General features: G+C 56.6%; 58 protein-coding genes, 1 tRNA gene and 1 riboswitch (2 of these 60 only partly in view). Of the genes, 15 read left to right on the forward strand and 44 right to left on the reverse strand.

Annotated elements, in window-relative coordinates:
* The 4 genes from ET34_RS0101000 to parC all read right to left on the reverse strand — a co-directional run.
* Positions 1-1,346 carry the 5' portion of a YgiQ family radical SAM protein gene (locus ET34_RS0101000; protein ID WP_031518721.1) on the reverse strand. 793 nt of this gene lie to the left of the window's left edge, so 1,346 of the gene's 2,139 nt are visible here — the first part of the coding sequence; it begins with the start codon at positions 1,344-1,346; the stop codon falls past the left edge of the window.
* Between the two features lie 159 nt (positions 1,347-1,505).
* A complete protein-coding gene (gene ftsP / locus ET34_RS0101005) occupies positions 1,506-2,918 on the reverse strand; it encodes a cell division protein FtsP (RefSeq protein ID WP_031518722.1) in 1,413 nt (470 codons plus the stop codon).
* Between the two features lie 81 nt (positions 2,919-2,999).
* The gene (gene plsC, locus ET34_RS0101010) at positions 3,000-3,737 is read right to left on the reverse strand and encodes a 1-acylglycerol-3-phosphate O-acyltransferase (protein WP_031518724.1); all 738 of its coding nucleotides are present in this window, start codon (positions 3,735-3,737) and stop codon (positions 3,000-3,002) included.
* Between the two features lie 165 nt (positions 3,738-3,902).
* On the reverse strand, positions 3,903-6,173 hold the full coding sequence (gene parC / locus ET34_RS0101015) for a DNA topoisomerase IV subunit A (protein WP_031518726.1): 2,271 nt from the start codon (positions 6,171-6,173) through the stop codon (positions 3,903-3,905).
* A 199-nt stretch (positions 6,174-6,372) separates the two neighbouring features.
* Between parC and ET34_RS0101020 the strand changes: the two genes are divergently transcribed.
* Both ET34_RS0101020 and ET34_RS0101025 read left to right on the forward strand, forming a co-directional pair.
* The gene (locus tag ET34_RS0101020; RefSeq protein ID WP_031518727.1) at positions 6,373-6,954 is read left to right on the forward strand and encodes an NAD(P)H-dependent oxidoreductase; all 582 of its coding nucleotides are present in this window, start codon (positions 6,373-6,375) and stop codon (positions 6,952-6,954) included.
* Between the two features lie 30 nt (positions 6,955-6,984).
* Positions 6,985-7,299, forward strand: a complete 315-nt coding sequence (locus tag ET34_RS0101025) for a putative quinol monooxygenase (protein WP_031518729.1) — start codon at positions 6,985-6,987, stop codon at positions 7,297-7,299.
* 82 nt (positions 7,300-7,381) lie between these two features.
* On the opposite strand, the gene parE is transcribed toward ET34_RS0101025, so the two are convergent.
* From parE to nudF, 5 genes are read right to left on the reverse strand one after another with little or no spacing between them, the layout of a single operon-like run.
* Positions 7,382-9,274, reverse strand: a complete 1,893-nt coding sequence (gene parE, locus ET34_RS0101030) for a DNA topoisomerase IV subunit B (protein ID WP_031518730.1) — start codon at positions 9,272-9,274, stop codon at positions 7,382-7,384.
* 40 nt (positions 9,275-9,314) lie between these two features.
* Positions 9,315-9,890, reverse strand: coding sequence for an esterase YqiA (gene yqiA / locus ET34_RS0101035; protein ID WP_031518732.1), 576 nt, complete (start codon positions 9,888-9,890; stop codon positions 9,315-9,317).
* Entirely contained in the window at positions 9,890-10,717 is an 828-nt protein-coding gene (gene cpdA / locus ET34_RS0101040; RefSeq protein ID WP_031518735.1) for a 3',5'-cyclic-AMP phosphodiesterase, read from the reverse strand. Before cpdA ends, yqiA begins: the two co-directional genes overlap by 1 nt.
* Positions 10,718-10,742: 25 nt before the next feature.
* Positions 10,743-11,165, reverse strand: a complete 423-nt coding sequence (locus ET34_RS0101045) for a DUF1249 family protein (RefSeq protein WP_031518736.1) — start codon at positions 11,163-11,165, stop codon at positions 10,743-10,745.
* 5 nt (positions 11,166-11,170) lie between these two features.
* The gene (gene nudF / locus ET34_RS0101050; protein ID WP_031518738.1) at positions 11,171-11,803 is read right to left on the reverse strand and encodes an ADP-ribose diphosphatase; all 633 of its coding nucleotides are present in this window, start codon (positions 11,801-11,803) and stop codon (positions 11,171-11,173) included.
* 212 nt (positions 11,804-12,015) lie between these two features.
* Here nudF and tolC point away from each other — a divergent pair, with 212 nt between their 5' ends.
* From tolC to ET34_RS0101065, 3 genes are all read left to right on the forward strand, one after another.
* On the forward strand, positions 12,016-13,497 hold the full coding sequence (gene tolC, locus ET34_RS0101055; protein WP_031518739.1) for an outer membrane channel protein TolC: 1,482 nt from the start codon (positions 12,016-12,018) through the stop codon (positions 13,495-13,497).
* Between the two features lie 160 nt (positions 13,498-13,657).
* Complete coding sequence (locus tag ET34_RS0101060; protein ID WP_031518741.1) at positions 13,658-14,332, forward strand: DUF1190 family protein; 675 nt, start codon at positions 13,658-13,660, stop codon at positions 14,330-14,332.
* Between the two features lie 2 nt (positions 14,333-14,334).
* Positions 14,335-15,495, forward strand: coding sequence for a glutathionylspermidine synthase family protein (locus tag ET34_RS0101065; protein WP_031518743.1), 1,161 nt, complete (start codon positions 14,335-14,337; stop codon positions 15,493-15,495).
* 45 nt (positions 15,496-15,540) lie between these two features.
* Here ET34_RS0101065 and ygiD read toward each other — a convergent pair whose 3' ends face one another.
* Positions 15,541-16,329 carry a 4,5-DOPA-extradiol-dioxygenase gene (gene ygiD / locus ET34_RS0101070; RefSeq protein ID WP_031518745.1) on the reverse strand — a complete coding sequence of 263 codons (789 nt, stop codon included), beginning with the start codon at positions 16,327-16,329 and terminating at the stop codon, positions 15,541-15,543.
* 197 nt (positions 16,330-16,526) lie between these two features.
* Here ygiD and zupT point away from each other — a divergent pair, with 197 nt between their 5' ends.
* On the forward strand, positions 16,527-17,294 hold the full coding sequence (zupT, locus tag ET34_RS0101075) for a zinc transporter ZupT (RefSeq protein WP_031518746.1): 768 nt from the start codon (positions 16,527-16,529) through the stop codon (positions 17,292-17,294).
* A gap of 52 nt (positions 17,295-17,346) precedes the next feature.
* Here zupT and ribB read toward each other — a convergent pair whose 3' ends face one another.
* The gene (gene ribB / locus ET34_RS0101080) at positions 17,347-18,000 is read right to left on the reverse strand and encodes a 3,4-dihydroxy-2-butanone-4-phosphate synthase (RefSeq protein ID WP_031518747.1); all 654 of its coding nucleotides are present in this window, start codon (positions 17,998-18,000) and stop codon (positions 17,347-17,349) included.
* A gap of 105 nt (positions 18,001-18,105) precedes the next feature.
* Positions 18,106-18,254, reverse strand: a riboswitch (FMN riboswitch).
* A 179-nt stretch (positions 18,255-18,433) separates the two neighbouring features.
* On the opposite strand from ribB, the gene ubiK reads away from it, so the two are divergent.
* Complete coding sequence (gene ubiK, locus ET34_RS0101085) at positions 18,434-18,787, forward strand: ubiquinone biosynthesis accessory factor UbiK (RefSeq protein WP_031518749.1); 354 nt, start codon at positions 18,434-18,436, stop codon at positions 18,785-18,787.
* A 48-nt stretch (positions 18,788-18,835) separates the two neighbouring features.
* Here the strand turns inward: ubiK and hldE are convergent, their stop codons facing one another.
* From hldE to ET34_RS0101100, 3 genes are all read right to left on the reverse strand, one after another.
* Positions 18,836-20,269: a bifunctional D-glycero-beta-D-manno-heptose-7-phosphate kinase/D-glycero-beta-D-manno-heptose 1-phosphate adenylyltransferase HldE gene (gene hldE / locus ET34_RS0101090; protein ID WP_031518750.1), complete on the reverse strand. Its 1,434-nt coding sequence runs from the start codon at positions 20,267-20,269 to the stop codon at positions 18,836-18,838.
* A gap of 105 nt (positions 20,270-20,374) precedes the next feature.
* Positions 20,375-23,227: a bifunctional [glutamate--ammonia ligase]-adenylyl-L-tyrosine phosphorylase/[glutamate--ammonia-ligase] adenylyltransferase gene (gene glnE, locus ET34_RS0101095; RefSeq protein WP_031518752.1), complete on the reverse strand. Its 2,853-nt coding sequence runs from the start codon at positions 23,225-23,227 to the stop codon at positions 20,375-20,377.
* A gap of 19 nt (positions 23,228-23,246) precedes the next feature.
* Positions 23,247-24,548, reverse strand: coding sequence for a CYTH domain-containing protein (locus tag ET34_RS0101100; RefSeq protein WP_031518754.1), 1,302 nt, complete (start codon positions 24,546-24,548; stop codon positions 23,247-23,249).
* 360 nt (positions 24,549-24,908) lie between these two features.
* Between ET34_RS0101100 and ET34_RS0101105 the strand changes: the two genes are divergently transcribed.
* Positions 24,909-25,529 (forward strand): TIGR04211 family SH3 domain-containing protein, encoded by a 621-nt coding sequence (locus ET34_RS0101105; RefSeq protein WP_031518756.1) that lies wholly within the window; start codon positions 24,909-24,911, stop codon positions 25,527-25,529.
* Between the two features lie 104 nt (positions 25,530-25,633).
* On the opposite strand, the gene ET34_RS0101110 is transcribed toward ET34_RS0101105, so the two are convergent.
* Positions 25,634-25,990 (reverse strand): four-helix bundle copper-binding protein, encoded by a 357-nt coding sequence (locus ET34_RS0101110; protein ID WP_031518758.1) that lies wholly within the window; start codon positions 25,988-25,990, stop codon positions 25,634-25,636.
* Positions 25,991-26,178: 188 nt separating this feature from the next.
* Between ET34_RS0101110 and ET34_RS0101115 the strand changes: the two genes are divergently transcribed.
* The gene (locus ET34_RS0101115; RefSeq protein WP_031518760.1) at positions 26,179-27,426 is read left to right on the forward strand and encodes a multifunctional CCA addition/repair protein; all 1,248 of its coding nucleotides are present in this window, start codon (positions 26,179-26,181) and stop codon (positions 27,424-27,426) included.
* Positions 27,427-27,474: 48 nt separating this feature from the next.
* On the opposite strand, the gene bacA is transcribed toward ET34_RS0101115, so the two are convergent.
* Together bacA and folB are read right to left on the reverse strand one after the other, a co-directional pair.
* Positions 27,475-28,293 carry an undecaprenyl-diphosphate phosphatase gene (gene bacA, locus ET34_RS0101120; RefSeq protein ID WP_031518762.1) on the reverse strand — a complete coding sequence of 273 codons (819 nt, stop codon included), beginning with the start codon at positions 28,291-28,293 and terminating at the stop codon, positions 27,475-27,477.
* 116 nt (positions 28,294-28,409) lie between these two features.
* Positions 28,410-28,778, reverse strand: a complete 369-nt coding sequence (gene folB / locus ET34_RS0101125) for a bifunctional dihydroneopterin aldolase/7,8-dihydroneopterin epimerase (RefSeq protein WP_035890731.1) — start codon at positions 28,776-28,778, stop codon at positions 28,410-28,412.
* A 152-nt stretch (positions 28,779-28,930) separates the two neighbouring features.
* Between folB and plsY the strand changes: the two genes are divergently transcribed.
* The gene (gene plsY / locus ET34_RS0101130) at positions 28,931-29,557 is read left to right on the forward strand and encodes a glycerol-3-phosphate 1-O-acyltransferase PlsY (protein ID WP_031518765.1); all 627 of its coding nucleotides are present in this window, start codon (positions 28,931-28,933) and stop codon (positions 29,555-29,557) included.
* A 44-nt stretch (positions 29,558-29,601) separates the two neighbouring features.
* On the opposite strand, the gene tsaD is transcribed toward plsY, so the two are convergent.
* Complete coding sequence (tsaD, locus tag ET34_RS0101135; RefSeq protein WP_031518767.1) at positions 29,602-30,615, reverse strand: tRNA (adenosine(37)-N6)-threonylcarbamoyltransferase complex transferase subunit TsaD; 1,014 nt, start codon at positions 30,613-30,615, stop codon at positions 29,602-29,604.
* Positions 30,616-30,920: 305 nt separating this feature from the next.
* Between tsaD and rpsU the strand changes: the two genes are divergently transcribed.
* The 3 genes from rpsU (at position 30,921) to rpoD (ending at position 35,214) form a co-directional block, all read left to right on the forward strand.
* Positions 30,921-31,136 (forward strand): 30S ribosomal protein S21, encoded by a 216-nt coding sequence (rpsU, locus tag ET34_RS0101140; RefSeq protein ID WP_001144069.1) that lies wholly within the window; start codon positions 30,921-30,923, stop codon positions 31,134-31,136.
* A 183-nt stretch (positions 31,137-31,319) separates the two neighbouring features.
* Positions 31,320-33,065, forward strand: a complete 1,746-nt coding sequence (dnaG, locus tag ET34_RS0101145; protein ID WP_031518768.1) for a DNA primase — start codon at positions 31,320-31,322, stop codon at positions 33,063-33,065.
* Positions 33,066-33,369: 304 nt separating this feature from the next.
* Positions 33,370-35,214 carry an RNA polymerase sigma factor RpoD gene (gene rpoD / locus ET34_RS0101150; RefSeq protein ID WP_031518771.1) on the forward strand — a complete coding sequence of 615 codons (1,845 nt, stop codon included), beginning with the start codon at positions 33,370-33,372 and terminating at the stop codon, positions 35,212-35,214.
* 66 nt (positions 35,215-35,280) lie between these two features.
* Here rpoD and ET34_RS0101155 read toward each other — a convergent pair whose 3' ends face one another.
* The 4 genes from ET34_RS0101155 to mug form a co-directional block, all read right to left on the reverse strand.
* Positions 35,281-35,739 (reverse strand): hypothetical protein, encoded by a 459-nt coding sequence (locus tag ET34_RS0101155; protein WP_031518773.1) that lies wholly within the window; start codon positions 35,737-35,739, stop codon positions 35,281-35,283.
* A 41-nt stretch (positions 35,740-35,780) separates the two neighbouring features.
* Positions 35,781-36,386 (reverse strand): hypothetical protein, encoded by a 606-nt coding sequence (locus tag ET34_RS0101160; RefSeq protein ID WP_031518775.1) that lies wholly within the window; start codon positions 36,384-36,386, stop codon positions 35,781-35,783.
* Positions 36,387-36,436: 50 nt separating this feature from the next.
* The gene (locus tag ET34_RS0101165; protein ID WP_152548331.1) at positions 36,437-36,940 is read right to left on the reverse strand and encodes a hypothetical protein; all 504 of its coding nucleotides are present in this window, start codon (positions 36,938-36,940) and stop codon (positions 36,437-36,439) included.
* 197 nt (positions 36,941-37,137) lie between these two features.
* Positions 37,138-37,644: a G/U mismatch-specific DNA glycosylase gene (gene mug / locus ET34_RS0101170; RefSeq protein WP_031518778.1), complete on the reverse strand. Its 507-nt coding sequence runs from the start codon at positions 37,642-37,644 to the stop codon at positions 37,138-37,140.
* A 126-nt stretch (positions 37,645-37,770) separates the two neighbouring features.
* Here mug and ET34_RS0101175 point away from each other — a divergent pair.
* Both ET34_RS0101175 and ET34_RS0101180 read left to right on the forward strand, forming a co-directional pair.
* Positions 37,771-37,846: transfer RNA gene (locus tag ET34_RS0101175), tRNA-Ile, on the forward strand.
* Between the two features lie 340 nt (positions 37,847-38,186).
* Positions 38,187-38,984: a hypothetical protein gene (locus ET34_RS0101180; protein ID WP_152548332.1), complete on the forward strand. Its 798-nt coding sequence runs from the start codon at positions 38,187-38,189 to the stop codon at positions 38,982-38,984.
* 170 nt (positions 38,985-39,154) lie between these two features.
* Here ET34_RS0101180 and ET34_RS0101185 read toward each other — a convergent pair whose 3' ends face one another.
* The 22 genes from ET34_RS0101185 to gpM all read right to left on the reverse strand — a co-directional run.
* Positions 39,155-39,466, reverse strand: coding sequence for a hypothetical protein (locus tag ET34_RS0101185; protein ID WP_031518782.1), 312 nt, complete (start codon positions 39,464-39,466; stop codon positions 39,155-39,157).
* Positions 39,467-39,691: 225 nt separating this feature from the next.
* Positions 39,692-40,261 carry a DUF4760 domain-containing protein gene (locus ET34_RS21365; RefSeq protein ID WP_160165442.1) on the reverse strand — a complete coding sequence of 190 codons (570 nt, stop codon included), beginning with the start codon at positions 40,259-40,261 and terminating at the stop codon, positions 39,692-39,694.
* Between the two features lie 732 nt (positions 40,262-40,993).
* Positions 40,994-42,691 (reverse strand): hypothetical protein, encoded by a 1,698-nt coding sequence (locus ET34_RS0101190; protein ID WP_031518783.1) that lies wholly within the window; start codon positions 42,689-42,691, stop codon positions 40,994-40,996.
* Positions 42,692-42,693: 2 nt separating this feature from the next.
* Entirely contained in the window at positions 42,694-43,233 is a 540-nt protein-coding gene (locus ET34_RS0101195; RefSeq protein ID WP_031518785.1) for a baseplate complex protein, read from the reverse strand.
* Positions 43,205-43,924, reverse strand: coding sequence for a hypothetical protein (locus ET34_RS0101200; protein WP_031518787.1), 720 nt, complete (start codon positions 43,922-43,924; stop codon positions 43,205-43,207). Before ET34_RS0101200 ends, ET34_RS0101195 begins: the two co-directional genes overlap by 29 nt.
* Positions 43,914-44,501 (reverse strand): tail fiber assembly protein, encoded by a 588-nt coding sequence (locus ET34_RS0101205; protein WP_031518789.1) that lies wholly within the window; start codon positions 44,499-44,501, stop codon positions 43,914-43,916. The genes ET34_RS0101200 and ET34_RS0101205 overlap by 11 nt, the downstream gene beginning before the upstream one ends.
* Positions 44,501-46,021: a phage tail-collar fiber domain-containing protein gene (locus ET34_RS0101210; protein ID WP_031518791.1), complete on the reverse strand. Its 1,521-nt coding sequence runs from the start codon at positions 46,019-46,021 to the stop codon at positions 44,501-44,503. Before ET34_RS0101210 ends, ET34_RS0101205 begins: the two co-directional genes overlap by 1 nt.
* A gap of 2 nt (positions 46,022-46,023) precedes the next feature.
* Positions 46,024-46,617, reverse strand: coding sequence for a hypothetical protein (locus ET34_RS0101215; RefSeq protein WP_031518792.1), 594 nt, complete (start codon positions 46,615-46,617; stop codon positions 46,024-46,026).
* Positions 46,610-47,794, reverse strand: coding sequence for a baseplate J/gp47 family protein (locus ET34_RS0101220; RefSeq protein ID WP_031518794.1), 1,185 nt, complete (start codon positions 47,792-47,794; stop codon positions 46,610-46,612). Before ET34_RS0101220 ends, ET34_RS0101215 begins: the two co-directional genes overlap by 8 nt.
* Positions 47,791-48,120 carry a DUF2590 family protein gene (locus ET34_RS0101225; protein ID WP_031518796.1) on the reverse strand — a complete coding sequence of 110 codons (330 nt, stop codon included), beginning with the start codon at positions 48,118-48,120 and terminating at the stop codon, positions 47,791-47,793. The genes ET34_RS0101220 and ET34_RS0101225 overlap by 4 nt, the downstream gene beginning before the upstream one ends.
* Entirely contained in the window at positions 48,117-50,003 is a 1,887-nt protein-coding gene (locus tag ET34_RS0101230; protein WP_031518798.1) for a phage tail tape measure protein, read from the reverse strand. Before ET34_RS0101230 ends, ET34_RS0101225 begins: the two co-directional genes overlap by 4 nt.
* Positions 50,003-50,173 (reverse strand): DUF6890 family protein, encoded by a 171-nt coding sequence (locus ET34_RS23150; RefSeq protein WP_413783758.1) that lies wholly within the window; start codon positions 50,171-50,173, stop codon positions 50,003-50,005. Before ET34_RS23150 ends, ET34_RS0101230 begins: the two co-directional genes overlap by 1 nt.
* A 17-nt stretch (positions 50,174-50,190) precedes the next feature.
* On the reverse strand, positions 50,191-50,448 hold the full coding sequence (locus tag ET34_RS0101240; RefSeq protein ID WP_031518799.1) for a putative phage tail assembly chaperone: 258 nt from the start codon (positions 50,446-50,448) through the stop codon (positions 50,191-50,193).
* Positions 50,449-50,567: 119 nt separating this feature from the next.
* Positions 50,568-50,927, reverse strand: a complete 360-nt coding sequence (locus ET34_RS0101250) for a hypothetical protein (RefSeq protein WP_031518801.1) — start codon at positions 50,925-50,927, stop codon at positions 50,568-50,570.
* The gene (locus ET34_RS0101255) at positions 50,927-51,268 is read right to left on the reverse strand and encodes a M15 family metallopeptidase (protein WP_031518803.1); all 342 of its coding nucleotides are present in this window, start codon (positions 51,266-51,268) and stop codon (positions 50,927-50,929) included. Before ET34_RS0101255 ends, ET34_RS0101250 begins: the two co-directional genes overlap by 1 nt.
* Complete coding sequence (locus ET34_RS0101260; RefSeq protein ID WP_031518804.1) at positions 51,258-51,557, reverse strand: phage holin family protein; 300 nt, start codon at positions 51,555-51,557, stop codon at positions 51,258-51,260. The genes ET34_RS0101255 and ET34_RS0101260 overlap by 11 nt, the downstream gene beginning before the upstream one ends.
* Positions 51,558-51,566: 9 nt before the next feature.
* The gene (locus ET34_RS0101265; RefSeq protein WP_031518806.1) at positions 51,567-52,022 is read right to left on the reverse strand and encodes a phage protein; all 456 of its coding nucleotides are present in this window, start codon (positions 52,020-52,022) and stop codon (positions 51,567-51,569) included.
* On the reverse strand, positions 52,019-53,146 hold the full coding sequence (locus tag ET34_RS0101270) for a DUF2586 domain-containing protein (RefSeq protein WP_031518807.1): 1,128 nt from the start codon (positions 53,144-53,146) through the stop codon (positions 52,019-52,021). The genes ET34_RS0101265 and ET34_RS0101270 overlap by 4 nt, the downstream gene beginning before the upstream one ends.
* Positions 53,143-53,850: a phage virion morphogenesis protein gene (locus ET34_RS0101275; protein ID WP_031518808.1), complete on the reverse strand. Its 708-nt coding sequence runs from the start codon at positions 53,848-53,850 to the stop codon at positions 53,143-53,145. The genes ET34_RS0101270 and ET34_RS0101275 overlap by 4 nt, the downstream gene beginning before the upstream one ends.
* Positions 53,850-54,350, reverse strand: coding sequence for a phage tail protein (locus tag ET34_RS0101280; protein ID WP_029592422.1), 501 nt, complete (start codon positions 54,348-54,350; stop codon positions 53,850-53,852). Before ET34_RS0101280 ends, ET34_RS0101275 begins: the two co-directional genes overlap by 1 nt.
* Positions 54,347-54,799, reverse strand: a complete 453-nt coding sequence (locus tag ET34_RS0101285) for a head completion/stabilization protein (protein WP_031518811.1) — start codon at positions 54,797-54,799, stop codon at positions 54,347-54,349. Before ET34_RS0101285 ends, ET34_RS0101280 begins: the two co-directional genes overlap by 4 nt.
* 94 nt (positions 54,800-54,893) lie before the next feature.
* Positions 54,894-55,560, reverse strand: partial view of a phage terminase small subunit gene (gene gpM / locus ET34_RS0101290; RefSeq protein ID WP_031518813.1) — the 3' portion only. 38 nt of this gene lie beyond the right edge of the window; the window shows 667 of its 705 coding nt (coding positions 39-705); its start codon lies off the right edge, out of view; it ends in the stop codon at positions 54,894-54,896.

The following is a 55,560-nucleotide window of genomic DNA, read 5'->3' on the forward strand; positions in this document are numbered from 1 at the left end:
TGCTCGGCACGCGGCGAGGTGCAGCGCAGCATATACATATTGGCGGTCGGCCCGCCGAGATCGGAGATCACGCCGGTAAAGCCCGGCACCGCATCGCGGATCGCTTCGATCTCGTTGATGATGGAGTCTTCCGAGCGGCTCTGGATGATGCGCCCTTCATGTTCAGTGATGGAGCAGAACGCACAGCCGCCAAAACAGCCACGCATAATGTTGACCGAGAAGCGGATCATCTCATACGCCGGAATGCGGCGGTTGCCGTAGGCCGGATGCGGCACCCGCTGATACGGCAGGGCAAACACGCTGTCCATCTCTTCGGTTGAGAGCGGGATGGCCGGCGGGTTGATCCAGACGTAGCGCTCGCCGTGCTTCTGCAACAGCGCTCTGGCGCAGCCGGGATTGGTTTCGTGATGCAGAATGCGTGAGGCGTGGGCATACAGCACCTTATCGCCTTTCACTTTCTCGAACGACGGCAGCAGCACGTAGGTTTTCTCCCACGGCTTCGGACGCGGCGGCTGTACCGTTACCGCTTTCACCGGCGACTTTTCCACCTTATTGCCTTCCGCGCACGGCAGATCGTCGCCATAAGGATGCGGAATGGGGTCGATGCGCCCCGGCGTATCAAGCCGGGTGGAATCGACGCCGCTCCAGCCCGGCAGCGCTGCTTTCACCAGGATGGCGGTATTGCGCACCTCGCGGATCTGCTCGATGGGTTCCCCCTGCGCCAGGCGGTGCGCGACCTCCACCAGCGGGCGCTCGCCGTTGCCGAAAATCAGCATGTCCGCTTTGGCATCCACCAGAATGGAACGGCGCACGGTATCGGACCAGTAGTCGTAGTGCGCGGTACGGCGCAGGCTGGCTTCGATACCGCCGAGGATCACCGGCACATCGCGCCAGGCTTCTTTACAGCGCTGGGTATAGGCCAGCGAGGCGCGATCCGGGCGTTTGCCCGCGACGTTATCCGGTGTATAGGCATCGTCATGGCGCAGTTTACGATCGGCCGTGTAGCGGTTGATCATCGAATCCATGTTGCCGGCGGTGACGCCGAAAAAGAGGTTTGGTTTGCCGAGGCGCATGAAGTCCGCTTTGCTCTGCCAGTCCGGCTGGGAAATGATCCCGACGCGGAAGCCCTGGGCTTCGAGCATGCGCCCGCAGATCGCCATGCCGAAGCTCGGATGATCGACATAGGCGTCGCCGGTGACGAGGATAATGTCGCAGCTGTCCCAGCCCAGACGATCCATCTCCTCACGCGTCATGGGTAAAAACGGTGCCGGGCCAAAACAGGCCGCCCAGTACTGAGGCCATGAAAACAGGTCGCGATCGGGCTGGATCAAACTGAGGGTGCTCATAGGGGGTTCCGGAGGGGATAACAAGTTGCGCAAAAGGGCGGCGATTATACGCCGTAAAACAGTATAAAAAGAAGGGATATTGTGCGGAGGGAGATCAATCACCCCTCACCCCGGCCTGTTGCGCATAACGCGAGGCCGGAGCGAGGGTAAAGCAGCCGCTTACCCGGTGGCCTGCACCAGAATCTGCCCGACCGAGCCACGGTCAGCCATCTCCAGGGTCTGGCTGCCATACTGGAACGGGAAGTGCTCCCAGGAGGGCTGCGTGAACAGCACCAGCAGCTCCACCTGACCATCGACCCAGACGGTGTCTTTCCAGCCGCGATCTTCCGGGAACGGTAACGCGCCGTTGACGTTGCGGATCAGGAACTGCGCGCCTTCGATGTGGAACGACTGCGGCGTGTCGGCTCGCACCGTCCAGCGCTCCCAGGAGCCTTGCTGGCTGGTGATGTCGATACGCTTCGGGTCCCACAGCTGGCCGTTAAGCCCCGGATCGTCGCCCAGCGTGACGTCGCGACTGCGCACCGGCGTACCGGCCAGCACATCTTCCGACAGCAGGCGCTGCGGCAGCGGGCTGGTGACCAGCGGCAGCAGACCGGTCGGGCGCAGGGTCAGGACCAGGGTGGAAATCAGAATGCTCGACGGCTCAAACAGCCCGCGCAGACGGTCCATAATGGTCGCCGCATCGCCGCAGGTGATCGATACTTCATCGCCGTTGGTCATATCAATCAGCACCTCACGACGCTCACCCGGCGCCAGAGAGAGCTGGCGCAGCGAGACGGGCGCGGGCAGCACGCCCTGGTCGCCGGCAATAACGTGCAGCGGGCGTCCGTCGCTCATCTGCAGCTGGTAGCGACGGGCGTTAGACGCATTGAGCAGACGCAGGCGCACCCAGCCGCGCGACACTTCCACGTACGGGCCTTCAACGCCATTCACCAGCAGCGTGTCGCCGACAAAGCCGCCGCTGCCCGGCTCGCTGTACTCCGGCACGCCAAAGTTATCCAGCCGCTTGTCCTGAATGATGACCGGGAAGTCATCCACACCGTAATGGTTCGGTACCGGCAGGGTTTTGCTCAGCTCATCCTCTACCAGCCACATGCCAGCCAGCCCGCCGTACACCTGATGCGCAGAGCGGTTCGGCGTATTGGCGCGATACCACAGCGTGGCGGCGCTCTGACGGATGGGCAGCACCGGCGACCAGTCGGCGTTGGGCGACATCATGCGCGCTGCGCCGCCCATCAGCGGGCCAGGCACCTGCAAACCGCTGACGGTCATGGCAACGTTTTCCGTCAGACGGTTGCTGTAGATCACTTTCACGTCGTCGCCGTTCCACACCCGCACCGTCGGCCCCATGTAGCGCCCGTTGATGCCCCAGACAGGGGCGCGCGAACCGGTCACGAATGACCAGTGTGCACGCTGAAGCGTAAGAAAGAGGGGCTGGCCGCGACGTGATTCAAGCAGCGGCGGGATCGGCAGCGCTGCCTGCTGGCCTGCCGCGTTTGCCCTCAGCGGTACCGCGCCTGCGCAGAGCGCGATCCCCGATGCCTGAATAAACTGACGCCGACTGAGTGACATATATGCTCCGAGTGAAACTGTCAGAAAAAGCGGGAAACTTCCCTTTAAAAGGGGCCAGCGGCCCCGGAACGCCTGTTTTTATTAAATATTGCCGGAGGCTTCACGCTCCGCCACTTCTTTATCGAGTTCTGCGATTTTTTGTTCCATCACCTGACGGCAGTGGGTAGCCAGATCGCGCACCTGATCCTTGCCCCAGGCAGAGGTATCAATGGGCGGCAGCATCTCGACAATCACCAGTCCGTTTTTCAGGCGGTTCATGTTGATCTTGTTTGAGGTGTTAGAGACGCAAACCGGGATAACCGGTACGCCGGCCGCCAGCGCGGCGTGAAACGCGCCGGTTTTGAACGGCAGCAGGCCGCGCCCGCGGCTGCGCGTCCCTTCCGGGAACATCCATACCGAAATATTACGTTTGCGGATCTGGCTGACAACCTGGGCGATGGTGCCGTGCGCTTTGGCGCGGTTGTCGCGGTCGATCAGCAGGTTACCGGTGAGCCAGTACAGCTGCCCGAAGAACGGGATCCACAGCAGGCTCTTTTTACCTACGGTCACGGTACGCGGCTGCACAATCTTAGCGGCGGTCACCATGTCAAAGTTGTTCTGATGGTTACCAATATAGATGGCATTGCCGTAATGCTCGGCACCCTCGGGCTTGCGGGTCTCAACCTTCAGGCCAAACACCGGCGCCAGGCGGCCAAACATATGCCCAAAGGTGGCGACGTGGCGCGGGTTACGCGGGCTGAACAGACAGTAAATCGAACCGAGAATGCACACCAGAATGCTGTACAGCACTACGATAATAAAACGGAAAATTAATAACATACTTACCTCTTGAGCCACAGCTACCTGCCAGTATACCGCGTTGCGGCAATTCTGGTGCAGTGTTACGCGATGACCTGAGTCTGTGGGGAACCCGACAAACGGCGCCCGAAGGGCAGCGTGCGGCGGGTGAAAAAGATCCCTCCCCTGACGGGAAGGGAGTACGGCTTACTCTTCGCTGTCGCCCGCAGACGGACGCGACGGGGCATCCACCTCAACACGGTCGATGCGCTGCAGACCGCGCATCAGCGTGCCACGGCGGCCACGCTCGCCGCGCAGCTTCTCAAGCTCCTCAGGGCGCAGTTTGATTTTGCGCTTCCCGACGTGCAGGGTCAGCGTGCTCTGCGGCGGCAGCAGGTAGAGGTGCGCCAGTTTATCGTCGCCCTTCGCCGCGTCAGCGGACGGGATCGAGATAATCTTGTTGCCCTTACCTTTGGAGAGCTGCGGCAGATCGCCTACCGGGAACATCAGCATGCGTCCGGCGGCGCTGATGGCCAGCAGCAGATCGTTTTCATCGACGATCTCCAGCGGCGGCATCACGCGTGCATTATCCGGCAGCGAAATCAGCGCCTTACCGGCGCGGTTGCGCGCAACAAGGTCGTTGAAGGTGCAGACGAAACCGTAGCCCGCATCGGAGGCCATCAGCAGCTTCTGCTGCTCGCCGGTCATCAGCATATGCTCAACCGTGGCGCCCGGCGGCAGCGTCAGTTTGCCGGTGAGCGGCTCGCCCTGCCCGCGCGCGGACGGCAGCGAAACCGGATCGACCGCGTAGCTGCGCCCGGTGGAGTCAATAAACACCACCGGCTGGTTGCTTTTGCCTTTCGCGGAAGCCAGCCAGCTGTCCCCCGCCTTGTAGCTCAGGCCCTGGGCGTCGATGTCGTGACCTTTGGCGCTGCGCACCCAGCCCATCTGCGACAGCACGATAGTGACCGGCTCTGACGGCAGCATATTGTGCTCGTTCATCGCCTTCGCTTCTTCGCGCTCGTGCAGCGGCGAGCGGCGATCGTCACCGAACGCTTCCGCGTCAGCCTGCAGCTCTTTCTTCAGCAGAGTATTCATTTTGCGCTCGGATGCCAGGATGGCCTGGATCTGATCGCGCTCTTTCTCCAGCTCACTCTGCTCGCCGCGGATCTTCATCTCTTCCAGTTTGGCGAGATGACGCAGCTTCAGTTCAAGAATGGCTTCGGCCTGGGTTTCACTGATGCCGAAACGGGACATCAGCACCGGCTTCGGCTCGTCTTCGCTACGGATGATGTGGATCACTTCATCGATATTGAGGAACGCCACCAGCAAACCTTCAAGGATATGCAGGCGCTTCAGCACTTTATCGAGGCGATAGTTCAGACGACGACGCACGGTATCGCGACGGAACGCCAGCCACTCGGTGAGGATCTCCAGCAGGTTTTTCACCGCCGGACGCCCGTCCAGGCCGATCATGTTCAGGTTAACGCGGTAGCTTTTTTCCAGATCGGTAGTGGCGAACAGGTGGTTCATCACCTGGTCCATATCCACGCGGTTGGAACGCGGTACCACCACCAGACGCGTTGGGTTCTCGTGGTCGGATTCGTCGCGCAGATCGTCCACCATCGGCAGCTTTTTCGCGCGCATCTGGCTGGCGATCTGCTCCAGTACGCGTGCGCCGGATACCTGATGCGGCAGCGCGGTGATCACCACAGCACCGTCCTCTTTTTTCCAGACTGCGCGCATGCGCACCGAGCCGCGTCCGTTCTGGTAAATCTTACGGATGTCGTCCCGGGCGGTGATGATTTCGGCTTCGGTCGGATAGTCCGGCCCCTGCACGATGTCGAGCAGCTGGTCGAGCGTGGTTTTCGGCTGGTCAATCAGCGTCACCGCGGCCTGGGCAACTTCGCGCAGGTTATGCGGCGGAATGTCGGTGGCCATGCCTACCGCAATCCCGGTGGTGCCGTTCAGCAGAATGTTCGGCAGACGCGCCGGCAGCATCTTCGGCTCGTCCAGGGTGCCGTCGAAGTTCGGCACGAAATCCACCGTGCCCTGCCCCAGTTCACTGAGCAGCACGCTGGCGTATTTAGAGAGGCGGGATTCGGTATAACGCATCGCCGCGAAGGATTTCGGATCGTCCGGCGCCCCCCAGTTCCCCTGGCCATCCACCAGCGGATAACGATAAGAGAACGGCTGCGCCATCAGCACCATCGCTTCGTAGCAGGCGCTGTCGCCGTGCGGGTGGTATTTACCCAGCACGTCACCCACAGTACGGGCAGATTTTTTAAACTTGGCGCTGGCGTTGAGGCCCAGTTCAGACATGGCATACACGATGCGTCGCTGAACCGGCTTCAGACCATCACCAATAAACGGCAGCGCCCTGTCCATGATCACGTACATGGAGTAGTTGAGGTAAGCGTTTTCCGTGAATTCGTGCAGCGCGAGGCGCTCTGCACCGTCGTGAGTCAGGTCACTCATTACTGATTATTCCTTAGACAATCTGGCCGCACGCAGGGAAACGGCAATATTGCCGCCGATAGTACCCTATCTGCGACGCTGAGTCACAGCAGGGTTGATTATTGCTGATTTAGCAAAAGTCTTTGCACATTTTGCTCATTAAAACGTTTCGCTGACTGTCGTACCATTAGTGCCAAACGTAAATATTCGAGGACAAATAATGAGCAACATTCTGATTATCAACGGTGCGAAAAAATTCGCCCACTCTAATGGCCAGCTTAACGACACCCTGACCGAGGTCGCGGAAAGTTTCCTGCGCGACGCCGGGCATGATGTTCAGGTTACCCGCACCGACGGTGACTACGACGCGAAAGCCGAAGTGCAGAAATACCTGTGGGCCGACGTGGTGATTTACCAGATGCCGGGCTGGTGGATGGGTGCGCCCTGGACCGTGAAAAAGTACATCGATAACGTCTTCACCGAAGGTCACGGCTTCCTGTACGCCAGCGATGGTCGCACCCGTTCCGATGCAGCGAAGAAGTATGGCTCAGGCGGCCTGATTCAGGGCAAAAAATACATGCTGTCCCTGACCTGGAACGCGCCGATGGAGGCCTTTACCGATGAAGCGCAGTTCTTCCACGGTGTGGGCGTGGATGGCGTTTATCTGCCGTTCCACAAAGCCAATGAGTTCCTTGGCATGACTGCGCTGCCGACCTTTATCGCCAATGACGTGATTAAAATGCCGGACGTTCCGCGCTATATCGCAGAATATCGCAAGCACCTCGGCGAAATCTTTGCTTAACTGAGAGCTGAATTTAACAAGGAGTTGATCATGCTGACAGTGATTGCAGAGATCCGCACCCGTCCGGGTGCACACCATCGCCAGGCGGTGCTTGATGCGTTTGCAGGCATCATTCCTGTGGTATTGCAGGAAGAGGGTTGTCACGGCTATGCGCCGCTGATTGACCACAACGCGCAGGTAAGTTTTCAGACCACCAATCCGGATTCCATCATGATGCTGGAACAGTGGGAGAGCGTGGCGCATCTTGAAGCGCACCTGCAAACCCCGCATATGAAAGCCTGGAGCGACGCGGTGAAAGCCGACGTGCTGGAAACCCATATCCGTATTCTGGAAAACGGCGTTTAAGCCGCCCAGCGGCGATAAAAAAAGGCGATGATCTCATCGCCTTTTTTATTGTCTGCGCCAGCTCTCGCTGGCCGTCAGGGGGTCAGACTTCGATATCTGCCATGTCGCCCTTCTCCTGCAGCCAGTTGCGGCGGTCTTCCGAACGCTTCTTGGCCAGCAGCATATCCATCATCGCGGTGGTCTGCTGCTCGTCTTCATCGCTGATGATGAGCTGCACCAGACGGCGGGTGTTAGGATCGAGGGTCGTTTCACGCAGCTGCATCGGGTTCATCTCGCCCAGCCCTTTAAAGCGCTGCACGTTCGGTTTGCCCTTCTTGCGCTTGAGTTGCTCCAGCACGCCGGCTTTCTCTTCTTCATCCAGCGCGTAATAGACCTCTTTGCCGAGATCGATACGGTAGAGCGGCGGCATCGCCACATAAACGTGGCCGCCTTTCACCAGCGAACGGAAGTGCTTCACGAACAGCGCACACAGCAGGGTAGCGATGTGCAGGCCATCGGAGTCCGCATCCGCGAGGATACAGATCTTGCCGTAGCGCAGCTGGGACAAATCTTCGCTGTCCGGATCGATACCGATCGCGACCGAGATGTCGTGCACTTCCTGCGACGCCAGCACCTCGTCGGAGGAGACTTCCCAGGTATTCAGGATCTTCCCTTTCAGCGGCATGATCGCCTGATATTCACGATCGCGCGCCTGTTTGGCGGACCCGCCTGCGGAGTCCCCTTCCACCAGGAACAGCTCGGTACGGCTGAGATCCTGCGCAGTACAGTCTGCCAGCTTGCCGGGCAGTGCCGGGCCGCTGGTCAGCTTCTTACGCACCACTTTCTTCGCCGCACGCATACGGCGCTGGGCGCTGGAGATGGCCATTTCTGCCAGCATTTCGGCGGACTGCACGTTCTGGTTAAGCCACAGGGTGAAGGCATCTTTCACCACGCCGGAGACGAACGCCGCACACTGGCGCGATGACAGGCGCTCTTTGGTCTGCCCGGCAAACTGCGGGTCCTGCATCTTCACCGACAGCACGTAGGCGCAGCGTTCCCAGATATCTTCTGCGGACAGCTTCACGCCGCGCGGCAGAATGTTGCGGTATTCGCAGAATTCGCGCATCGCATCCAGCAGCCCCTGACGCAGACCGTTGACGTGCGTACCGCCCTGCATGGTCGGGATGAGATTCACATAGCTTTCGGTGAGCAGTTCGCCGCCTTCCGGCAGCCAGAGCAGCGCCCAGTCCACGGCTTCGGTATCGCCGGAGAAGTTGCCGACAAAAGGCTTTTCCGGCAGCGTCGGCAGACCGTTCACCGCCTCGCTCAGGTAGTCGGTCAGACCATCCTGATAGCACCAGCGCTGCTCGGCGTTGTTGACGTTGTCTTTGAAGTTGATTTCAACGCCCGGACACAGCACCGCTTTCGCTTTCAGAAGATGCATCAGACGCGACACGGAGAAGCGCGGGCTGTCAAAGAATTTCTCGTCCGGCCAGAAGTGGACGCTGGTACCGGTATTGCGTTTGCCACAGGTGCCGATGACCTTCAGATCCTCGACCTTCTCGCCGTTTTCGAAGGCGATGCTGTATACCTGACCATCGCGGCGCACCGTGACTTCCACGCGGCGCGACAGGGCGTTAACCACCGAGATCCCCACGCCGTGCAGGCCGCCGGAGAACTGATAGTTTTTGTTGGAGAATTTACCGCCGGCGTGCAGGCGGCAGAGGATCAGCTCAACCGCGGGAACACCCTCTTCCGGGTGAATATCCACCGGCATGCCGCGACCGTCATCGATCACTTCCAGCGACTGGTCGGCGTGCAGAATAACCTCCACGCGCTTTGCGTGACCGGCCAGCGCTTCGTCCACGCTGTTATCAATAACTTCCTGACCCAGATGGTTAGGGCGAGTGGTGTCGGTGTACATCCCCGGGCGACGGCGAACCGGCTCAAGCCCGGTGAGTACCTCAATGGCATCAGCGTTATAGGATTGCGTCATGATTTATATATTCAGATAGCGTGATCGGATCGATCGGGCTTCAACGTAAACCCAAAAAATCGACAATCTGTGTGAAATGATCTTCGAAGCCGACAAATGCGTGATTCCCTCCGGTTTCGACGGTCTGGCGACAGGAGGCGTAATAGGCCACCGCCTGACGGTAATCCAGCACCTCGTCCCCTTCCTGTTGCAGCAGCCAGATGAGATCCGGTGCTTCAAGCGGGTCGATTTGCATAACTTTGAGATCGTAAATATGGCGAGACTCTAGCACATATTGTTCCCCGGTGTAGGGGTTCTCGTTTTGCCCGAGATAATCGGTCAGCAGTTCGAACGGGCGCACCGCGGGGTTGATAACCACGGCGGGTAACATAAAGCACTGCGACAGCCAGGTAGCGAAATAGCCGCCCAGCGAAGACCCCACCAGGCCTAACGCCTCACCGCCGTGCTCCATCACCAGCGACTCCAGCAGCTCGGCGGCGGCAGCCGGATAGGGCGGGAGCTGTGGAACGATGACGTCAATATCGGGATGATGCTCCGCCAGCCAGTGCGTCAGCGCGGTGGCTTTTTCGGAGCGGGGAGAGCTGTTGAACCCGTGCAGGTAGAGAAGCGTAGACATCAGTATCCTTCTGAGGCGGTATCCGGCCGGAAAGCCTGACCTTCAAGACGGCAGACCTCGGTGGTTAAGGTGCCGTCGGGATGCAAATTCAGCCAACGCCAGCCGGGGGCGATGGTATCAAGGGTAAAGTTGGCGCAGTGCGGTTTGAACTGGACGCAGGTGGACGGCGTGGCAAGCACGCGACGCCCGTTCCAGTCGAGATCCAGCTCCTGATGAATATGACCGCACAGCAGATGTTTTACCGTCGGGAAACGACTCAGCACATCGTCCAGATCGCCAGCGTTGCGCAGGCTGTGCTGATCGAGCCAGCTACAGCCGGACGGCAGCGGATGGTGATGCAGCAGCAGCAGCGTCTGGCGGTCGCCCCAGTCGGCCAGCTTGCGCTCAAGCCACTCCAGCTGGAACTCGCTCAGCTCGCCATGCGGCACGCCGAACACCTGGCTGTCGAGCAGCAAAATTTGCCAGGTCGCGTTAAGCAACACCCGTTTCGCCGGGGAAATGCCTGCTTCCTGCAGCGCGCTGTACATCGCCGGCTGGAAATCGTGGTTGCCGGGCAGCCACACGCACGGCGAGGCGAGCGAACTGATACCCTCAGCAAACAGCTGATAAGCTTCGGCGCTATGGTCCTGCGCTAAATCGCCGGTGGCGACAATCAGATCGCAGTCGCGCTGCGCCTGCTGAATGGCCGCCAGCACAGCCTGGTAGCTTTCCCATGTGTTCACACCCAGTAGCGTTTCGCCTTTGCCGGCAAACAGGTGGGTATCGGTGATTTGTAAGATCCTTACCGTTGCCCCATCAGCCGCGGTAAGGTTTAACAGACTTTCCAAATGGTGTCCTTAGGTGTCCACGTCGCTAACAAACCGGAACCGCCATCGCTCCATGTGTAAAACAGTAGCGCAGCCAATCAGCAAGGAATTGGTTTATTTGATGCTTTTCGTCACGTTGATGCAATTTTTTATTCGGATAATCATAACGTGCTTTGAAGCGATAGATCTGCTGACTTGAACACACTTCCGCCACCATCGCGTCATGATAGAGCCGCACGCTCATGGAAGGCAGGCTCCAGTAGCTGACCGCAGGTGCGGTCTGCTCAATTTCCACAAGCGTAGTGTAGCGGGTGGACTCGGTAATCGTTAACCGGTACTGCGCGCTTCCCACCTGATAGCTAACGGTTTCGCCAGCCTGATCCTCGCGAGGCAACAGGCGGCGTAACTGGGCGAAATTGGTTTCGCACAGCCGCATCATTTCAGGGAAGTCAGGTGTATAGCGCTTAATCATATTCAGGTATTCCACTCTTTACGTAATGCTTCATGATGCAGCTGCAGCCATTGCAGGGCGATGACGGACGCTGCGTTGTCGATTTTCCCCTCTTCTACCCACTGATAAGCCTGTTCCCGGCTCACCACATGAACACGAATGTCTTCGTTTTCCTCCACCAGACCGTGTACCCCTTCGGCCTGCGTGGCATCCACTTCACCCACCAGTATCGACAGCCGCTCGCTGGTGCCGCCAGGGCTTGCCAGGTAGCTTAATACCGGTTTCGTGCGTTGTACGTCTAACCCCGCTTCTTCGCTGGCTTCGCGCCGCGCAACGTCGTCGGGCGTTTCGCCGGTTTCGATCATACCGGCGACCAGTTCCAGCAGCCAGGGGGTATCGCTGGTGTCGTAAGCCGCGATGCGGATTTGTTCAATCAGCACCACCTCATCACGCACCGGGTCAAAGGGTAGCAGCACCGCCGCATGGCCGCGCTCGAAAATTTCACGCTCGATTTCACCGCTCATTTCGCCATTGAAAAGGCGGTGGCGAAAGCGGTAAACATCAAGTGAAAAAAAGCCGCGCCAGCGCGTTTCACGTGCAATAATTTCTACATCATTTTTAGTGAAAGTAACCGGATGTTTCGTTGAAGTGGTCATATTTATCCCGGATTATGCAATGGTGATGAAAGCGACGATTTCAAGTCTGAGCATCTGCCGTTTGCGTTGTGCTGTGGTAGATTGACGGTATTTCAATCCAGAAGGCACGTTACGCCAAGCCCTGGCGGGGGCTGACTCTGCTAGAATCGGCGATCATTTTTCGACGTGTGTCAGCGCTAACAATAAATTCTGCTTCACAACAAGGAATGCAAATGAAGAAATTGCTCCCCATTCTGATCGGTCTGAGCCTTGCCAGCTTCAGCACGCTGAGCCAGGCAGAAAACCTGTTACAGGTTTATAAGCAGGCTCGTTTAAGCAACCCTGACCTGCGTAGATCGGCCGCTGACCGTGATGCCGCATTCGAAAAAATTAACGAAGCACGCAGCCCGTTGCTGCCGCAGCTGGGTCTCGGCGCTGACTACACCTGGAACAACGGCTATCGCGACAGCAGCGGTGTTGACAGTACGACTACCAGCGGCAGTCTGCAACTGACCCAGACTATTTTCGACATGTCGAGATGGCGCGCCCTGACGCTGCAGGAAAAAAGCGCTGGCATTCAGGATGTCACCTGGCAGGTCGATCAGCAGACGCTGATCCTGAATACCGCTACCGCCTATTTTAACGTATTAAGCGCCATCGATGCGCTTTCCTATACCGAAGCGCAGAAGCAGGCGATCTATCGTCAGCTCGATCAAACCACCCAGCGCTTCAACGTTGGTCTGGTCGCCATCACCGACGTGCAGAACGCCCGTTCACAGTATGACAACGTGCTGGCCAACGAAGTTGCCGCCCGTAACACGCTGGACAACGCGGTAGAAGAGCTGCGCCAGGTGACCGGCAATTACTATCCGGAGCTGGCGTCGCTCAATGTCGACAGCTTCACGCCGTCTAAGCCTGAGCCGGTGAACGCCCTGCTGAAAGAAGCGGAGAAGCGTAACCTTTCTCTGCTGCAGGCACGTCTGAACCAGGACCTGGCCCGCGAGCAAATCCGCTACGCCGAAACCGGCCATATGCCGACCCTCGGCCTGACCGCCTCCACCAGCCTGTCTGATACTGACTACAGCGGCAGCCAGGCGGCGCGCGCCGGCAACGCTGACCGCACCGTAGGGCAGAACTCTGTTGGCCTGAGCTTCTCTCTGCCACTGTACAGCGGCGGCTCAGTCACCTCTCAGGTGAAACAGGCGCAATACGGCTTTGTGGGTGCCAGCGAGCAGCTGGAGAGCGCGCACCGCAGCGTGGTGCAGACCGTGCGTTCGTCCTATAACAACGTGAATGCGTCCATCAGCAGCATCAACGCGTACAAACAGTCCGTGGTGTCTGCGCAAAGCTCCCTTGATGCGACCGAAGCGGGTTACTCCGTGGGTACACGTACCATCGTTGACGTGCTGGATGCGACCACCACGCTGTACAACGCCAAGCAGCAGCTCTCAAGCGCGCGCTATAACTACCTGATCAACCAGCTCAACATTAAATCTGCGCTGGGTACGCTCAACGAGCAGGATCTGGTTGCGCTTAACAATGCGCTCGGCAAGCCGATCCCGACCACGCCGGAGAGCGTCGCGCCGGAGAATCCGGAGCAGGATGCACGGGTTGAAAGCATGGCTACCAACGACGCAGCGGCTCAGCCAGCAGCCACCGCGCAACCGGCTGCAGCACGTACCACCACCAGCAGCGCGAACCCGTTCCGCAACTGAGGGTAACAGGCAGGGGCACCCGCCCCTGCCTGAACGTAAGACAACGTAAAGATCCCCTTCCATCCTCGCTTATCTCGGCTTACTTGCTTTAATTTCACCCAGCCATCCACTATCCTGAGCACAATTTGCTGTCTTTTCCCTCCGGGCCCAGGAAGAAAAAATGAAACGGACAAAATCCATTAATCACGCGTCATTCCGCAAAAGCTGGAATGCACGTCATCTGACTCCCGTCGCGCTGGCCGTAACGGCGGTCTTCATGCTTGCGGGCTGCGAACAGAGTGACGAAACCGTCTCGATGTATCAGAATGCCGACGACTGCTCCGCCGCCAATCCGGGCAAAAGCGAACAGTGCACCACTGCCTATAACAATGCCGTAAAAGAAGCCGAACGCACCGCGCCGAAATATGCCACGCGTGAAGATTGCGTCGCAGAGTTCGGTGAAGGCCAGTGCCAGCAGGCACCGGCGCAGGCGGGCATGGCCCCGACCGGTGAAAACCAGGCGCAGGCGCAGAGCAGCGGTAGCTTCTGGATGCCGCTGATGGCGGGCTACATGATGGGTCGCCTGATGGGCGGTGGTGCGGGCTATGCCCAGCAGCCGCTGTTCAGCTCGCGCAACCCGGCCAGCCCGGCATATGGCCAGTACACCGATGCCAGCGGTAAAGGCTATGGCGCCGCCCAGCCGGGTCGCACCATGACCGTGCCGAAAACCGCGCTGGCACCGAAGCCGGCCACCACCTCCACCATCACGCGCGGCGGCTTCGGCGAGTCCGTCGCCAAACAGCACACCATGCAGCGTAGCGCGGCCGGTACCAGCTCTCGCTCCATGGGGGGCTAACCGTGGAACGCGTTTCAATCGTTGAGCGCCCCAACTGGCGCGAAAAAGCTACCGAATTTGGTTTCAACTTTCACACCATGTACGGCGAGCCGTACTGGTGTGAGGACGCCTACTATAAGCTGACCCTCGCCCAGGTGGAGCGCCTCGAAGCGGTCACCGCCGAGCTGCATCAGATGTGCCTGCAGGCCGTGGAAACCGTGGTCAGCAGTGACGATCTGCTGGCCAAATTCCGTATCCCGAAACACACCTGGGAGTTGGTGCGTCAGTCATGGCGCACCAACCAGCCGTCGCTCTACTCTCGTCTCGACATCGCCTGGGACGGCGTGGGCGAGCCAAAGCTGCTTGAGAACAACGCCGACACCCCGACGTCGCTCTACGAAGCCGCGTTCTTCCAGTGGCTGTGGCTTGAAGATCAGCTTAACGCCGGAAACCTGCCGGCGGGCAGCGATCAGTTCAACAGCCTGCAGGAGCAGATCATTGAGCGCTTCGTGGAGCTGCGTGAAAAACACGGTTTCCAGCTGGTGCATTTCGCCTGCTGCCGCGACAGCGTCGAAGATCGCGGTACCGTGCAATATCTGCAGGACTGCGCCGCCGAAGCGGGGGTCGCCTCTGAATTCCTGTTTATCGAAGATATCGGGCTTGGCGAAAAGGGGCAGTTCACCGATCTGCAGGATCAGGTGATCAGCAACCTGTTTAAGCTCTATCCGTGGGAATTCATGCTGCGCGAGGTGTTCTCCACCAAGCTGGAAGATGCCGGCGTGCGCTGGCTGGAGCCAGCCTGGAAGAGCATTCTCTCCAATAAAGCGCTGCTGCCGCTGCTGTGGAAGATGTTCCCGGACCATCCTAACCTGCTGCCCGCGTACTTTGCCGAAGACAGCCATCCTGAGATGGAAAAATACGTGGTGAAGCCGCTTTTCTCGCGCGAAGGTGCCAACATTACCATCGTCGATAACGGTCAGGAGATTGCCCGCTCGGAAGGCGTTTACGGTGAAGAAGGCATGATTGTGCAGCAGTACCATCCACTGCCGCAGTTCGACGGCAGCTACACGCTGATTGGCAGCTGGCTTATCAACGATCAACCGGCCGGGATCGGCATTCGCGAAGATAAGGCGCTGATCACCCAGGATATGTCGCGCTTCTACCCGCATATCTTTGTTGAGTAACCCTCACCGCAGATAAATAAGGCGCGACTGTTCGCGCCTTATTTTTTAGCCCACCTGCACCGACAGCATACTGATCGACCCCATCTCCATGCCCTCAACCGGTACGCTCACCGGCTCCTTGCCATCCCACGCGCCCAGCACGTAGAGCAGCGGCAGGAAGTGATCCGGCGTCGGGTTCGAAAGACTGCCGCCTTCATGGTCGAGATAGTTCACCAGCGGATGTTTATCGGCATCGCCCTGCCATGTCAGGTTCGCTTTAACGTAGTCATTAAACGACTGCGCCCAGGGATACGGCGTGCTTTCGCCGTGCCAGCGCGCGGTGCGCAGGTTATGCACCACGTTACCGCTCGCCACCAGCATAATGCCCTCATCGCGCAGCGCGGCGAGTTTACGGCCCAGCTGGTAATGCCAGACGTTGGGTCTGGTGCTGTCGATGCTGAGCTGCACCACCGGAATATCAGCATCAGGATACATTTTAATCAGCACGCCCCAGGAGCCGTGGTCAAAGCCCCAGGCTTCTTTATCCAGCGTCACCGGCACCGGGGCAAGCAGATCCACCAGCCGCTGAGCCAGCGCCGGCGAGCCGGGGGCCGGATAATGGGTGTCGTACAGCGCCTGCGGGAAGCCACCGAAATCATGGATAGTTTTCGGGGTTTCCATCGCGGTCACGCCGGTACCGCGGGTATACCAGTGCGCGGATATCACCACGATAGCTTTCGGGCGCGGCAGCGTGTCGCCCAGCTGCTGCCAGACGCGGGTGTAAAGATTGTCTTCGAGGACGTTCATTGGGCTGCCATGCCCCAGAAACAGTGCTGGCATTCGCGTATGAGACATGGTGTTATCCTTCAAATTGCGCTAAACAAGATATGCATCACCTTACGCGCTTTCATACCGGGATGAACTCAGATAACCATGATGATGATCATCAGGAATTTTGAATGTAAGTACTGTGTAAATCAGGGGCTTGCGGTCTCGCTATTTCACCGCCCACTCATTAATATTAATGAGAATCATTATCAAAGGAGAAGTTTATGTCAGTGCCGTTGCTCCTGACCATACTGGCAGGCGGAGCCACCTTTATCGGAGCCCTGTTTGGCGTACTTGGCCAGAGACCGTCCAACCGGTTGCTGGCGTTCTCTCTCGGCTTTGCTGCCGGCATTATGCTGCTTATCTCCCTGATGGAGATGCTGCCCGCTGCGCTGCACACCGAGGGGATGTCTCCGGTGCTGGGCTACGGGATGTTTATTCTCGGCCTGGTCGGTTACTTTGTGCTGGACCGCTCCCTGCCCCACGCCCATCCGCAGGATCTGCTGGACGGCTCGCTGAAAAAGCGCAACCTGCAACGCACCGCGCTGTTGCTGACTCTTGGCATCAGCCTGCACAACTTCCCGGAAGGCATTGCCACTTATGTTACGGCGAGCAGCGATCTGGAACTGGGTCTGGGCATTGCTCTGGCAGTCGCCCTGCACAACATTCCTGAAGGGCTGGCCGTCGCCGGGCCGGTGTTTGCAGCTACGGGCTCAAAACGCAAAGCGCTACTGTGGGCTGGCGTGTCCGGTATGGCGGAAATCCTCGGCGGCGTGCTGGCGTGGCTGATCCTCGGCACCCTGGTATCGCCGGTGGTGATGGCGGCGATTATGGCGGCGGTGGCCGGGATTATGGTGGCGCTGTCGGTGGATGAACTGATGCCGCTGGCCAAAGAGATCGATCCGCACAACAACCCAAGCTATGGCGTGCTGTGTGGCATGTCGGTGATGGGCTTCAGCCTGACGCTCCTGCAAAGCAGCGGCATCGGCTGATAAACAGCGATAAAAAAACCCGGCGGCTGCCGGGTTTTTTTATGCGCTACGTTCAGCTGGCTTTGCGTTCGTGGGTCTGACGATACTCAACCAGATCCTCAATGGTCACCACCGGCATATCATGCTGACGAGCGAAAGCGATGCACTCCGGTGCGCGAGCCATGGTGCCGTCATCATTGGTCAGCTCGCACAGCACGCCCGCAGGCTTGAAGCCGGCGAGGGTTACCAGATCGATGGTCGCTTCGGTATGGCCACCGCGGGTCAGTACGCCGCCCGGCTGCGCACGCAGCGGGAAAACGTGGCCTGGACGGTTGAGATCCGATGGCTTCGCGCCGTCGGCAATGGCGGCACGCACCGTGGTGATACGGTCAGCGGCGGACACGCCGGTGGTTACGCCGTGCGCGGCTTCGATGGTGACAGTAAAACCGGTGCCGAAGGAGCTGGTGTTGTTCTCCACCATCATCGGCAGGTCAAGCTGTTTACGGCGATCTTCGTTGATGCACAGGCAAACAATACCGCTGCCGTGACGGATGGTCAGCGCCATCTGCTCTACGGTCATGGTTTCGGCGGCAAAGATCATGTCGCCTTCGTTTTCGCGATTTTCATCGTCCAGCACCATCACACCGCGACCGTTGCGCAGGGCGGTAAGTGCCTGTTCCACGCGCTCTGCGGAGGAACCAAAAGAAGAAAGGAGCGTCTGATTCATGGTAATAAAACCTCAGTAAAAATATGGTTACCAGAATCAGGGCAGTCTTAGGAGTACCGCAAGCGGCATAATAATAACGTGAGCAGGCCGTAGCCTGAGCTGTGTCGTTACCCTCTCCCATCCGGACTTTAACCGTCGGCCCCGGAATTACACCGGATCTGCTGACCTTCAACGTTGCCATTGAAGCGCTCGCGGGCTTTCAGCTGCGCTGATTTACCGCCGGTGGGGAATTTCGCCCCGCCCTGAGAATAAGCGGGTTAACTATAACGCCATTGATTAATGGCGGCAATGCATAAGCTTCATATACTCATAATGGATATAGCAAAAGCACGCGTATGCGCCTGAATAACGCAATGGGGACATTTCCGGTTTATCACCTGCGGATCAGGCATTACAATTAGGTTTAACACCACATCAGCTCAGGGAAACCGCTATGATTGACCCGAAAAAAATTGAACAGATCGCCCGTCAGGTACATGAGTCTATGCCCAAAGGGATTCGCGAATTCGGGGAAGACGTTGAGAAACGCATCCGCCAGACCCTGCAGGCGCAGCTGTCGCGTCTGGATCTGGTGAGCCGGGAAGAGTTTGACGTGCAGACGCAGGTGCTGCTGCGTACTCGTGAAAAGCTGACCGCGCTGGAACAGCGTCTGAACGAACTGGAAGGCCGCAGTGCCGGTACACCGTCTACCGCGAACGTCACGCCAGCCGCGGACAGTAGCGTAACGCCTTCCGCTGCCACCAGCGCGGTGTCACCGCCCGCTATCCCGCCGGTCGATAACATTTAAGACCGTACGTCTCTCCCTCATGACGAGGGAGAGCGCTTTTGATATCTGCTACTTACCGCTGTTTTTCTGGATCTTTTTGATGATATTGGTCGTCGAGCAGCCGTCTTCGAAGTTAAGTACCAGCACGTCGCCGCCGTTGGCCCACACCTCTTCGCTCCCGGCAATCTCTTCCGGCTTATAGTCTCCGCCTTTGACCAGCAGATCCGGCAGGATCCCGGCGATCAGACGCTGCGGTGTATCCTCTTCAAATGCCACCACCCAGTCCACCGCTTCCAGCGCGCCAAGCACGATCATGCGCTGTTCCAGCGGATTCACCGGACGCGTTTCGCCCTTCAGGCGTTTCGTCGATGCATCGCTGTTGACTGCCACAATCAGGCGGTCGCCGAGCTTACGGGCATTAGCGAGGTAGGAGACGTGACCGGCATGCAGAATGTCGAATACGCCGTTGGTCATCACCACTTTTTCACCGCGTTTGCGCGCAGCGGCTACCGCCTCTTTCAGCCCCGCTTCGGTCATTACCCCGAAGCCAGTCTCCGAGCGCCCACGCACGGCGTTTTCCAGTTCAACCGGCGAGACGGTGGAGGTACCGAGTTTGCCGACCACCACGCCCGCAGCGGCGTTAGCGAAGTAGCACGCCTCTTCCAGCGTGTTGCCCGCCGCAAGGGTGGCCGCCAGCACGCCGATAACCGTGTCGCCCGCCCCGGTAACGTCATACACTTCCTGCGCCAGCGTCGGCAGGTGGAACGGCTCTTTGCCCGGCTGGAGCAGCGTCATGCCCTGCTCAGAGCGGGTCACCAGCAGCGCGGCGAGGTCAAAATCGGCAATCAGCTGCATACCGCGGCTGACGATCTCGTCTTCGGTCTTGCACTTCCCGACCACCGCTTCAAACTCGGAGAGGTTCGGGGTCAGCAGCGTAGCACCGCGGTAGCGTTCAAAGTCAGCGCCTTTCGGGTCGATCAGCACCGGTACGTTAGCGTTACGCGCGAGCTGAATCATCTGCTGCACGCTGTTGAGCGCCCCTTTGGCGTAATCGGACAGCACCAGCGCGCCAATCTGCGGCAGCGCCTGGCTGATGCGCTCGTGCAGCGGCTGCGGGTCAACGCCCTCAAACCCCTCTTCAAAATCGAGGCGGATCAGCTGCTGGTTGCGCGACAGCACGCGCAGTTTGGTAATGGTCGGATGCGTCGGAACGGAAACGAAGTCGCACTTCACGTTAACGCCTGCCAGCGACTGGCTCAGCGCACGCGCCGCGTCATCGATGCCGGTCAGGCCAACCAGGCGCGAGTTCGCCCCCAGCGACGCAATGTTCATCGCCACGTTAGCCGCTCCGCCCGGACGCTCTTCAATGGTATCGACCTTCACCACCGGCACCGGCGCTTCCGGGGAAATACGGCTGGTTGGGCCATACCAGTAGCGATCCAGCATCACGTCACCGACGACCATGACTCCTGCGCGCTCAAATTCGGGCAGCGTTACTTTCATTCCTGACTCTCCTGAGAGAATGCCCCGCGCGTCGCCGGACAAGGCCTGTTTTGCCCGCCCACCCCGCGTGGGGATTATCAAAATTTGCGCGCGATAATAGCACAGTTACGGCGTATCGCACGGCTCCACCAGCCATTTGCGCCAGCTTTCCCGTACCCGCTCGCGCTCCTGCGTAAACGCCTGCTGATCGACGTTCCCCGGCAGTTCCTGCAATGCCAGGTCGTGCAGCTCGTCGCGCAGCGTCACGTAAGCATGGGTCAGCGCCCGGGCTTCGTCGTCATCCATGATGTCGTTCTGCGCCAGCAGTTCGAGAATGCGTACGTTATCGGACCAGCGCGTCAGTTTCGGCGCTTCATGGGCAAAGCGTAGCACCAGATACTGCGTGATAAATTCGATATCGGTGATGCCGCCTTCGTCGGCCTTGATATCAAAGCGGTCGCGCTGCTTGCCGCCCAGATGCGCCCGCATCTTCTCGCGCATCTCGCGTACTTCAGTTTGCAGCGTCGCGCCCTCTCGGGGCTGAGCCAGAATGTCGCGGCGGATGGCGTCAAAGCGCAGATTAAGCTGCGGATCGCCGTACACCACGCGGGCGCGCACCAGCGCCTGATGCTCCCAGGTCCAGGCTTCATGCTGCTGATAGTCGGCAAAAGCATCCGCCGTGGTCACCAGCATGCCCGCTGCGCCGGAAGGCCGCAGACGCGCATCCACTTCATAGAGAATGCCCGACGAGGTGCGAGTGCTGAACAGGTGCATGATGCGTTGCGCCAGGCGCAGGTAGAACTGGCGACCATCGATCTCGCGATCGCCGTCGGTCATCACGTCCAGCGGGCAGTCGTGGAGAAACACCAGGTCGAGATCGGAGCTGTAGCCCAGCTCCCAGCCGCCAAGCTTACCGTAGCCAATCACCGCAAAGCCGCGCCCTTCCCGGTCATGCAGATGACGCGGCTGACCGTAGCGCGCCACCATCTGCGACCAGGCCTGACGCACTACCGCATCGATAATCGCCTCCGCCAGCCAGGTTAAGTGATCGCTCACTTTCATCACCGGCAGCGTACCGGCAATATCCGCCGCCGCCACGCGCAGCATCTGCGCCTGCTTAAACTGACGCAGCGCTTCCAGCTGCTGCTCCTCATCCTCTTCCGGGACGCGTAGCAGGTACTGGCGCAGCTCGTCGCGATAGGCATCGGTCGCGGTCGGCTGATAGAGCGTCGCCGGGTCGAGCAGCTCATCAAGCAGCAGCGGATAGCGCGCCAGCTGGCTGGCTACCATCGGCGAAGCAGCGCAGAGGGTGATCAGATGCTTGAGCGCGCCGGGAAACTCGGTAAGTAGCTCAAGATAGGTGGTGCGCGTAACGATCCCCACCAGCAGCGGCGTCATACGCGACAGCGGCACGTGGGCGTCGGCCCGGCTGCAGACGTCGCTCAGCAGGCGCGGCATCAGCTGGTCCAGCACCTGCCGGCCGCGCGGGCCAATGGTGCGCTTATCCAGCTCCTTACGGAAATCGGCGATCAGCGCCAGCACCCGCTCGCGTGATGCCGTATCCAGATGCGCCAGCACCGGGGTGGAGTCCTCCACGTCCAGCGTATCCTGCCACAGCTCGCGCCAGGCTTCCGGCAGCGCATCCTCATCCGCCTGCGGCTCGTCGTCGCCGATCAGCTCGTTAAATACCTGACGCACCGCCGCCATGTGCTGCTCAAGGGTCCGGATCAGCGTCTCCCAGCTCTCGCACTGCATGCCCCACGCCAGCCGGGCACGGTTGAGCGCATCCCCGGGCAGCGTCTGGGTCTGTTCGTCGTTGATGCTTTGCAGCAGATTTTCGAGACGCCGCAGGTAAAGGTAAGCCTCGCGCAGCGTCTGCGCCTCGCCTTCGGGCAGCAGATGCAGCGCATCGATAGCCTCAAGCGTGGGCAGCAGAGAGCGCGACTGGAGCGACGGCTCACGTCCGCCGCGGATCAGCTGGAACACCTGCACGATAAACTCGATTTCACGAATACCGCCCGCCCCCAGCTTGATGTTGTCCGTCAGGCCGCGCCGCCGCACTTCCCGGGCAATCATCCCTTTCATATTGCGCAGCGACTGGATCACGCTGAAGTCGATATAGCGGCGGAAGATGAACGGGCGCAGCATGGCGCGCAGCTCCAGGCTCCAGCGATCGTCGCTATCCCCCATAATGCGGGCCTTCACCATCGCGTAGCGCTCCCAGTCGCGCCCCTGCTCCTGGTAGTAATCCTCCAGCGCGGCAAAGCTCAGCACCAGCGGGCCGCTGTCGCCAAACGGGCGCAGGCGCATGTCCACGCGATAGACGAAGCCGTCCTGGGTGGCCTGATCCAGCGCTTTAATCAGCCGCTGGCCGAGGCGGGTGAAGAACTGGGCATTATCCAGCTCGCGCCGTCCACCCCGGGTAACGCCGTTTTCCGGCCAGGCAAAAATCAGGTCGATATCCGAGGAGAAGTTAAGCTCTCCGCCCCCCAGTTTCCCCATTCCCAGGATCAGCAGCGGCTGCGCTACGCCCTCGTGATTGCACGGCGTGCCCCACTCGCGGCAGCAGGCGGCGTAGAGCCAGTCGCGGGCAGCGACGATCAGCGTCTCGGCAAGCTGACTGAGCTGCGCGAGGATCACCGGCGTCGGTAACACATCCAGCGCCTGCGCCCAGGCGATGCGCACCATGATACGGCGGCGGAACTGACGCAGGACGCGCATCAGAGCAGCCTCATCGGTCACCTCCTGCAGCGCGGCATCAAGCCAGGCGGCATAGTGCTGATGCTCGTCCGCGTGCGGCGGGTCGCTCATCAGTTCCGCAGCCCATGTCGGCCAGGCGATAACGCTGTTTTCCACAAACTCGCTGAATGCGATCACCGCCCGCGCATCGTCCGTCAGCGACGTATCCGGGAACGCCTGTGCGACGCGCTCATGTACCTTCTGCCACTGCTGTTCTAAAACCGGGGAAAGCGGGATCATAGAGATTCCTTCGCCTGAATTAACGTTTTCCGCTGTGCCGCCAGAACGGCTCCTGCGAAATGGCTTCGTTACGGTAATGTTCGATTTCAATGCGCTGCCCGGTTTCAATGGCGTGGCGCAGCCCTTCCCAGTTTTCCAGCCAGGGGGCGCTCACCGCGCTGTCGTAGACCCCGGCCAGCAGGCGAATAGCGTCGGTTTCCCGCCCGAGGCGCGGCAGCTGATCGCGGTATTTGTCGCCCAGCGGGCGCTCAAAGGCGTTACGCAGTTCGGCGGCGTGGCGGGAGAGATGGGTATCGGCGTAACGTTTGAAAGAGTCGCTGATTTTCGCCCGGGCTTTCTCATCGAGGTGCGCCTGCCAGCGGCGCGACACCAGCCAGTCGGTGAGCGCCAGCTTGGTGATACCGCTCTCTGAACCGTAAGCCAGGGTGTCGGCAGGCAGAGCCTGGGTCAGCGACACCTCATAATGGGTCAGCAGATCACGTAAGTGAGTGCTCGCTTTCCGCGGCACAATTCCGCCAAACTGCGCCAGCGCATGACGCACCAGCGCCAGGGCTTTCACCACTTCGTCTTTTGCCTGCTTCACACCGCGTACCCACAGCTCCTCGTGGTACTGCCAGTGCGCCAGCGCCATCTCCAGCGAGGCTTCCAGCGCCTGCTCAACGGTCGCTTTTGGTTTCAACTTCAGGATGGCGAGCGGTTTGATCTGGCGCGGCGCATTGCCCTGCGCCAGATGATACCCGCGCGCCGCCTTGCTCAGGCTGCCCTGACGAATACCCGGCTCGGCCACCAGCTGACGCGCCAGCTTCAGCAGGTCGGCGGTATTGCCTGAAAGCAACTCCAGCTCCAGCTCGCACAGCGGCTCGCTCAGCTCACCGGATTTCACTTCTCCCTGATCAAGGGCAAGCTCAATCTCGCTCTCACCGTGAGTAACCACCCACTTTTCACGCAGAAAATCGGTGCTGAACAGCGGCTGTACCGCCTGCTGTAGCGCGCTGACCTCTACGCCCTGCGGCCAGATCTCCGCCGGGAAGCGAGCCAGGTCCAGCGCGTTGCTCTCCAGCGGAATATTGTATTCCGGACGCTGATGCAGCCCGCCGACCACCCGACCGGCCGCTTTGATGGTCATTTCATAGCGATCGTTATCGCCGCGGATGCGCAGCCCCATGTCGTGGCGGCGCAGCAGATTGTCCGCTGTTTCATAGTAGGTATTGTGCAGCTGACGGGGCGCCTGATGCGCGCCGTTAAGCGAATCCAGCAGCGTGCGCAGCGCCGGAACGGCCTCATGCTGGACAATAAATTTCAGTTCAATTTCCTGGGCCATAGTCATTTACTTTTGTTCTGTCACACCGGGGAACATTCGTTGCGAACTAAATAGCCTGTGGTCTGTCAGTACTACAGGCAACTTTCGCAACGTGCGTCTGACCCAGCGTGAGGTTAGCGGGGAATGGCCTAACTATGCCCTCCCGCTACTGCCTTGACAATGGGCGATGGCCGCGGAAAGTACCTGATTTATTTGCGTCTCGTTCCCTGCCAGCCGTCGGGGTAACGGGGTGCCACACGCAGCAAGTGGCCGGTCTCACGGGTAAAACCTCCTGGAAGATTCTTATTCAGGTTTCAGTTTTGCATCGTCAGACTGTTGCCACTACTATCGTTCCACGCTTAACGACGACACCGACATCTGATGCCAAAATTACGCCATATTTGCTTTACCTTACTTGTGCTTAGCGTTTCAACCGTTACCCACGCCGAAGAAAAACGTTACGTTTCCGATGAACTGAATACCTGGGTCCGCAGTGGTCCTGGCGATAACTATCGTCTGGTGGGCACGCTCAATGCCGGTGAAGAAGTGACGCTGCTGCAGAGCAACGAGGCAACAAAATATGGCCAGGTTCGCGACAGCGAGGGGCGCAGCGTGTGGATCCCGCTCGGCCAGCTAAGCAACCAGCCCAGCCTGCGCACCCGGGTGCCGGATCTGGAAAATCAGGTCAAAACCCTGACCGATAAGCTCACCAATATCGACACCACCTGGAACCAGCGCACTGCGGATATGCAGCAGAAAGTGGCGCAGAGCGACAGCGTGATTAACGGTCTCAAGGAGGAGAATCAGAAGCTGAAAAACGAGCTGATTGTGGCGAAGAAGAAGGTTGATGCCGCCAATATTCAGCTGGATGACAAACAGCGCACCATCATCATGCAGTGGTTTATGTATGGCGGCGGCGTCGCGGGCGTTGGCCTGCTGCTGGGCCTGCTGCTGCCGCACATGCTCCCAAGCCGCAAGCGTAAAGATCGCTGGATGAACTGATTTCACGCGCTCCGTTGTTGGGCGCAATAAAAAAGGGCGGCCACCGCAGGGTGAGCCGCCCTTTTTTATCAGGCTGAAGGGAAAACTCCCCCAGCCGCTCGCCATTACTGCACCAGCGTTGGTTCAGACGTTAAGCGAGCCAGCATCTGCAGGCAGGCATCCGCGCAGGCACGGCAGGCTCTGGCACACTGCTGGCAGTGCTCGTTGTCGTGCCGGGCGCAAATCTCCGCACAGGCTTTGCAGATATCCACGCAGACCCGACACACCGCTATCGAAAAATCGCTGCTGAGACTGAGAAACTGGGCCGACAGGCGGCATATCGCCGCACACTGGGTATCCATGCGGATGCAGTCTTTCATCATCCCCTGATCGTCTTCCGCCAGACAGGACGCCGCGCAGTAGTCGCACGCCGCCGCGCATGCATAGCATGTATCAATACATGCCTGAACATCTCTGTGCATACCTCACCTCCGATTTACGTTAAGTGGATGTAATAAGTTTGCACATAAACAAGGTGTTAGCCAAACGGTACGCCGTTTTAGCGCCTGGACGGGCGCAGCACCCGCTGGCTGGCGGCTTCCCTTTTACATCGCCTTCTCCTCTACACTTACGTATTATCGTGGGCTTAATAACGACGGGAGAGTAGCAGGTGAAGATCTATCTGGTGGGTGGTGCAGTACGCGACGAGCTGTTGGGCATTCCGGTTAAAGACCGGGACTGGGTCGTCGTGGGCGCTACGCCGCAGGAGATGCTGGATGCCGGCTACCAGCAGGTCGGGCGCGACTTCCCGGTGTTTTTGCATCCGCAAAGCCACGAGGAGTACGCCCTCGCCCGCACCGAGCGTAAATCGGGCCAGGGCTATACCGGTTTTACCTGCTATGCCGCGCCGGACGTGACGCTGGAACAGGATCTGCTGCGCCGCGACCTGACCATCAACGCCATCGCCCGGGACACCGACGGCACGCTGGTGGACCCGTATCACGGCCAGGACGATCTGCGCCAGCGTCTGCTGCGCCATGTCTCCCCTGCGTTCAATGAAGATCCGCTGCGCGTGCTGCGCGTGGCGCGATTCGCCGCCCGCTATGCCCATCTCAGTTTCCGCGTTGCCGATGAAACTCAGGCGCTGATGCGCAGCATGGTCGAGGCGGGCGAGCTGGAACACCTGACACCGGAGCGCGTGTGGAAAGAGACCGAAGGCGCGCTCGGTACGCGTAATCCGCAGGTGTTTTTCCAGGTGCTGCGCGACTGCGGGGCGCTGAAGGTGCTGTTCCCGGAAGTCGATGCGCTGTTCGGCGTACCGGCTCCGGCGAAGTGGCACCCGGAGATCGACACCGGCATCCACGTGCTGATGACGCTCTCAATGGCGGCAATGCTCAGCCCCGATATCGACGTACGTTTCGCTACCCTGTGCCACGATCTCGGCAAGGGGCTGACGCCGAAGCACCTCTGGCCGCGCCACCACGGCCACGGCCCGGCGGGCGTCCGACTGGTTGAAAAGCTGTGCCAGCGTCTGCGCGTGCCGAACGACATTCGCGATCTGGCGAAGCTGGTGGCGGAGTATCACGACCTGATCCACACCTTCACGATCCTGCAGCCCAAAACCATCGTGAAGCTGTTCGACAGCATTGATGCCTGGCGTAAGCCGCAGCGCGTGGAGCAGATCGCCCTGACCAGCGAGGCGGACGTGCGCGGGCGCACCGGATTTGAAGCCAATGACTATCCGCAGGGCCGGATGCTGCGTGCAGCCTTTGAGGTGGCGAAGGCCGTGCCGACCAAAGAGGTAGTGGCAGCCGGTTTTCAGGGAGCGGAGATCCGCGAGGAGCTGACCAGACGCCGGGTGCGCGCCGTGGCGATATGGAAGGAAACACACTGCCCCCAGCCGCAGGCCGAGGGCTGACCCCAGGCACCGGCGGCGGTTATCACTGCTGCCGGTGCGGGGCGTTACTCAGAAGAACACGACGTATACCGCGGCCGCCACCACAAAACGGTAGATGGCAAACGGGATAAACGAAATACGTTTGATGAGGTGCAGGAAGGTTTTAATCGCCACCAGCGCTACCAGGAACGCCGTCACAAAGCCTACCGCGAACATCGGGAAATCGGCCATGGTCAGGAAGTGCCAGCTCTTGTAGAGATCGAGCACCGTGGCACCCATCATCATCGGCACCGCCAGCAGGAAAGAGAACTCAGAGGCCGCATAGCGGCTTACGCCCATCAGCATGCCGCCGGAAATGGTTGCCCCGGAGCGGGAGAAGCCCGGCCACAGCGCCAGACACTGGAAGCAGCCAATCATAAACGCCTGACGATAGGTCATATCATCCAGCCCCGGCGCACGCGGCTCCTTCGGCTTCAGCACTTCCGCGGCGATCAGCAGGAAGCCGCCCACCACCAGCGCGTACATGACGTTAATGGGGTTAAACAGGGATTTGATGGTGTCGTGGAACACCAGACCCAGCACCACGGCGGGGATCATGCCCAGCAGGATATGCAGCAGCGTCAGACGATTTTTGCCGGTGCCTTCATGCGGCGGATGACCAAAGTGGATGCCGATAAGCCCAAACAGGCGACGCCAGAACATCACCACCACGGCGAGGATCGAGCCGAGCTGGATCACCACTTCAAAGGTTTTTGCCGTTTCATCCTCGAACCCCAACAGGTGCCCGACAATAATCATGTGACCGGTGCTGGAGACCGGCAGGAACTCGGTCAGGCCTTCGACCACACCGAGTATCGCCGCGATCAGCAGCGAGTGCATATCACTCATCAAATGACCCTCTAAAAATATTCAAAAAGAATAAAAGCAGCGCGCTGACGCAGCGGCTGCAAAATGCCCACGCAGTATGACCCGTAACCCCACGTTTGGTTTAATGAATATGAAAACTAAATGGTTTCTTTCGGATTATTGCTACGCTCAATGATTACACCCACGTTGGCGGCGCGTGCCACCGCACCAGGTTTGCTCACTTTGATGCGTACCCAGGGCGAAGCAAAGCGGCTCAGCAGGATGTCGGCCACCTCTTCCGCCACGCGCTCCACCAGCGCGAACCGGTTGCCCTCCACGTGGCCGACAATGGCCTCGCTGATGTCGGCATAGCTCAGACAGTCATTCACGTCGTCGCTTTTCGCCGCGCGGCGGTTGTCCCACGCCATTTCGATATCGAACACTAATTTCTGTTCGATGGTCTGTTCCCAGTCGTAAACGCCAATAGTGGTGATTACTGAAAGTTGCTCTATAAATACAATGTCCACGATCACCTGCCTGAAGGTTGGCTATGCCGGAAGCCCGGTACGCGCGCGTTGCCAGCGCCATGCTGAACGGCGGGGATACCACTTCCGACTAAATATGCGTATTATCCACAGATGCAGAGAATACAACGACATTTTCAAAACGGAACAGCGTTATGAGTGCAATCGCGCCTGGGATGATGATCCTCGCGTACCTTTGCGGCTCAATCTCCAGCGCCATTCTGGTCTGCCGCCTTGCGGGACTTCCCGATCCCCGCGTCAGCGGGTCCGGTAATCCCGGCGCGACCAACGTATTACGAATTGGCGGCAAGGGAGCAGCCGTAGCGGTACTGCTATTCGACGTGCTGAAAGGCATGCTGCCGGTGTGGGGCGCGTATGCGCTGGGCGTGACGCCGTTCTGGCTGGGGCTTATCGCCATCGCGGCCTGTCTTGGCCACATCTGGCCCGTCTTCTTCCGCTTTCGCGGCGGCAAAGGGGTTGCTACCGCGTTTGGTGCCATCGCCCCTATCGGCTTCGATCTCACCGGCGTAATGGCCGGCACCTGGCTGTTAACCGTCTTGCTGAGCGGCTACTCGTCGCTGGGGGCCATCGTCAGCGCGCTTATCGCGCCGTTCTACGTCTGGTGGTTCAAGCCGCAGTTCACCTTCCCGGTCGCCATGCTCTCCTGCCTGATCCTGATGCGTCATCACGATAACATTCAGCGCCTGTGGCGCGGTCAGGAGAGTAAGATCTGGAAAAAACTGAAGCGTAAGAAAGCAGAAGGGAAAGGCGACGCGCCGTAAGCGCAAAGAGAGGATGCAGCCGCCAGGGCTGCATCACAACAGATTCAGGCGGCAGGCAGCTCCGCCAGCGGCCAGCGCGGACGCACCGATACACTCAGATCTGCCACACAGCCCGCTTTGAAGCGCACCATGCCCGCATACGCAATCATCGCGCCGTTATCGGTACAGAACTCCGGACGCGCGTAGAACACCTCCCCGCGACGTTTCTCCATCATCTGCCCCAGCTTCGCCCGCAGGGTGCGGTTAGCGCTCACGCCGCCGGCCATTACCAGACGCGTAAAGCCGGTCTGATCCAGCGCGCGCTTGCATTTGATCATCAGCGTATCCACCACCGCATCTTCAAACGCACGGGCGATATCGGCCCGGGTCTGATCGTCGGTACCGTTATCGCGAATGGTGTTCGCTGCGAAGGTTTTCAGCCCGGAGAAGCTGAGGTCCAGCCCTGGGCGGTCGGTCATCGGACGCGGGAAGGTAAAACGCCCTTCCACACCCTGCGCCGCCATTTTTGACAGCAGCGGGCCGCCGGGATAGTCCAGCCCCAGCAGCTTCGCGGTTTTATCGAAGGCTTCACCCGCCGCATCGTCAATAGATTCGCCCAGCAGCGCGTACTGGCCGATGCCAGTCACGCCGATAAGCTGGGTGTGCCCGCCGGAAACCAGCAGCGCAACGAAGGGGAATTCCGGCGGATTGTCTTCCAGCATCGGTGCCAGCAGATGGCCTTCCATGTGATGCACTGCGATGGCCGGCACGTCCCACGCGAACGCCAGCGAGCGGCCAATGGTCGCCCCCACCAGCAGCGCGCCGACCAGACCCGGCCCGGCGGTGTAGGCCACCGCGTCAATTTCGCTGGCCGCCACGTTCGCCTCTTTCATCGCCGCCTGGATCAGCGGAATGGTTTTGCGCACGTGATCGCGCGAGGCGAGTTCAGGCACCACGCCGCCGTAGTCAGCGTGCAGTTTCACCTGACTATACAGTTGGTTGGCAAGCAAACCTTTCTCATCGTCATAAATGGCGATGCCGGTTTCATCGCAGGATGTTTCGATTCCCAGTACACGCATGGCTGATTTTTACCTCTGTTAACTGCCGCGCAGTGTATGCCGCAGCGCGGAAGTTGTAAAACTTTGCGCACCCAAACGCGAGTGTCGTGTATACTCTTCGCCCCTGGAACGGCGCCATGACTGACGCAGGTTTTAGTAACCCCGGCGAATAGTCGGCTGCAGCACGGCAGCAGTGTAAAAGATGACGTGGAACGCCTGGCGGTGCTTTACAAAGCAGCAGCAGTTGCAGTAAAATTCCGCACCATTTTGAAATAAGCTGGCGTTGATGCCAGCAGCAAACCGATTTAATCAAAGGTGAGAGGCACATGCCGGTAATTAAAGTACGTGAAAACGAGCCGTTCGACGTAGCACTGCGTCGCTTCAAGCGTTCCTGCGAGAAAGCAGGTGTTCTGGCGGAAGTTCGTCGTCGTGAGTTCTATGAAAAACCGACTACCGAACGTAAACGCGCTAAAGCTTCTGCTGTGAAACGTCACGCGAAGAAACTGGCTCGCGAAAACGCACGCCGCACTCGTCTGTACTAATTGATTGAGGGTTTGCGCCCTTAATTCAGACCGAGTTGTTGTTATAAAAGGCCGTGCTTCCGAAAGGAATGCGCGGCTTGTTTTCGTTTATATCTTTCATAATTCAAGTTGCAGATTGTGGGTCCACCCACGGCCGTCCTGCCACTCGACTTATGCCTGATAGACAAGCTACTAACGGGGCTTATGGCTGGACGTATCCCACGCGTATTCATTAATGACCTGCTGGCTCGTACCGATATCGTCGACCTGATCGACGCACGGGTAAAGCTCAAGAAGCAGGGCAAGAATTTTCACGCGTGTTGTCCTTTCCATAATGAAAAAACCCCCTCCTTCACCGTTAACGGTGAAAAACAGTTTTATCACTGCTTTGGCTGCGGCGCGCACGGAAACGCCCTGAGTTTTCTCATGGAGTACGACAAGCTCGACTTCGTGGAAAGCGTGGAAGAGCTGGCGGCGATGCACAACCTTGAAGTGCCGTATGAAGCCGGCAGTGGCCCAAGCCAGATTGAACGCCACCAGCGCCAGAACCTGTATCAGCTGCTCGACGGGCTGAACGCGTTTTATCAGCAGTCGCTGACGCAGCCGGTGGCAGAGCCTGCCCGCCAGTATCTCGACAAGCGCGGCCTGAGTCGCGACGTCATAGAACGCTTCGCCATCGGCTACGCGCCGCCGGGCTGGGACAACGTATTAAAACGCTTCGGCGGCAATCAGGAAAACCGTGAATCGCTGATAGCCGCCGGCATGCTGGTCACCAATGATAATGGCCGCAGCTATGACCGTTTTCGCGAACGCGTCATGTTCCCTATCCGCGACAAGCGGGGCCGGGTTATCGGCTTTGGCGGACGCGTGCTGGGCGACGGGCAGCCGAAGTATCTGAACTCCCCGGAAACCGACATTTTCCATAAGGGCCGCCAGCTGTACGGCCTGTATGAAGCGCAGCTGAATCAGGCGGAACCGCCGCGGCTGCTGGTGGTGGAAGGCTATATGGATGTCGTGGCGCTGGCGCAGTACGACATTAACTATGCGGTCGCCTCGCTGGGCACCTCGACCACGGCGGATCATATCCAGCTGCTGTTCCGGGTCACCAACACCGTGGTGTGCTGCTATGACGGCGACCGGGCCGGACGCGAAGCCGCATGGCGCGCGCTGGAAACCGCGCTGCCGTATATGACCGACGGCCGCCAGCTGCGCTTTATGTTCCTGCCGGACGGGGAAGATCCCGATACGCTGGTGCGTAAAGAGGGCAAAGCAGCATTTGAAGCGCGGATGGAGCAGGCGCAGCCGCTCTCCACGTTTCTGTTTAACAGCCTGCTGCCGCAGGTGGATCTGAGCACCCCGGACGGGCGCGCGCAGCTCAGCACGCTGGCGCTGCCGCTGCTGAATCAGGTGCCCGGCGAGACGCTGCGCATTTACCTGCGTCAGGAACTGGGCAACAAGCTGGGCATTCTGGATGACGGCCAGCTTGAGCGGCTGATGCCGAAAAAGGCAGATAGTTCTGCTTCACGTCCCGCTCCGGCGCTAAAACGCACAACCATGCGTATACTGATCGGATTGCTGCTGCAAAATCCAGAGCTGGCGCCGCTGGTGCCAGACCTCTCCGGGCTGAATGCAGAGAAATTGCCCGGGCTTGGCTTATTCCGGGAATTGGTCAACACTTGTTTGTCACAGCCTGGTCTTACCACCGGGCAGCTGTTAGAGCAGTATCGCGGAACAAATGAAGCCGCGACCCTTGAAAAACTCTCGATGTGGGACGATATAGCAGATAAGGACATCGCAGAGAAAACGTTCACCGACGCGCTGGAACATCTGTTCGATTCCGCGCTGGATCTGAGACTGAGTGAACTGATTGCCCGCTCGCGTACCGAAGGGCTGAGCGCTGCAGAGCGCGAAGAGGTCCGCATCATTACGCTGGCGCGAGCAAAGAAATGACATCTACATAGCAGGTTATGAACCTGACACTGAATTCCGCGGCTTAATTGCCGATTATTGATCGGGTGAACCCGACAGCCGCACCGCCGGGCAGCGGCATTAAATTAAATGCGCCCGCACTACCAGACGTGTTCGTATCGCAGCAGGAAGCATGTGATTCATCCGCCAGGTCCTGAATAAACAGCGACGGGGATGCACAGTGCTGCTTTTGCATTGGTTGATACGAACGACGAACGGTAAACGTTATGGTTGGCGGCGACGCCTGCTAACACAACCCTTATGAATTAAGTGTGGATACCGTCTTATGGAGCAAAACCCGCAGTCACAGCTCAAGCTTCTCGTCACTCGTGGTAAGGAGCAAGGCTATCTGACCTATGCTGAGGTCAATGACCATCTGCCGGAAGATATCGTCGACTCCGATCAGATCGAAGACATCATCCAAATGATCAATGATATGGGCATCCAGGTGATGGAAGAAGCACCTGATGCCGACGATCTGTTGCTTGCTGAAAATTCGAACAACACCGATGAAGATGCGGAAGAAGCGGCTGCCCAGGTGCTCTCCAGCGTGGAATCTGAAATCGGACGCACCACCGATCCGGTGCGTATGTACATGCGTGAAATGGGTACGGTAGAACTGCTGACCCGCGAAGGCGAAATTGACATCGCCAAACGCATCGAAGATGGCATCAACCAGGTACAGTGCTCCGTTGCCGAGTATCCGGAAGCGATCACCTACCTGCTGGAACAGTACGATCGTGTAGAAGCAGGCGACGCACGCCTGACCGATCTCATCACCGGCTTCGTTGACCCGAACGCTGAAGAAGATCTCGCCCCCACCGCCACGCACGTCGGCTCTGAGCTTTCCAGCGAAGAGATGGACGATGATGAAGACGAAGATGAAGACGACGACGCGGACGACAGCGACGACGACAACAGCATCGATCCGGAACTGGCGCGTGAGAAGTTCGGCGAACTGCGTACCCAGTACGAAGTAACGCGCGACACCATCAAGGCGAAAGGCCGCAGCCATGCGAAGGCGCAGGAAGAGATCCTGAAGCTGTCTGAAGTGTTCAAGCAGTTCCGCCTGGTGCCGAAGCAGTTCGACTACCTGGTGAACAGCATGCGCGTCATGATGGATCGCGTGCGTACTCAGGAACGCCTGATCATGAAGCTGTGCGTTGAACAGTGCAAAATGCCGAAGAAAAACTTCATCACGCTGTTCACCGGCAACGAAACCAGCGAAACCTGGTTCAACGCCGCTATCGCAATGAACAAGCCGTGGTCTGAGAAACTGAACGACGTTTCCGAAGACGTGCATCGCGGCCTGCAGAAGCTGCAGCAGATTGAAGAAGAGACCGGCCTGACCATCGAGCAGGTAAAAGATATCAACCGTCGCATGTCTATCGGTGAAGCGAAAGCCCGCCGTGCGAAGAAAGAGATGGTTGAAGCGAACCTGCGTCTGGTTATTTCTATCGCCAAGAAATACACCAACCGTGGTCTGCAGTTCCTCGATCTGATTCAGGAAGGCAACATCGGCCTGATGAAAGCGGTGGACAAGTTCGAATACCGTCGCGGTTACAAGTTCTCCACCTATGCAACCTGGTGGATCCGTCAGGCGATCACCCGCTCTATCGCGGATCAGGCGCGCACCATCCGTATTCCGGTGCATATGATTGAGACCATCAACAAACTCAACCGTATTTCTCGCCAGATGCTGCAGGAGATGGGCCGCGAGCCGACGCCGGAAGAGCTGGCCGAGCGTATGCTGATGCCGGAAGACAAAATCCGTAAGGTGCTGAAAATCGCCAAAGAGCCGATCTCCATGGAAACACCGATTGGTGATGATGAAGATTCGCATCTGGGGGATTTCATCGAGGATACTACCCTCGAGCTGCCGCTGGACTCTGCGACCACCGAGAGCCTGCGTGCCGCCACCCACGACGTACTGGCTGGCCTGACCGCTCGCGAAGCGAAAGTCCTGCGTATGCGTTTCGGGATCGACATGAACACCGACCACACGCTGGAAGAAGTGGGCAAACAGTTCGACGTTACCCGCGAGCGTATCCGTCAGATCGAAGCGAAGGCGCTGCGTAAGCTGCGTCACCCGAGCCGCTCTGAAGTTCTGCGTAGCTTCCTGGACGATTAATCTTTCCTGCTGAAGCGCAAAAAGCCCCGACATGCTCGGGGCTTTTTATTTTCCACTACCCTGCCATTACAGCTCCGCTGGCTGCCACTTTGGATTTTCCGGCAGCGGAATTAATCCCGAACTGACGCCGTTAATCCCCAACACCTGAATATCCTGACCATTGCGATAAAACTGATACTGCAGAGTTTTAATAAAGCTCGGCATATCTTCTGAGTGATCGGCTGATTCGCAGGCATCCACATAGACCGCCCCGGTATAGTTATCAGGGAATATGGAATAGATATTGTGGTAGCAATCCCGGCCATCCAGATAAAACGCCGCGCGTTGATCGCCAATTACCGGCTCGCCTTCATCACCCTGAAACGCGCCGTGAGCAATAATAAACAGATTTTCATCTTCGCGCAGTCGCGGTAATTCGTTATGGAATACCTTAAACTTGCGCTCAAATACCAGCGGATGATGACGAATAGAGTGGCGGGCAATCTCTTCAAGCTGGCTATCATCGGTGCAGACAATAACGATCATAATCATTCTCCAGTGAATATTATTCAGGGCCAGGCCGCGCGTTAGCGCACGCTCCAGGTGTTGTCGAGATTCAGGCTCACATCCACGTTATAGATATTGGGATTGAAGGTGATCTTCTGCGCATTAGTGATCGCTTCCACGTCCAGCACCTCACCCACTTCATAATCGCCGAAGGTCACCCAGTACACCGGATGCGGCGTGAAGCTAAATGCCAGGTTCGGTTGAGCAGGACGCGCAAAGGTGCCGGCCCCGGACATGGCGATGCCGACCGATGCCACATCAAACGGCACGGTGTTGCTGTTGTGCACATACAGCGTGCCGGCTTTGACGCCGCTGCGCTGGTTGGCAAAGGTCAGCGCGTCGCGGTCGGACGTAAAATCAATGTGGTTTGCGGTTGTCAAATCTGCCGGCCAGATCTGGGAGGCATCAAACACCACGCCCGGCACCAGCGGCCCGGTCTCATCCCAGATAAAGTCGTAGTCGATGGTCCAGCTGAATTTCACGCTGGTGGTCGGGTGCGCAGGTTCGGCAAACCAGGCCAGCGACATCAGCTGCGGATCGTTAACGTCCGGCGCGGTCTGGTAAACGCAGATCTTGCCGTAATTACGGGTATTGTTATGGAAATTAAGCGTGTATTTCTGAGACATAATTATTTCCTTAAAAGTATGAGTGAGTAGTAAAATAATATGGCCTGCGTTTAAACGGCTTCACCTCCTTTTATTTTCCCGGATGACGAGCGGATCATACGGATATTCCGCATACTTACCCCAAAGGTGCGGGTTAATTCCTGGGATGGCACATTTTCCCGCATTGCCATTTGCATAGCGGCCCGGCGGATAGCAATAAACACGCCCCATGCAGATGGCAACTCAATATGCCCAGAGGTATCTGCGCGCTTTGCTAATTTCTGATAATCGAACTCAGTAATATTGACGCCGTACAGCTTCCCAAAGCGGGTAGCGTCTTTGGGCATATAAATTTTTCGCCCGCCGTGGCGATACATCAGGTGAAACAGCGTCGCGAACCCGCACACGCCGGCGATCTCAGATGCCGCCCAGGGCATTGACGCCAGAACATAGCGCTGGTGTAATTCACAAAATCGCACCAGCTCGGTTTCATTGTCAGAACGCATTGCGGGTAAGCCGGAGAATAACAACGGATAATCCATGTCAGGATCATCATTTCTCATTGTATTATTCATACTGTCCTCCATCGGTGATTTCTGCGACTGAATAAGTGCAACGTCATTCCGTGGAATCAGTATTAACCTGCGCGTATAAATTAGACACGGCGGAAGGGTTCCCCCGAAAAAGGGGATTAACAGAAGGGTGTATAATATATTTTAAAATAACGAGAGGCCGGAAGCCGAGCCTCTCGTCGCGGGTGGGATAAGGGTGATTACATGCCGCGAACCATTAATGCCTCATCCAGCTCGCGATAGGCCTCTACCAGCTTCTCTAACGGCGCACGGTTTAAGCCGCTGGGATTTGGCAGTACCCAGACCTGGGTCGCACCGATAGAAATCTGCTGTTTGCCCCAGTTAGCCCCGCGCTGGCTGAACGCCTGCTCGAAAGCTTGTTTGCCGAGGATCGCCAGCGCCGTAGGCTGGTAATCTTCGATCTTTTTCACCAGATCGCGTCCACCCTGACGCAGCTCGTGCAGTTTAACTTCCGTTGCCTGTACCGTCGGGCGCTCTACCAGCATGGTGATACCGCAGCGAGTATCCAGCAGCTCGCGCTCTTCCTCCGGCTTCAGCTGCCGCTCGGTGAAGCCCGCCTGGTGAATGACTTTCCAGAAGCGATTGCCCGGATGGGCGAAGTGGTAACCGGTATGGGCCGAGGATTTTCCGGGATTGATGCCGCAGAACACCACGCGCAGCCCCGGTTCGAGAATATCTTGTATCATTAGCAACCTTTCATAACTGACGGATTCCTAAAGTATAAAACCTTGTTCGCAGGTTGCTTAGAAAAACAGCACCCGACGCGTAATGGCTGGATTGAGGCCAGCAGTTACTTTATAATCCCCCGCCACGGCCCCTTAGCTCAGTGGTTAGAGCAGGCGACTCATAATCGCTTGGTCGCTGGTTCAAACCCAGCAGGGGCCACCAAATTTTTACAATAAAATCATGGCGTTACCCCATTATCCTTGATGTGGCATATAGCTCTAGTATTGCCTCTGCCCCCTTTTTGTCCTCCGACCAAGAATTTTAACCCAAAAGCATTTGCTTTTTTCCTAAGTAAAACCCGCTATGTACAAGGCAAAGAGCAAGGCATCGTATGTAATTTTTCAAGTTAGCACTTAAATGTATGCATTGTATGTGCATTCACTGTCGCTTATAGTTAAGTAAGGTAAAGGAATTTTTCTCGTTACCACGCAATTTACTCGCTGCGCTAATGGCTTTTGTTAACTTGATAATTAACAATTTTAAGAGTGATGGATACATTATAATGTCCAACAAATTTCTGCTTGATATACCTAAAACATTTTTACTTACTGCCTATACATTTATTTGCGGCTTCACTTACATATGTGGATTTTGGTATAACTTTAAAATTGATTTGCAAATTGTTTTTAGCTTGCTGTCGCCCCTTGATATAATCAAATCATTTATTATACCTATATCATCAGCCATCGGCATAGTTATATTACAATTACTAATGAATTTTGTTAGTAACTATGGATACTCAAAAACTGATGATTTAATGAAACAAATTGAAAACATATACCTAACAGAGGAACCAAAATCTCAAGAACAAAAAAAAAGAAAGCTTTCAAATGTGATCACTTCCCAATTTGGTTTTGTAGCATTGCTTTCTGTCGGTATAACGATTTTAATTATCTATAAGTTTATTACGACTGAAGAAAGAATGTATTTCAATGTATTTATAATATTTGCAGCAGGCATTTTTGTGCTGACCGGCTTTATTATATTTTGTGTTGATTCAGGGTTTGAGAAGGCTGAAAGATATTTTGTTATAGCTTTTTCCATTTGCATACTACCGGCTATAATTTATTTCATAGGTGGGCATACTGGGAAAAACGCTATTGAAGATGAAAAAGCAATGATTATGATGGACAATAACGCATGCAGTAGCGATCCAAAAGAGCAATATGTTTTACTATCTCTATATGGTTCAAAAGGGATTAGCGCATCATTAAAAGACCACTCCATCTGTCTATTTGAAGCTGAAAAGACCAGTTTTAAGAGCCGTATGCCTACTCTTCCCCAACAGCTAAGCGAATAAAAAAATAGGATATGTATACAGGAATTTCGGACTCGAGTTCAACCCTAGCCATCTCACCCAATAAAAGAAAGGGTTACGCTTAAGCGTAGCCCTTTCTTTTTGTTCATGGCCACTTCGCGTCCACTCCGTTGGTTAAGTGCAAACAATATACATGCCGCACATCGACGATGTTACAATCCTTTTTTTAATCGCTTGCTGATGGCCTTAGATGCGGCATCACGTTGCATGTCTGACCAGCTTTCATAAGAGGTGTTTTTCGCGATGAAGCTCTCCCATTCATCATTAGGAATGGCTTTAAAATCCTCAGCCGATTTAACGTGGAAACCTGACTTTTCGAATAGATCCTCAACCGAAGTAAATGATGAACATTTGCTTAGGAACTCAGGATTGAACATTTCACCAAATGTTAACTGCGTTGTGCTTCCAATCTCTTCAAGGTTCTTTTTTAACTTACTGATTTGGTGACTAAAACTTTTAGGCATATAAAACCCCTTGTTTATAAATGAAAACTAACGGCTTGATATAACGGGGCTATTATATTTTTTTATTTCATCATAAACCATAGCCAAACATGGTTAAGATCACACTTATGTTTTTTTATGCTCTGCCCTCCGTCAATTCAGACAATAAAAAAAGGACGAATTAACACCTCCTTTTTTTTAAATTTTATCACCTTACCATCTGAAAATGATGCATATTGTTACTAACTAATGCCTGCCTTTTTCTTTGGGGAACGGAAGATTAAACGGCAATCTCCACTCATTTTTGAGGCATTCATTACGTCGTTTCATAATCCATCTGTTAGCCAGCCAACAAAAATTGGAATATATTCGTGGATTAACTTTTTGTCGTTCCTCTATGTACGGTTTACAAGCCACATAGAGGTTTATGACAGTGGAAGCATACACTTTGTACAAAAAGCCTTCATCGAAAAGCCCGTGTTTAATAGCATTTCCGCAACGCTCCCATTCATTGAAGACCGTCATCAAAGCTCGAGCTTCTTTGGTTTGTCTGACTGAGTTCAATCCCCAATGACTCATTGGTTTTTTTTGTTTTCTAGGATCTTTTTTTAACAAAGTTAGTATTTCTTGCCAAGCAGCATCGACTTTGTCGCTTCTCTTATAAGAAGCTTCAAAATCTAAGGAGTTCTTTTCGCGAGATGTTTGGCGATTCTTTCTGATCGTTACCACAGCCACTATAAGAGCAACTATCGCCGCAATAACATTACTGAAGAATGTCGGGCTACTGTCCCAAAGATGAGAAATTATTTCATTCATTTCAATGAGTTGCATTAGATTAAAAATACAAAAAAGGCGGGGAAAATCCCCACCTCTCGTCAATTCAGAAAATGAAACATCTTAGGATAAGCCCCAATCCTCTTCACGGAAAGTTTTCATAGTTTTGCTCCTCCAGTTAGTCATTTTTTACTCATAAATCTGTTTGGACGACCTTTATACACTGCATAAGTGACAACCACAAGCGCTGTACAACCGTTTTCAGTTACTGCTCCAAGTACCGTGACAGTAAGCTATTGGTTCCCGTCACTTTCTAACTTGTTACTAAGCTTAGCAAATGCAATTCATCTAGCTAGGATGTTTAAGAAAAATTACATTAGATGATTAATATCAAACACTTAATTATAGCGCGCATTGAATACAGGATCTAGAAAACTGAAAATCAGTGAAATTTCTTTCAATCTTTTCAGTTCGTGATTCCCGGCACGCCGCCAGTAGTGGCGCTGGCTGGCGGCCCGGTTTGCAGAAAAACAAAACTGCAAAATTTTTGTGATCCAAAACGTGCAGGCGGGTGCGGTGTAGTGCCTTTTTTGTCTGTGACGCATTTATTTTGTCGGCGTGTGGCTATGCCAGCGCAGCCAGGCGGCTGTGATCTGTTTCTTGAGTGAACGGGGGCGTAGGTAGGCTTAAGGCGCTCAGACGACGTTCTACGAAGCCTGACGATGGGTATAAAAAAGCCCGCATATGCGGGCGTTGTGAATGCCTGGGTGATCGTCAGGCGATGATGCTCTCATACTTGCTTCTGGTTTGCTGCGCAGCTGAAGCCGTCTGGCTGAATGCGCTGGCATTGGTAGGTGTGCTGACGCTGGGGTGGCTGTGGCTCGCGCACTGCTGCGCCAGCTGTGCCAGCAAGTCGATGGTATCCAGCATCATGGCAAGAACATTAACGCTTTCATTACCAATATGTACCGTTGGCCCCATGACCTGCTGACCACCACTGGCAACGGATTTACGCAGTGCTGCAATCTTTTCTGTCAGCGCGCCCTGCGTATCAACGGTGATGTTACCGGCCACCGTAGTTGCCTGTTGCCCCGCGATGTCCGTTTCAGCGTCACCCTGTACGCTGGCCAGATATTTACCGGTGGCCAGCGCGTAATCGCCCGTAACCAGCTGCTGAATTGCTCCGGCCATCAGCGTAGCCGTTCCCAGCACAGTGGTCTTATCCGTAGCCTTAATCGTGGTTTCACGCGTCACCATCTCCCGCGTTTCAGTATCTGCCGTAACACTGCGGGTCATGGAAGTTTCGCGGATAGCCTGATCGGTTTTGCGTTCCCAGTCCCCTGCCTGCGTCACGCGCTGTGAAACTTCAGCGCGCTGCTGTTGCAGCTGTTCGCCGGGCTTAACATCCGGCAGGCTGGTGCCATCCGGTACGGTCTGGCGCACAAATGGCTTATCGGGGCGGCCACCGGTAAAACCCACTTCTACCAGCGTGCCTTCTGGCGGAAACTGGAACATCCCCGAATCGTTACCTGCCATCGGCACCGGCAGCGGCACGGCGGTATAAACTGGCGTCGTGCTGTCCGGGTTGCCGTCCGCGTCGAGCAACTGCACATCAACGGCATAGCGCGGGCGGAACGGATCGGCGAAGTTTCCGCTGCTGGCCGCCTCACTGGGCGCAATCACTCGGGCAAATTTTGGCAGGTGCATCCCGCTGGCCAGCTCAGGGTAGTGGCTTTCAATCTGACGCTGTACCGGTGATTTTTGCAGTGGCGCGCCGGTAGCCTTATCGCGAGGCGTCCAGGTTATGGCCATGTTTTCCGCAATCAGGTTGACCTTCGTCAGGCGCTGACCGTTCACTTCCACGCCTGGCCGCAGTGTCTGGATCATAGGAATGGTCATGCTGTTGCCGCCGGACGTGTCCTGGCTGAACTCATGCGGAATATCAACCGGACGCCCGGCAAACAGCGCCTTATCAGCACCACCCACAAATACAGAACCGTCCGGCAGCTGATACCAGACGTAATCCGCGATACCAAAAACCCGGCCCAGATTATTCAGCAACTGGAATCCCGTGCCGGAATGCGTGAAGTGCGGCACCGGTTTATCACTGTAGGCAGTGTCAGGGACTGTTATGGTCAGGCCGCTTTGTTCAGTCAGCCAGGCTGCAATCTCGCGAAGCGTCGGATGCTGGAATGAGCAAGGCCACAGTTTTTCAAATACCCCGACCATTTCACGGACGAAAAGGCGCATGAAACCTTTTCCGGCTGGCTGTGAGCGCTCCACGTAGCCGGTAAACCATCGCAGCATGTGATCGCCGTATCCAATATCAAGGCGCACCACTTTGCCGGTGTAGTCCTGTTGCGTTTCAGCGGTGATAAATCCACGCCCGGCGGCGCTCAGCTCAAGCACCATATTCACGTCCGCCATATGAACTTCATCACCTGAAAGGTACAGGCGTTTAATCGGCTTCATAGTTACCCCAGCGCCTCGTTTACGGGCTTCAGCACTTTTTTCTCAAACCATGTCATTTTATCTGCATCCTCTCCGGCAGCTGCCTGTCCGCCTGCGCCAGCGGCCGTCTGCATCTTGCTGGTTTTGCGACCATTTGCGGCGGCCTCTTTCTTTTCAGGCACGCTGAGATATTCAGTCAGCGTGAACGTTACCGCCCAGGACATGCGGCCGTCCTGTTGCGGCGCATCCAGTGTGCCGCTGAATGTCGCTTCACGAAGGTTTACTGCGCGTGCTACCGAATTGGCCACGCGGTAAACGACACGCCTTCCGGCCGCATCGGTGGCATTGGCCAGCTGAAAAATACGTGTCAGGGTGGCGGCATCTTTAAACGGAATTTCGCCATTTACGCGCAGCTCTTTGCCCTTGGCACCCTGCTCCGCCTTCGTCGTCGCACTGGTCTGCCCTGACTGGTCTTTATCGGGGAACTGCTGGCTTATTGTCACGCGCATGTTTTTCAGCGTGATGGCCTCGCCGTTAAGCGCCAGCGTTGCTGTCGTCGTCATGGATAATGCTCCTGATACCGCTTAAGTCCTTGCCAGCCAGCATAATGGCGGCGCAGTAGACGGATGATCGGGCCGGTATGCCGCTCATCAACTGACGGAGAATATCCGCAGCGTTTCCGCTTCCGGTAAATACCCAGCCCCGCGCAGACTTTGCGGACACGTCGCCCGCACCGGCGGCAATATCAGCCATCAGGCTGACGCGCTTTTCAATAAATTCGGTCAGGCTTTTTTTAAGGTCATCCATACTCATGGCTTTGGCCTGGCCCGCTTTTGCGACAGCGGCCGCAGCGCTAACGGCTCTCGCCGTAGGAACCGAAAGCGGAAGCGTTGCCCCCGGCCCGCCTGCGACCTTTGCGGGCTTCTGCATTTTCACGGTGGCAAGCTCTGCTGACGAACGGGCAAGGCGGCTTACCTGCGTAAACGCCGGGACTGGAAAGACGTCGGTTAACGGGTCAAGGCGTGATAAAAATTCGTCCTGGGTCTGCCCGGTGGCCAGCAGGATCACCACGTCCGTCTTGCCGGTTACGCTTGCCAGCTTTTCACCCAGCCACGCAATGGCGTTGGCCGGACTAAGATATGCCCCGTTATCAGTTTGCTGGCCCAGTCCGTATACCCACGGATGAGCAGCCGTCATCGAGCAGTTGAGCGCCGGGAATTCTCCCGGCAAGGCCAGTTTCGCTTCACGCCACATTCACCGGCTCCACAGGCCAGGCAATATCCGGCGCATTACTGGTATCAACACGGCTAAGCAGAACGCGATATTTTTTCATTTCCCCAAGCAGCGCAATTTCTTCATCCGTGGCCATATCCAGCTCTACCGCATCCTGTAACGGTGCGATGGTGTCATTTGCCACTTTGAGCATTTCCGCCTTCTGGTTTTCGGCTGATTCAACAAGCGCCTGACGCTCGGCCATGTCGTCTTTAATCCAGGCACTGCCGTCCCATTTTTCAAACGCACCGCCGGGGGCGATACCGGTTGTGCCGGGGGGAAGCGGGCCGGGTTCAGTGATGTAAATTTCCTGCCCGCTGGAAACGTCATATACGACTGTGCCGCGATGGTCTTCATGTTCTGACCAGGCCTGCTCTGCGTCGTCAAAAATCGCCACAAAACCGCGCTTAGCCGCAGGTGGTGAAACAGTGGTGCAGTGCGCTGGCAGACCGGTGAAAGGCTGAATATAGGCATCCCCTTCCCCGATAAATTCTTTTGTATCAGCCCGCAGATTGAAAACAGTGATAGTGCGGGGCTTATTCGCCATTTTGAAGGTCATTATGCGAGTCTCACGATGTAGTTGAATGCAATGTTTTTAACGGTGGTTTCTGCGTTACCTGCTGCCGCAACGGTAATGGCGTGCGTGTGCGCACCGATTGCCACAGAATGGGTATGCGCGCCGATAGCAACGGTGTGCGCATGAGCGCCTGCACTGGTCGTTGTAGCGTTATTGGAGCCACTGTGATAACCGCTCCCAAGTGTCCCCGCTCCCCTGCTGCTCCCCGTCCTGTCGGTATATCTGTGTGTATGCGCCCCGGTGTTATTGGTTGATTTCGTGCCGTAATCGAAAGACGACGTTGTTTTCGTCCCAAGATCGGTACTGGCTGCGGTGGCGGTATGTGTGTGTGATTTGTTGCCATCGGCTTCAGCACTCAGCACTTTGCGTCCGTCCGGCCGCCCCTTGACGGTCTGGCCGCGCATGTCGGGGATCACACCATCCGGGTATGCCGTGGCCAGTAACGGATAAACGCTTTTATCAAAACTCTGACCCTGCATTACCGCCCATTTCGGCGGGGCCACATCTGTTGGCCACGGCACCGGTACACCCACGGGCAGGACGTCATTTACACCCTGCACGGCAAGTTCACTGAGTCCAAGATTCTGGCGCGCCAGGGCTTTGTCGCCTACGTCATTCAGGTTCGCGTCTTTTCGCAGATAGTCGCTGACTGACTGCTGATCGCTGAGGCTACCCTTAGGCCGCAGATCCGTAATTTTTCCGCTGGCGTCGATACTGGCTACCGCAAACACAAAATGTTGCTCACCACCCTGAACATAATTTTCCAGGGTATCAGCTACGGTGATTTTGCTCTGAACCGCCCAGGCGCTGGTGAGCGCGCCACGCCAGCACACATCCAGCCAGACCTTAACTGCTTTGGCGGGTGCCGCAATTTTCAGATCGGCAGCCAGCTGCGCACGCAGTCCGGCGACGTAGCCCGCGCCTTTTGTCACGCTATACTGGGTGCCGCTTTTCCTGACAAGATAGCCATCCCCGATAAACGCAGCCGGGCCGTAAATATCCATATTCTCAGTACGCTGGCGCTCATCCATACCCGTCATGCGGGCAGTGAAATCAATCTGCCACGTTTCTGCCGGGGTATTGATTGCCGTCTCCGCTGCTGCACCGTTGAACTCAAGTAAAAAAGAGCGGGTAAGCACATTTCCCTGCTGCCCTGATGCTGTTTTCAGCTTCTGCTGCTCCGGGGCATGAACAACCATCGCCAGTACACCGCTGGCCTTGTTAACCAGTCCAACCCAGTTAAACGAAAAATCGCCCACATCCGCCCCAAGCACCACAGAGTATGCAACGGCATTTTCGTTAACGATGCCGCTCCGCGACACTGCCTGCCGGTGAACAATCTGCGCCCCGCTCGGGATAGTTTCATCGCGACTAATGGGCGCGGATGGGTCCAGACCCGGCACCAGGGCAAAAACAAACTCATCCAGCGTAACCGGCTCATTACTGAGACTCTGGCTGGCTTTCCACTGTTCGAAAGCGAAGGTAATCGCAGTCTGTGACATATCTACTCCTGGAGGCTGGCGCTGAACGTCACGCTGCCGCTTTCTGTTTCGGCCAGTCGGGCCGGATAACACACGTACTCACCCTGATCCCAGCCGGCACGCATCGCCAGGCGGTCAGAGGTGATAACTTCAAACTGATACCGGCGGCACGTCCTGCCGTACTGCCGGACTATCTGAATCATCAGCTGGGTATTTTCTGCAACCTGGCTGTCTGTCACGCGAACCAGAATTACGTCCCAGTCGATGCCGGGCTGACGCTCCAGCAGCTCAACATAACCAATTCCCAGGCGCTCAAAGATTGCTATGAAACCGGCAACTGAACCGGCATCAGCCGCGTTAACAAAGGCATACGCCACCCGCTTGCGAAACAAAGCCAGCGGCTCACCGTCAAACCGGGTAATGTCGCGGTCATACGCGATGAGGTGCAGCAGCGGTTCAGCACAGGTCAGCGGATCAAGCTGGCTGGCAGGCCATGTGATCCAGCCGTAAACGTCACGCCAGAATTTCCGGGCGGCATTCAGAAGTTTTTTGGGTTCGCCGTTATCCATCCAGAACGGCAGCACCAGTCCGGCCAGTTTTTTCAGGAAATCAGGCATTTTCGACACTCACGGTTAATGACTTCAGCCGGGCCACATTCAGCTCACTGATGATGTCCGGCAGGGAAAAGGCCAGCGAGTCCACTTGTGCAAACGCCTGGTGAATTTCACGGCCCAGCATCGAGAAGCTGAAACGGGTATACGGCCACGTTTTTCCCACGTCGTAATCGGCGTTCTCGCGAAAGGCGCAGCGGATGAGGTTTTCCACACCGGTTTTCAGCGTGCTGCGCTCATCGCTGGTGAGGTTCGCCAGATTCTTCACATACACCGTGACGGCAAGATCGTGAAGGGTTTCAGGCATGGCGAAACACTGCATATCATCGCCGTGGCCGTGGTGGCCTTTCGTTGTGATGTAATCATTTACAGCGGCAATAAACGGCTCAGAAGTAACACCGGTATCAAGTAGCAGAAAGGCATTCGCCGTACCGGGGCCGCGCGGGGCATCATGTTCAAAAAAGATACGATCGATACTCAGCCCGGCCACACCGGCAATCATTGAGCGATACACCGCGTCGGTGTGGTAATTACCTACCAGATTGAACTGGTTGCGGCAGCGCTCGCGCAGCTCATCATCGCTTTCCTCATCTGCGCCCGGCGAGGTCAGCCAGTCTTCTTCGTTGACGGCATGAGAGATACCCGCCACTGCTACCGGCAGGATGGCGTAGTAGCCGGGCGCAAGGTTATACGCCCCACCACTGGCAACGGCTCGTACCGGGATCAGCGCGCTGGCCTCGCCTGCCGGAATGGTAAAATCTTCCGGGGTCGTCAGCTCGTACACGACGCCGTTAACCCTCGCGGTCTGGATCTGCGTGCCAGCCTTTACCGTCACCACAGCAGCCACATCAGATTTATAGAATCTGATCACACCCTGCGCCGCGCTGGCAGGTTTCGCCGTTACGTTGACCGCCCAGGCGAGCAGGCGAAGCAGCTGCCCGGAGGCAGTTGCTACAAACATATTCGCCAGCACGGTATTTACCATCACATCCTTGAGCCACAGCACCGGCGTGGTAACAATGGCCGTGATAAGCCGCCAGAACGGTGACATGCGGGATGTGTTGGTGATAATTCCTTCTTCAGCGACGATGTTATTAAACCGCGCTCGTAATGCATCAGCGGTTACCGGCATGCCGGACTGTTTCACCACGTCTTCAAAATCTACCTGCGGTTTCTCTGTCATAAATCCACCCGCGCCGATACGCCTCCAAAGTCCCATGTCCCGGCGGTTATCCATAGCCGCTTCAGGCTTTCTTCAGAAATAACCACCGTTCCCGGCTCAATACGTTCATCACTTTCAATCAGTAATTCCAGCCGGGTTAAAATGTCTGCCCGCATCGTCGGGCTACGCTCTGCCACTAATTCTGTAGCAAGCCCGCTTTCTAATATGGCGTGAATAATGTCCTGCCCGATGCTCTGGCTGTTGTTGCACAGCACAGGTTCATTACCGGGATTAAGCACAAAACTACGCCCTTCAATAAGCAGGTCGATATAAAGCAAGTCGCTCATGCGTGTAATTCCTGCCATTCAGCAAGCTGCCCAGGTGTTAACGGCTGCTGCGTATTAATATTCAGAGTGCCAATCCTCTGGCTTTTGTCGGTTACGTTATTCGCGTTACTGGTGATACTTTTCCCGATGCCGCCCTTATCAATGGCCGTTAATTTCCCACCGGTTGATAAGGTATTTTGTGTTACAGGTACATCGCCTTTATTCCCGCCCGCATCGATATTCACACCGGGAATTTTATTAAGGTGTCCTACAATCCATTTCCATGACTTGCTGAAACTGCCCTTAATGGTATTCCAGATATTATCGAATATACCTATCATCCCCTTGACCATTCCGCCCAGGGCTTTTACAGGAGAAAAACCGGTAAGCAGCGTAATAAATCCATTCCAGCCCTGTGAAATAAATTCCCATGCCTGACTGAAAACACCCGCGACCCATTCAACGGCCTGCGCCACTACCTGAAACGCCTGGGTGTTCATTACCGCTGCTTTAATGGCATCCCAGTGCCTGACCAGCAAATAACAACCGGCAATCAGCAGGGCAATGGCGGCGATGATCAGCAGCACCGGCCATGACATAAGGTTTACGCCGATAGCGGCGAGCATGGCTGCGGTACGAACGGCCATCAACACCCCGCGCAGCGCGCCCAGTACAATCCCCCATCCGGCGAACACGAAAGTAGATATTCCCATGATGATATTCAGCCCCGCACCCACGGCGGCAAAACTCAGCACAGCCAGTACGACATATCCCACCGCGCGGGCAATGTTGGGGAATATCTGCATCCAGCGTGCAAACGTCGCCCCCATATCGGCCAGTCGGTTCAGTAGCGGATAAAGTACCGGGATCAACGTCAGCCCAATCACGGTCTGAACAGCCTTGATGATGGCCACAAAGCGATCCCACGGCTTGACCATCTTCGCGGCCATTTCCTGGGTGCGCTTCAGCCCGTCAGACCCGCCCAGCTCCGTGATATTGCGTTGCAGCAGGGCAACGTTGCCGTAAAGCTGCTTCACCACAGCGGAACTGTCGCCAAAGGCATCATCAAGCTCTTGCTGTGCCTTCAGGTTTCCTTCCAGACTCTTGCCGTATTTGCCCTGAAGTTTTTGCAGCATTTCAGGCATGGAAAGAATACTGCCGTTTGCGTCCTCAAAAGACAGGCCCAGCTTTTTCGCACCGGCAATAGCGCCGGTCATAAAGCCTTCATATGCGCCGCTTGCTTCACTGCCCAAGGTGCGGCTCAGCTGTCCCAGCACTGCCAGCTGTTCATCAAGCCCGATGTTAAAGTTTGTGCCGACACCACGCGCACCTTCCATCAGGTCTTTGATTTTTCCCATCTCAGCACCAAACTGCTGGCGCATATACGTGGCCTTACCGGCCAGCTGTTCGGCAAACTGAACTTTACCCAGGCGCTCCGCATCAGACTGGAAGTTGGCGAACATCTGCCCCATGAACTCGGAGGTTTCGGCCGTGGTAGTTTTAAGGGCAAACGCCAGCGTATTGGCGACCTTTGTTACCTTTGGCAGCTCCGTTGACGTCAGTCCGGCGATCGCACCGTTTATATCTGCCGTGGAATTAACAAAATCCACCGCGCTGGCTCCGTAAGTGGTACTGAACAGCATGGCATCACGCCGCACCGACTTTAACGAGGTGTCATCAATGCCCCGGGCCGATGCCTCATTAAGTGCGTCGTACATTTCAATTGCCGGTGACAGCGCACCTTTTACCGTTTCAGCCACGCCCCACATTGCCAGCGCGCCCGTGCCAATACGCCTGAAAGCTTCCCTTGAATTGTCTGCAAACGCCGTAACCGATTTTTGCGCCTGTTTAATCGGGCGCGTTAATTTGTCAACGAGGCTTAATGTAAAATCCAGCTGCTTCATCAGGAACCTTTGAACGCGGTGCCAATACCGTTGGCCACCGCAATGGTCATATTTTCCCAGTAGCGGTTATCCAGCCAGACAGCTGCGGCAATATCATCAATATTATCTTCCCCGATGGGCAAGTAATGGCGACGTAAAATTAAATATTGCGCGAGTCCATTTGATTCTATCGCTTGGACTCGTTGCGTTAGTTTTTTACTTCGATTTCCAGTTCAGGCGCATAAATCTCGTTTACCTTGCCGACAATCTGCAACGCAGCACCCGGACGGGAAATAATTCCCACCAGTGCTTCTTTACTTTCTGATGCCACAATACGATTCAGATAATTTGTTGCTGGCGCAACTTTATTATCCATCGACATTTCATTAATGAATTTATTATAGGCGGTCTGATTTGGTTCAAATACAAGTTCAGTACCAGCAACAACCAGTTTAATTTTTTCCATGATAAATACTCTCTCGTTTATTAATTTCATCTGCGAGCGCGTTATGTCGTGCAGCGCATTCAGAATAAAGAATCTGGTAATCCAGCAGCGCACCGGCGACGAACGCCCCGGTAGTGCCGTTAATGCGCGGCAGCTGCGCCGGGCATTTTGTTTTCAGGTTTTCCTGAAAGGGTACGTTCGGCGCTGGCTGAGGCGGCGTTGAACAACCGCACAAACTCATCAGACACACAAACGTTAGTAAAAACAGGCTTGACGATTTCATACCTGATCTCTTTTGGCTGGCTTGCCTTCAGCGCTTCCAGCTTGCTTTCAAGTTCACGCGCCGACGTGCTGGCCATCACCTGGAATTTAACGCCGGTGGCGGCAGCGGCTTTCTGCGCGGCGAGATCGATACTGTCACGCTGCCATGTCGCGCCCTTCCAGCCCGCCATAAACGCCAGCACTATCGCTATCACGCAGAACCATGCGCCCCTGCTCATCAGCGCACCCCGTTATGCTCAAGGCTGAAGTGATTGCCGTCAGGACGTGATTTGAAACGCCCGCCCCATGCGCCGCCCAGCGATTCCCAGTATTCACCTAAAGGCAGATACGCCTCACTTGCGGTCTGGTACTCACCGTTGAGGAACAGATTAAAATCCACGGCCAGGCGCTGTGTATGCAGGCTGTTAGTTATGCCGCTGCCCTTCTTTGCATTCAGCGCCGCCTGTTCCGGTGTGCGGTATGCCTCACCAAAGGTCAGGCGGTAACCTTTTTCCTCAGCCCAGTGAATAAGATTCGCCACCATAATGGTGAACAGCTGCTGCTTTTCGCTAAGCGTCATGCTTTTCTTCCTTCTGCGCGTTGCCCTGGGCTTTTCGCCTTATCCAGATTTCAATAGCCTGATACCCCCCGATCGCCAGCGCTGTTCCCAGCCCGTTGATGGCCAGCGGGCTGGCATTCGGAATTTGCAGCAGTACCGCGCCTGCCACTACCGAAACCAGACTTCCCAGGATAAGGCGGCTTAAGAACAGACGAACCGTAATAGGATCGTTGCCAGCCAGTAACTTACCGATGGCAATCAGCGCGCCGATGGCCAGTAGCGTGTAAAGACTCTTTTCATGTTCCTGCATCTGTAATCCTTAGCCGATCAGGTTTTCAGTGGCTTCCGGCTCCAGATACGGAATGCCGTCAATGTTAATAAAGCGCGGGTCTGTCACCTTGTACGGGATTTTGCGCGTGGCCAGCGCGCCACCTTTCGGATCAATATCCAGAATACTGCTGAGATTCATCTTGCAGCCGAATGCCTCAACTTTGGTTTCCTCCGTCCCGGCTTTCGCGTAGAAGAGAAAATCCTGCGGTGGAATGCCGCGCCACGATCCGGCCTGCTGCGCCAGCCCCTTCAGGATGGCCATCGATTTAATGCTAAGCTCCAGCTCACCTTCAGCTGATACATCCCCATCCACATAGCCATCAGGGACGCCGTGCGTCTGGGTAGCCGCTGTGTTATCGGTGATGTCGAGCGTGATTTTTTCCACATGCACCATCGTGCCATCCAGATAAAAATCAAATGACATGCCGCTGATACGCTTGGTCATGCGCTCGCCTCCAGAGTTTTATCGAGCAACAGGCTGATCGAGATTTGCAGCGGCACCTCATACGGGCGCAGCACAATGTAAATCTCAACGTGTTTACGGGTCTTCCAGACGATTTTCACATCCCCTTCTTTCGGCGGCTTCACTTCCCCCGGAAATGTCGTGCCATTAATTTCAGAGGCTTTCGACATTTCTCGCAGCGGACGGGCGAAAATTGACTGGTGCGCCGCGATACTCCCCGGCGTGCTGTTCAGTGAGCGATCGCCAATTTTCCCGAGGGCCAACAGCCGCACACGTCGCGCCACTTTGTCCGCAATACGCAGCGTTTCAATTGACTGATAATCGCCACCCTCCACATCGAGCGTGCGGCCATCGGCCCAGTAAATGCCGTCAAAGTCGGGATACCACGCCGGAACACTGAAGCGCTGTGCCTCAAGCGCTTTGAGCGTCGCAATATGCAGCGCTTCGCCGGTGCCGTCTGCCGGAAGCTCATCACTCCCGAGATTCAGCAGCGCACCGGTTTTGGTACGCGCCGGGCTGTCCGCCACGGTCACTGCACGATTACACAGGCGACCTGCCAGCACGCCCGGCTCATTTCCCCACAGACGCGGAACAAGCATCACAGCTTTTTCAGCAACGCCGCTTTGCAGCGCAGACAGGCGCGCCAGATAGTCCGCCTGTGCTTCATCTTCTTCAAATCCGCCCACAGCGAGCAGAAACCATACCCAGCGGCCATACGTTGCAATGAGCGTGGCGCGTAGCGTTGCGGCAAGCGTAATCAGCGATTTATCGCTGACGTCATCACAAAGCACCACACCTTCAACCGAGCATGATCCCTGCGAGGCCAGTACCGCCTGTTCAACCGCTGCCGCGTCCGCGTCTTCCGCCACAACATGCACAAACGCCCACCAGTTCTGGCCAGCATTGGCCTGTGCGGCTTTCAAATCACTTTTAAGCACGCTCTGCGCCGGACCGAGCAGCTGATCAAAGTCAGTCTGCGAGTCCACGGCCTGCGTTACACCAACGCCTGCTTTCCCCTTACCGATAAACAGCACAGTGCGCTCAACCTCGTTTACTTCGCCCTGTAGCTGATTTACCTGGTTTACATCAACAGTTGGCCAGGTCATGTTTTCCCCTTGATATCCTGTGCGTTAACGTCCCAGCCAAAGCCAATCGCCTGAAGCTGGCGCGCCAGCGCCTTGTTAAAGTCGTCGTCGCTCATACCCAAAAACTCACGGGCGGGAACGTCAATCACCCAGCTTGATTTTGCTACCGTGCCGCTCAGCTTGCGGATCAGCAGCCCGGCCTGTGCGTAAGGCATTTTTTCGGTAATTTCCCGGTACGTTGGCTTTTTCCAGCGCTTTCCACGCTTTACCGTATATCCCAGCGCCCGAAGCTTTTTGGCCTGGGCTACCGTCGCCATTTTTCCGGTCTGATCCTGATTTTTCTGGCCGCCGCGATTAACACGTACTGTCATGCCGTTTTGCTGGCTGTAGCCCACAACACCCGCCGGAACAGATCTGTTCCCGTTACGGTATGCGCCGCCCTGCAAATACACCCGCACGGCCGCAATTTCGGGCATTTCGCGAATGTGAAGCAGCTTTGGCAGGTTTCGCAGCATCTTGCCCTTTCGCTTTGTCGCCCTGCCCGGCCACGCTGCGCCATCAGGCGACTGCTGGTTACGAACGTTTCGCTTTGCTGCGGCAATCAGTCCGTATTTCGCCAGACGCCACAGCAGGCGCTGACGCTTACGGGGCGGCAGCTCCAGACTGGCCAGCGCCTCGCGTAGTTCGGCCAGCTGCTTCTTGTTAAGCTCGCCACCGGCAAACATCAGGATTCGCCTACCGGCGCGCCGGTTGAATCCGTGCCATACACAGTGCCGCTCAGCGCAGTGAAGATTTCAGGCTCCACCAGTGACCATCGCTCGCCCCGGAACGGGATCGGCCCCTTTTCATCAGGCCGGATCACTAGCTCGTCAGCCAGCGGCATGGTCAGCACCACCGTGGCGGTTTCTTCATCCTCTACCGTCACATCCCATACGGCTTCAGCACTGGTGATTCCGATATCATCGAGCACACCGTCTGCATGTTCATCCAGCCAGACTTCAAGCAGCGCGATCAGCAGCTGCGGCGCACAAAGGCGATACGGGAAACGCTCCCAGGAGATCAGCGCGTTATAGCGAATGACTGATAACCGGTACTGCTCAAGGCCAATATCTTTGGCTGCGGCAACCAGCTGCATTTCATCTAACAGGCTGTCAAAACCCAGTTGCGCCCGCTCCGGCACGTTCTGACGGAAAAACTCACTCAGTGAATCCAGTTGGGTTTTCATACCTTTCTCACCGTTGCGCGCTTAAGCCCCTTCATGTGCCGGATTGTCACGGAAGATTCCGCCAGCAATCCGTTACGCGTTTCGTCGCTTTCCTGCCCAGGGTGGGACTCCCGACGGCCAATCGTGGCAAATTCACCCAGCAGATCAGCTTTTGCCCTGGCAAAGACCGCTTTCATGTACTGCGCGCACAGCCCGTTCTGTCCGTTCATGACCGGTCCCGGCACCGCTGCGGCGGTTTCGAAACCGCCCGCACGGTGCAGGGCTTCGACCTTTTCAAGATCGGCGTTTACTTCTGCCACGGCCGCAAGCAGTGCCTGCGCCGTGATACTGGCATCCATATCGGGCGGTAGTGCGCGCTGCGACTGGAAGTCACGAAGATTTAAATCCGGCCAGAAACCGTTATTCGTTAACTCCAAATCCTGATATTCAATCGGTTTACCGCTAAACATGGTTCCCCCGAAAAAGGCGGGCTGACCGGCATCCAAGGCGCATTACACAAGTGTGCTTTGCCCTCCGCCGCGCCCGCCCGGCTTGCGGTAGTCGTTATTGCTCTTTTGCCAGGCTGCGCAGTCGTGCAGCAATTTGCGCACGCTGTGTGGTTACACCCACTTTCTTGTAGAGACGTTCGGCGCTGGCCAGCAACGCGTCAGCCTTTTCAAGCGTTTCCGGATCATCCACCGCTGTAGCGCGCGGCTGGCCGTTATCGTCACGCAGCAACATCAGCCCGGCGAACTTGTACCATTTGGCCGTAATTTCCTCATGCAGCCGCCAGCGCTGCGTCACCTTCTCAAAGGTCAGAGAAAAATAAGGCTCCACACTTTCACCCATTGCGGCAGTGTCCTCCGCCCACGCCATTACCGTGTCAGCAACAAAGGTCGGGAAGTTGCTGCGGATGTTGTCCGGCGTGGCCTGGTGCTGCTCAATCGCCACATCAGCCAGTTCCAGCGCTTTATCCAGATAACCGGCGTCAAACAGCCAGACGACGAACCAGGAAAACACCGGGTTGCCGTATTCGTTGCCACTGGCCAGATACGCGTCAACCGTGGGTTGCCAGCGAGGGATCAGCACATCACGTTTAAAGGCTTCACGTTCTGCGTTCGTTGGCAGCGCACGCGCCATTTCAACGTCAGTTTTCAGCGCCTGAATCTGTAAATGCAGACTTTCTGCCATGTCTGCGGCCTGCTGCGCTTTTAGCTGCTGCTCCAGAGCT

This window comes from Siccibacter colletis (genome assembly GCF_000696575.1).
Classification (GTDB): domain Bacteria; phylum Pseudomonadota; class Gammaproteobacteria; order Enterobacterales; family Enterobacteriaceae; genus Siccibacter; species Siccibacter colletis.

What these genes read in the sequence shown, in the direction of transcription:
- ftsP (WP_031518722.1), bottom strand. Translation starts at nt 2,918, where the DNA reads ATGTCACTCAGTCGGCGTCAGTTTATTCAGGCATCGGGGATCGCGCTC.
- plsC (WP_031518724.1), bottom strand. Translation starts at nt 3,737, where the DNA reads ATGTTATTAATTTTCCGTTTTATTATCGTAGTGCTGTACAGCATTCTG.
- parC (WP_031518726.1), bottom strand. Translation starts at nt 6,173, where the DNA reads ATGAGTGACCTGACTCACGACGGTGCAGAGCGCCTCGCGCTGCACGAA.
- ET34_RS0101020 (WP_031518727.1), top strand. Translation starts at nt 6,373, where the DNA reads ATGAGCAACATTCTGATTATCAACGGTGCGAAAAAATTCGCCCACTCT.
- ET34_RS0101025 (WP_031518729.1), top strand. Translation starts at nt 6,985, where the DNA reads ATGCTGACAGTGATTGCAGAGATCCGCACCCGTCCGGGTGCACACCAT.
- parE (WP_031518730.1), bottom strand. Translation starts at nt 9,274, where the DNA reads ATGACGCAATCCTATAACGCTGATGCCATTGAGGTACTCACCGGGCTT.
- yqiA (WP_031518732.1), bottom strand. Translation starts at nt 9,890, where the DNA reads ATGTCTACGCTTCTCTACCTGCACGGGTTCAACAGCTCTCCCCGCTCC.
- nudF (WP_031518738.1), bottom strand. Translation starts at nt 11,803, where the DNA reads ATGACCACTTCAACGAAACATCCGGTTACTTTCACTAAAAATGATGTA.
- tolC (WP_031518739.1), top strand. Translation starts at nt 12,016, where the DNA reads ATGAAGAAATTGCTCCCCATTCTGATCGGTCTGAGCCTTGCCAGCTTC.
- ET34_RS0101060 (WP_031518741.1), top strand. Translation starts at nt 13,658, where the DNA reads ATGAAACGGACAAAATCCATTAATCACGCGTCATTCCGCAAAAGCTGG.
- ygiD (WP_031518745.1), bottom strand. Translation starts at nt 16,329, where the DNA reads ATGTCTCATACGCGAATGCCAGCACTGTTTCTGGGGCATGGCAGCCCA.
- zupT (WP_031518746.1), top strand. Translation starts at nt 16,527, where the DNA reads ATGTCAGTGCCGTTGCTCCTGACCATACTGGCAGGCGGAGCCACCTTT.
- ribB (WP_031518747.1), bottom strand. Translation starts at nt 18,000, where the DNA reads ATGAATCAGACGCTCCTTTCTTCTTTTGGTTCCTCCGCAGAGCGCGTG.
- ubiK (WP_031518749.1), top strand. Translation starts at nt 18,434, where the DNA reads ATGATTGACCCGAAAAAAATTGAACAGATCGCCCGTCAGGTACATGAG.
- hldE (WP_031518750.1), bottom strand. Translation starts at nt 20,269, where the DNA reads ATGAAAGTAACGCTGCCCGAATTTGAGCGCGCAGGAGTCATGGTCGTC.
- glnE (WP_031518752.1), bottom strand. Translation starts at nt 23,227, where the DNA reads ATGATCCCGCTTTCCCCGGTTTTAGAACAGCAGTGGCAGAAGGTACAT.
- ET34_RS0101100 (WP_031518754.1), bottom strand. Translation starts at nt 24,548, where the DNA reads ATGGCCCAGGAAATTGAACTGAAATTTATTGTCCAGCATGAGGCCGTT.
- ET34_RS0101105 (WP_031518756.1), top strand. Translation starts at nt 24,909, where the DNA reads ATGCCAAAATTACGCCATATTTGCTTTACCTTACTTGTGCTTAGCGTT.
- ET34_RS0101110 (WP_031518758.1), bottom strand. Translation starts at nt 25,990, where the DNA reads ATGCACAGAGATGTTCAGGCATGTATTGATACATGCTATGCATGCGCG.
- bacA (WP_031518762.1), bottom strand. Translation starts at nt 28,293, where the DNA reads ATGAGTGATATGCACTCGCTGCTGATCGCGGCGATACTCGGTGTGGTC.
- plsY (WP_031518765.1), top strand. Translation starts at nt 28,931, where the DNA reads ATGAGTGCAATCGCGCCTGGGATGATGATCCTCGCGTACCTTTGCGGC.
- tsaD (WP_031518767.1), bottom strand. Translation starts at nt 30,615, where the DNA reads ATGCGTGTACTGGGAATCGAAACATCCTGCGATGAAACCGGCATCGCC.
- rpsU (WP_001144069.1), top strand. Translation starts at nt 30,921, where the DNA reads ATGCCGGTAATTAAAGTACGTGAAAACGAGCCGTTCGACGTAGCACTG.
- dnaG (WP_031518768.1), top strand. Translation starts at nt 31,320, where the DNA reads ATGGCTGGACGTATCCCACGCGTATTCATTAATGACCTGCTGGCTCGT.
- rpoD (WP_031518771.1), top strand. Translation starts at nt 33,370, where the DNA reads ATGGAGCAAAACCCGCAGTCACAGCTCAAGCTTCTCGTCACTCGTGGT.
- ET34_RS0101155 (WP_031518773.1), bottom strand. Translation starts at nt 35,739, where the DNA reads ATGATCGTTATTGTCTGCACCGATGATAGCCAGCTTGAAGAGATTGCC.
- ET34_RS0101160 (WP_031518775.1), bottom strand. Translation starts at nt 36,386, where the DNA reads ATGTCTCAGAAATACACGCTTAATTTCCATAACAATACCCGTAATTAC.
- ET34_RS0101165 (WP_152548331.1), bottom strand. Translation starts at nt 36,940, where the DNA reads ATGAATAATACAATGAGAAATGATGATCCTGACATGGATTATCCGTTG.
- mug (WP_031518778.1), bottom strand. Translation starts at nt 37,644, where the DNA reads ATGATACAAGATATTCTCGAACCGGGGCTGCGCGTGGTGTTCTGCGGC.
- ET34_RS0101180 (WP_152548332.1), top strand. Translation starts at nt 38,187, where the DNA reads ATGTCCAACAAATTTCTGCTTGATATACCTAAAACATTTTTACTTACT.
- ET34_RS0101185 (WP_031518782.1), bottom strand. Translation starts at nt 39,466, where the DNA reads ATGCCTAAAAGTTTTAGTCACCAAATCAGTAAGTTAAAAAAGAACCTT.
- ET34_RS21365 (WP_160165442.1), bottom strand. Translation starts at nt 40,261, where the DNA reads ATGAATGAAATAATTTCTCATCTTTGGGACAGTAGCCCGACATTCTTC.
- ET34_RS0101190 (WP_031518783.1), bottom strand. Translation starts at nt 42,691, where the DNA reads ATGAAGCCGATTAAACGCCTGTACCTTTCAGGTGATGAAGTTCATATG.
- ET34_RS0101195 (WP_031518785.1), bottom strand. Translation starts at nt 43,233, where the DNA reads ATGACGACGACAGCAACGCTGGCGCTTAACGGCGAGGCCATCACGCTG.
- ET34_RS0101200 (WP_031518787.1), bottom strand. Translation starts at nt 43,924, where the DNA reads ATGTGGCGTGAAGCGAAACTGGCCTTGCCGGGAGAATTCCCGGCGCTC.
- ET34_RS0101205 (WP_031518789.1), bottom strand. Translation starts at nt 44,501, where the DNA reads ATGACCTTCAAAATGGCGAATAAGCCCCGCACTATCACTGTTTTCAAT.
- ET34_RS0101210 (WP_031518791.1), bottom strand. Translation starts at nt 46,021, where the DNA reads ATGTCACAGACTGCGATTACCTTCGCTTTCGAACAGTGGAAAGCCAGC.
- ET34_RS0101215 (WP_031518792.1), bottom strand. Translation starts at nt 46,617, where the DNA reads ATGCCTGATTTCCTGAAAAAACTGGCCGGACTGGTGCTGCCGTTCTGG.
- ET34_RS0101220 (WP_031518794.1), bottom strand. Translation starts at nt 47,794, where the DNA reads ATGACAGAGAAACCGCAGGTAGATTTTGAAGACGTGGTGAAACAGTCC.
- ET34_RS0101225 (WP_031518796.1), bottom strand. Translation starts at nt 48,120, where the DNA reads ATGAGCGACTTGCTTTATATCGACCTGCTTATTGAAGGGCGTAGTTTT.
- ET34_RS0101230 (WP_031518798.1), bottom strand. Translation starts at nt 50,003, where the DNA reads ATGAAGCAGCTGGATTTTACATTAAGCCTCGTTGACAAATTAACGCGC.
- ET34_RS0101240 (WP_031518799.1), bottom strand. Translation starts at nt 50,448, where the DNA reads ATGGAAAAAATTAAACTGGTTGTTGCTGGTACTGAACTTGTATTTGAA.
- ET34_RS0101250 (WP_031518801.1), bottom strand. Translation starts at nt 50,927, where the DNA reads ATGAGCAGGGGCGCATGGTTCTGCGTGATAGCGATAGTGCTGGCGTTT.
- ET34_RS0101255 (WP_031518803.1), bottom strand. Translation starts at nt 51,268, where the DNA reads ATGACGCTTAGCGAAAAGCAGCAGCTGTTCACCATTATGGTGGCGAAT.
- ET34_RS0101260 (WP_031518804.1), bottom strand. Translation starts at nt 51,557, where the DNA reads ATGCAGGAACATGAAAAGAGTCTTTACACGCTACTGGCCATCGGCGCG.
- ET34_RS0101265 (WP_031518806.1), bottom strand. Translation starts at nt 52,022, where the DNA reads ATGACCAAGCGTATCAGCGGCATGTCATTTGATTTTTATCTGGATGGC.
- ET34_RS0101270 (WP_031518807.1), bottom strand. Translation starts at nt 53,146, where the DNA reads ATGACCTGGCCAACTGTTGATGTAAACCAGGTAAATCAGCTACAGGGC.
- ET34_RS0101275 (WP_031518808.1), bottom strand. Translation starts at nt 53,850, where the DNA reads ATGTTTGCCGGTGGCGAGCTTAACAAGAAGCAGCTGGCCGAACTACGC.
- ET34_RS0101280 (WP_029592422.1), bottom strand. Translation starts at nt 54,350, where the DNA reads ATGAAAACCCAACTGGATTCACTGAGTGAGTTTTTCCGTCAGAACGTG.
- ET34_RS0101285 (WP_031518811.1), bottom strand. Translation starts at nt 54,799, where the DNA reads ATGTTTAGCGGTAAACCGATTGAATATCAGGATTTGGAGTTAACGAAT.